This window comes from Streptomyces flaveolus, assembly GCF_000716535.1.
Classification (GTDB): domain Bacteria; phylum Actinomycetota; class Actinomycetes; order Streptomycetales; family Streptomycetaceae; genus Streptomyces; species Streptomyces flaveolus_A.
Genome location: NZ_JNWV01000024.1, coordinates 1 through 56,906, shown reverse-complemented (window position 1 = coordinate 56,906; position 56,906 = coordinate 1). Strand labels below are relative to the sequence as shown.

Here is a 56,906-nt window from a genome sequence, read left to right as displayed (position 1 = left end):
CGTGTCACCGCCCAGGTCGATCGCCGCGCGTATCGCCTCTTCGAAGCTGTTGGTGGTGCGCAAGGCCCAGATGGCGGAGCCCAGGCAGGGCCAGACGGCACCGTTGAACTCGGTCGCCTGATCGGGGTGCCAGTCAGGCGCGAGGACTGCGGTGTAACGGCCGCGGTGGCCGGGGTGAACAAGAGCGAGGATGTCCGGGAGCGCGGCGAGGGGGTCGGTGTCCCCGAACATGACACGGATAAGTTCGTGGAAGATCGCAGTGCCTTCCCAGGCCGCACGGTCACCGTGGGTGAGGGCAGCGATGCGGCGGGCCGCGTCCATGGTGGCCTCTTGGCCCGCGGATGCGAAGTGGACCGCGGAAGTCGATGCCCGCATCAACGAGCCGTTTCCCGCTGCTCGTTGGTTGACCTGGAAATGCATCGCAGCGGCGAGGTCCCAGGGCATGCCGTTGGTCAGGACGTCTTCGGTCTGCAAGCCGATGTCCTTCGGTTCTGATGCTGCCCACCGCTGGAAGCGGGCGAAGACGTCCGGCAGATCCAGTCCGCCCCGCTCCAGCAGCGACTCCGCGACCAGGACGGCCATCTGTGTGTCGTCGGTGGCCTCGCCGGGGTCCCAGCCGCCGCCTCCGCACATCTCGCCACCGGCACCAGGCGCGGGAAACCGTGCGGAGAACGCTCCCTGGGGGCCGAACTCGAAGGGGGCGCCAAGGGCGTCACCCACCGCTGAGCCGACGACCGCGCCCGCGGCCCGCTGAATCCGCTCCATCCGTGCAGGTTATCTGCGCCGCGCAGACGGCCGCACGGCCCAATTCTCTCTCTTGGCTTCCCGACCCATCGGCGGCGAACGTGTCTCGTCTGCGGGGTGCACCTGAGACACTCTGGGGCTGAGACACCCGTACAGGTCACATAACCTCGTCCAGCGCGGTCGCGTGCGGCAGTTGCGCGCACCCGGACCGCACTACCGGGAATCCCCAGCAGCAGGTTGGTACCCCCGCGTGAGCGCAGCACGATGTGGCCGGCCTCCGCCGACACCGCGGCACGCCATCCGTCGACAGGGGGGCTGCTCGGGAGCAGTCAGTCACGTGGCTGAAAGGTGTTGAGGAAGCAGTCCCCGAGTCGAGGTGATCCGGGATCATGAGGCATGCTCCCGGATGACTGGCACCTCACCCAAGACGTCGACGACTTCCTCGCCCGAGCCGGAGACTTCCTGTGCTCACGCGCCGCGCTGCACAACATGTCTCTGACGGACATCGCCAAGCTGAGGATACGTAGGGCGCCCGATCACGACGCCGAAGCCGCCGTTTTCGGCCTACTGGAGGCGCAGGGCGAGGTTCGCGCGATCTGTTATCTCACTCCTCGCGGACGTCTGGGCCTCACGCCTCTCTCTGCCGAGCAGGCCGACAGCCTCGCTGCACACCTGGCCGGCCTCGGCCACTCACCCGCCAACGTCATCGCGGACCACGACACCGCTGGCGCTTTCGCCGAGTCATGGCAGCAGCACACGGGCGCGGCGCCGGTACCTTTCTGGCGGACGCATCTGTACCGTCTCGGCACGCTCACCTCACCGCAGCCGCACCCGGAAGGCCAGGGGCGCCTCACGGAGGGTAAGGACCGTCAGCAAGTCGTGCGCTGGTGCCGTGAGTTCTGTGTCGACGTCGGGGAGCAGTCCTCCATCGACTTGATCGACGCCGGCTCCTGGGGGGACTCGCGTTTCGGCGACAGGCACTTCACATTCTGGGAGACCCCGGAGGGCATCCCCGTCTCGATGGCTGCCGCGACCTCCGTCGTTGGCGGCATGGTCCGGGTGGACCCCGTCTACACCCCGGCCCACCTCCGCGGCCGCGGCTACGCGGGGGCCGTGACGGTCGAGGTGAGCAGGGCCGCGCTGGCCGCGGGGGCGACGGACGTCGTCCTGTTCACGGACCCGGACAACCCCACCAGCAACGCCCTCTACCAGCGCATTGGGTACGTCCATGTCGCCGACTTCGCCGGGTACAGGTTCTCCTACGGCGCGCCAGAAGTCGGGGGAGGGTCGTGATCGAGGCAAAGACGCCTGCCACCCACCGGTTGGGCGACCGCCGCGAAGCGGCTGACGAGAGCGGGAAACGATCAGTCTGAACCAGGGAATCGAAGGCGCCGTCGGCGGCGGGGTTGCCACGGCCTGCCGCGCCGAAAACGTGCATGTGAACCGAGTTGGAGACGAAGCGCCGGACCGTGCAGTCCGAGCCGGGTGTGGGCGGGGGCGCTGTGGGTGTCGGGACCGGCGCCGGGTGGAAGAGCCGAGAGATACCGGCGTCAGTATCCGGCAGCGGACACATGGCGAGCCAGCTCGGCGGCCAGACGTCGCATGACCGTGCGGTTGGCGCGCCGCATCGCGGCCCGGACGACGGGTGCCAGCAGGCGGTCGGCGACCGGGGCGCGCACCCAGGCGTACGTGAACGCCACGTGACTCCCGCCGCCTCGGAGCGGTTCGATGGTGTAGGTGCCGTGGGCCAGACGTCGGCCGGCCGCGCTGACGTTCCGCTCGACGATGCGCCGCGGCGGATCGGCCTCGACGACCTCGACGGTGACGTCGGTCTTCGTGCCGCCCAGCGCGGCGGTGACCGTGGCGCGCGATCCGATGCCGCGGCCGGGGCCGCTGTAGCGCCAGTCGATCAGGTAGTGGTCTGTGAATCGCTCGTGGTGAGCCATGACATCGAGGAAGTCATAGACCTGCTCAGGCGTCTGCGGTACGTCGATCGACACGGTGACAGACTTCATGTACCACACGGTACACATGGCATGTACCAATTGGTACACTCGCGGCGTGGTGGATATGGATGGCTCGCACCCCGAGGGCGAGGGCGAGGACGCGCCGGGCACGGACGGGGGTCGGCGCGCTCATCTGGTGAACATGGCCGTTGACTACGTCGCGGCACACGGCCTCACGGACCTGAGCCTGCGCGGCCTGGGCGACGCGATCGGCGTCAGCCACCGCATGCTGATCCACTACTTCGGCTCCAAGGAACAGCTGCTCGTCGAGATCGTCCGGACGTCGGAGCAGCGCCAGCGTGATCTGCTGTCCCAGCTCCGCCTGGAACCCGGTCTCTCGCCCGCCGATGCCGCGCGGCTCCTCTGGGAGCAACTGGCGGACCCCCGACTGGCCGGTCAGGAGCGGCTCTTCTTCGAAGTCTGTGGGTACGCGCTGCGGGGCCGCCCCGAGGCCGCCCCGGTCCTCGAAGGGCTCGTGAACGACTGGCTGGAGCCGCTCGTGGCCGCTGAGGTGGGCGCAGGGGTGGAGCCTGCCGTGGCCCGAAACCGGGCCAGGCTGGGACTCGCCACTGTCCGCGGTCTGCTGCTCGACCTGCTCGCTACCGGTGACCGCGCCGGCGTCGACGCGGCGATGGGGGAGTTCCTCAGGCTGTACTACGACTCGAAGTGACAGAGTCGCCGATCGGCCCGAGCGGCTGGGCCGGACGACGACATGGTCGGCAACCTCTGCGGCATGCTCAAAAAGGGGGGCGCCCGGCCCGCGCACCGCTGCCCCGCGTCGCCGAACAGCACCGGGGAAACGACTGATCAGCTCAGCCGGGTCCGGGCCGGGGGAGAGGGCGGCAAGGCGATTCAGAAGCTGGTGCACCGCGCGATCGAGCGGACTGGTTACGCCTGGGCGGCCCGGTCGCTGGTGATCCGGCGCGCCGAGACGGTGGCGCTCGTCTGCGGCAAGGCCGTGCCGACGGCACGATGGTCGTCTCCGCCCGCGCCGACAACCCGTGCCCGCACTGTCGGCAGAGGCGGTCCCCGCCCGGCGGGTCACCGGGTGGGGACCGCACGTCGGGCTCTTTTCGCTCAGCTGCTCACCGCGCACTGCCCACGGTCCGCGGATTTCGGTCCTTCCGCGGTGGGGCGGACGTCGAAATCGAAGATTCCGGTCGGCAGGTAGAGGGAGCAGCAGGCGTTCGGGATGTCGACGATTCCGCTGATGCGTCCCTCGATGGGGGCCGCGCCGAGCAGCAGGTAGGCCTGCTCTCCGGTGTAGCCGAACCTCTTCAGGTACTCGACGGCGTTGAGACAGGCACGGCGGTAGGCGACCGTCGCGTCCAGGTAGTAGTTGGTGTCGGTGTCGTGGTCCACGGAGATGCCGATGAAGGACATGAACTCCGTGTAGCGCGGCTCGACGTTGCCCGGCATGAAGACAGGGTTGGTGCTGACGCCGTACTTCTCCATGCCGCCCTTGATGAGATCGACGTGGAAGTCGATGTAGCCGCCCATCTCGATGGCGCCGCAGAAGGTGATCTCGCCGTCTCCCTGACTGAAGTGCAGATCACCGCCCGACAGCTTGGCGTCCTTGACGTGGACGGGGTAGAAGACGCGCGAGCCACGGGTGAAGTTCTTGATGTCGTGGTTGCCTCCGTTCTCCCGTGCGGGCACGGTGCGCGCCCCTTCCTGGGCTATGCGTTCGGCGTCGGATCCTGTCGCCTGACCGCCGAGGGCCTGGTCCGGGTCGGGCGAGAGTCCCAGAGGCGGTATTCGGTCCGGGTCCGTGTCGATCAGGGCCTGTTCACGCCTGTTCCACCGTTCCAGCAGCTCCGCGGACGGCGCGGTGCCGAAGAGGCCGGGGTGTGTGATACCGGTGAAGCGGACGCCGGGTAGGTGCCTGGACGTCGCCACCTGCCCGTGGAATTCCCATATCGCCTTGTAGGCGTCCGGGAAGTAGTCGGTCAGGAACCCTCCACCGTTGGCCTTGGCGAACACGCCGGTATACCCCCAGCCCTGACCGGGGGCGTCCCCGACTTGCTGCGGTACCGGCCCGAGGTCGAGGATGTCCACGATCAGCAGGTCACCGGGCTCCGCGCCTTCGACACCGATCGGCCCGCTGAGCATGTGCGCCCGCTTGAGGTCGACGTCGCGCACATCGTTGGCGGAATCGTTGTTGCCGATCTGCGCATCGGTCCACTCGCGGCATTCGACGCGGAACTCGTCCCCCGGGCGAACCATTGCCACAGTCGGTACGTCTGGATGCCACCTGTTGTGTCCGGGCACGTCCTGGTCGCGCATCGACCGGGACTGATCGACGCTGAAGATCACTTCAGGCATGTCAACTCCTCGTGTTGCTCCCGATGATCCGAGTGGCATGGCGCCCGAGGCCCGAGTGCCCGTCACCCCGCTGCTCGCGTCTCGGCAACCACCTCCCGCCACTTCCCCAAGAGGGTCAGCCGTGGCTTCCGGCCGGATAGCCCGAGGCGTCGTAATCCTGTACGGGCCCGCGGGGAGCCCTGCGGCGGAGTACGAACCACAATCCGGCGAAGGTCAGTACGCCGAAGGCGCCCAACGCGATCGCCGTCTCGTGGAAATTCTCCGGGACCCAGTAACCGGTCAGCAGCAGGTATGCCGGGATGACACCGGTCACCCAGCCCTCGATCGCGGTCACCCAGCCCACATAGGACGTGAGCGACTCGATTTTCAGCCCCAGCAGCAGGAAGAAGAGGAACCAGAGGAACGCCCAGTAGAGCCATATCACGCCGAATGGCTGATCGTTCACGAGTCGGAAACTGACGAACGAATAACCGAGGGCCACGATGGCCACGAACAGTGAGTAATAGCCCACGCCTGTCGTGTCCAGCCCGATGAGCAGTCCGATTCCTACGTAGAGGTACGTGAAGCCGAAGAGGAAAATTCCTGACGCCAGCATGATGCGCTTGGGATCATCGTTTGCGGCGATGATGAGATACGTGGGGGTGAGGACCTGAAGTCCACCCACGAAGAGGTTGAATATCGCTGCTGCCCGGCTGTCCACTTTTCCCAGCAGCATCAACCCGTTCATGAACAGCACAGCGCCCACGAAAAGGAGTCCGACATTGGCCAAGAGGACACACCTCCCGCTGTTTCCGCTACCGTCGGTGACTCGCCCACAAAACGGTCATGCGACCACAAGCCGGTGCGGGCAGTTTCCGTGCCATGGCCGGTAAGACGCACGCCCCAGGCGCCGGACCTGCTGATACGCGGCCCTTGCCCGTCAGGGCCGGGGGAGCCGGGCGAGCGCCGGATGAGCGGGACTCTGCGGGGCGTTCCCAGCGGCTCGCGTGACCACCTCGGGGTTCTCCCGGGATTTCTCCGAATACTCGCGCAGAGCAGCCACCGCGGGCGGCGTCGATGCGAATGCCGGAGAGGAGTACACACGCCGCGCATCCGCCTGGCACCGCGGGCAGTTCCACTGCGCCGGCGCGGTGCCGATCGGCAGCTTCACATCGAACGATCCACAGTGGCTGCAGGTATATTCATACGTCGCCATAAATGTCTCCGCCCGGCCGCGCCTCCGGCCTTGGGACGTACGCTGGGCCGGAGCCGATGGGACGCCGCAAGAAGTAGCGTCCTTATTCAAGGCAACCCCCCGGATGGCGGCGTGTCAAGGCGAGCTCAGGGCTGCCCCACGGGCACTCGCGGCACCCGTTGAAAAATGGGTGGGACCGAGGGCTCGCTCGGCGTCGAAGACCAGCGACGCTCTTTTCGTTGCGCGCCTCAGACGTGGGGCGTCCACCAGTCGTTTTCCACTCGAACCCGGGCTGCGACCGGGGCGGTGAGGGCGAGTACCAGCGCGGTGATTCGACTGGTGACGCGCCGATCGACGGCCCAAGGAGCGGGAGCGTCGTCCCTCATGCAAAAGCAGGCCCGGCCGCGCGTGCACGGCCGGGACCTTGGTCTGCCGGGTCGACGTTTTCAGTACCGCCTTCAACTATATGCGCCGCCGTAATTCCCGGAGAAAAGTAGCGAAAGACAGCACTGGACAGGACCGGCGACCCGCAGCGGCACGTGCGCCTCTCCCCAGGAGCACGGCCGCACGCCGATCGTCACGTGCGGGCCGGGCCCCCGGGGCTTGACGTCAGGGCGCGCCCGCGATCGCGCAAGCGCGGCACGGCGGCCGGCCGCAGGTGCACTGCAGGATGCCGTCCAGCACGTCGTGGTCGTGGTAGAGGCATTCGTCGCGGCACGTATGACGCGGGACAAAGCCCGCCTGGAGCTCGTCCGGCCACGGCTCCTCGCCCTCCCGGCAGCGCACGAACCGCTCGGGATCCGTGGAGTGCAGCTGGTGCATCCGCTCCTGCGCCTCACCCTCCAGGTCCCGCGCTGCGGCGACCATGCCCTTGAGGTGGTCGGCAAGACCGGAGAACCTGGCGTCGCCGGTTCGCACGTGGGCAGCATTCAATGCCATGACAGCATTGCCCAGGAACCGCCGAGCATCCTGGATGTTGGTGACGTGGTGCAGTTGGATGCCGGTCACGCCTCGGACCCATACGGCGTCTTCGCTCACTTCTTCTGCCTTCCGAGCTCGAATTGCCCCTCTGACGATGCCGGCGACGAATGCGTCCTCATCTTCTTCACACGTTCTGAAGCGTCTGGAAACAGCAGCCGTCTACCCGAGTACCGGCCGACCCGCTTCCCGTCGCATAACGGTTGCTGCGGGAAAAGATCGGCTATGAGGCTTGCACGCTGTGCAAAGAGGCTAAAGTGCACGATACGCAATAATCCAGCCATGCACCGGTGAGCTCAATCACAAGCGGTGATCCGTTTTCCAAGTGCGGCCAAGAGTGCTTGATCAGCGAAATCCACCGGCTGACGCATCACACGTCGATGACGGTCGCGGCGATCTTCACCACGACCGGGGGCGGCCCAACGGCCGGCCCAGCGAAGTCAGCCTGGTGAATCATGGTCGCCCGCACGGGCTGAGTGGACCGTCGGTTACCCGCCGCAGGGCCCAGCAGAGCACGGCGAAGCACCACGCATGAACGACCAGGGGCCGGCCAGAATCCCTCTGGATGTGTGGCCACCGCGCCGCGGCACGCCCCCACCGGCCGGCCCACATCGGGGCAGCAACATCATCCGGGTCCCGGACGCCGGAGCGGTCCTGCTGCCTGACGGCGGGACGGTGGTCTGGTTCGCCCGGCGCCACACCGCGCATCGACCTGCGGGCCTCCAGAGACGCGGCACGCTCGGCGCACCTCGGTGGCCACACGTCCCGCGACGTGGCTGGCCCGGGTGCCCGCCTACCGACATCCCGTAGCCGCTCCTGGAGTTCCCCCACCGATACCGGTCTCATCGCGACCGGCGCGACCGTCAGCCTGGCCCTGGCCCTCCTGGCCGGCGCCGCCGCCCGCCGCACCACGCCGGGGAAGGGGGAAGTGCGAGATGCCGATCAAGTTGCTCGCCCCGGCCGGAGGCAGGTCCATGACCGCCTCGATCATGCAGCGTCGCGGGCGCCGAGGATCGGCAAGCCGTTGGCCGCTTCACCGCCAGGGCGACACCGCAGAGCGCGGCCTGCTCGCGGGGCGGCCGGGAAAGAAGGAACCTGCGCTCGGGCGTCGGCGTCGGAACGTCGATGAGTTGCGGCGCGGCGATCTGCTGCTCCACCGGGAGCCAAGGCGGGCGGCAGCAGTACAGCAGCCGGCTCACCACATGATCGCCCGCAGTCCACGCTGCGGGCCACGGTCGCAGCTCTGGTTCCCGTCGGACGACGGTCGACGGCTACGGATTGTTCTCCGTCGTCGGGGTGGACGGCCAGGTACGCGGTGCGCCGACCGGAGGCCCGTACGGCTTCTCCATCCTCGTGCTGATCACGGTCGTGATCCAGCTTCTGGCCCCGGTGCTCCGGGCCGCGATGCGAGCCGGCCACCGCTGAGCCCAACCGTCCGACTCAAGGCTTAGGGTGGGTTGAGCAGGTGAAGCGGCCCGGCGCGGAGCATACTGCGCAGCTGCAGGCCGATTGCCCGTGCTCATCCTGAACTGGATAGCCTCCGAATTTTTGGGGCGAGGCGATGTGAGTGGCGAGTCTGCGCAGCACTCGGTGGTAACCGCAGCGGTGGAAGTGTCCGCGGTGGAACAGGCGCGTAAGCGCCGAGAGAACCGCGTCAGACACATGCAGACACTTGCAGTCATCGCTGTGGGTGGAGCGCTGGGTGCTTGCGCGCGTTACGAGGCAGCATTGCTCTGGCCGACCGGTAAGGCCGCATTCCCCTGGACGACGTTGGGCGTCAACGCGGTCGGTTGCTTCATTATCGGCGTGTTCCTGGTCACGATCGTAGAAGCCATCACAGCGCACCCCTTGCTCCGCCCGTTCTTCGGGACCGGAGTCCTGGGCGGCTTCACGACCTTCTCCACATACTGCGCCGACATCGAACGTCTCGTGCGGGCGGACAGGGCCGGCGTTGCCCTGGCCTACCTGGCAGCGACCGTGGTCATCGCACTGGCCGCGACGAAGATCGGCATGGTCGCCACCCGACGCATCCTGGTGATGAGAGGACTGTGATCATGAGACTCCACGGACGTGCACTGCGCCTGACGATCATCGTCGATGACACGGACACCTGGCATCACAAGCCCCTGTTCACGGAGATCGTGCACCGCGCCCATGCCTTCGGCCTGGCCGGAGCGACGGTTCTGCGTGGCGTCGAGGGGTTCGGGGCGACGTCGGTGGTGCACACCACGCGACTGCTGTCCATGGCCGACGACCTGCCCACGTCGATCATGATCATCGACGAGGAAGACCGCATCCGAGCGTTCATGACCCAGCTCGAAGAACTGCCCATCAGTGGCCTGGTCACCGTGCAGGAGGTCGAGGTGGTCCATTACAAAGGCCGGGAGGCCGCGGCCACATGAGGTTTCTGCTCGTCATTCTCGGGGGAGCCGTCGGCGCCCCCTTGAGGTACCTGATCGACCGGACCGTGCAGGCGCGCCACGACACCACATTTCCCTGGGGGACGTTCGCGGCCAATGTCACCGGATCGATGATCCTGGGCGCGCTGACCGGAGCGGTGCTCGCCGGAGCTGCCGCGCAGAGCGTCCAGCTCCTCGTGGGCACAGGCCTGTGCGGCGCCCTGACCACGTACTCGACGTTCTCCTACGAAACGCTCAGCCTGGTTGAAGCCGGAGCGCGCTTCTTCGCTGTGGTCAACGTACTGGCCTCGGTCGTTGCCGGGCTGGGAGCGGTGTTCATCGGTCTGGCCTTCGCGCAGGCAGCCTTCGGCTAGGCCGCCGCCGGCCGCCGAACCAGTTACACCAGTTCCTTTAGGCATGCGTGGGGGCAGGTCTCCGGTCGGCGCCTTGCATGATTTCCACCCTCTCGACGATCACGAGCCCTTCGTCCACCAGCTCGCGCAGCGTCGGGATGAAGCGGCGTACCTGTTCCTCGTCGTCGACGATGACGATCGCCAGCGGCAGGTCCTGCCTGAGCGACAACAACCGGAAGCCGTGCATCACCGATGAGGCTCCGAAGCCCTCGATCCCGCGGAAGACAGTGGCCCCGGCCAGCCCCGCCTCATGGGCGCGATGGACGATCTCGGCGGACAGCGGCCTGCGATGCCAGGTGTCACACTCTTCTATGAAAATCGTCAGCTGCAGGGCCGTTTTCGTGGACATCATGACGTCCTCCCGGCCATCACACACACGCCTTGCGCTACAGATGCGGCCGACCCAACCGCGACCAGGGTGCCCCGGGCCTGAACCGACCCACGACAGAGCCAACCCGAAGACTGGCCGCTGCGCTCGCCCGCATCACGAGGCGACATGAGCTGGAGAGGGGGGCCTTTCATTCCGTAACCCTCCTACTCGCGCGGGCCGACAGACAGGCCGAGATCACTACGAGTAGGGACTGTTGGTGGCGTCGGACGCCACGGTTCGGGTACGGCGAGCCCCACCGCCGCGTAACCATCGCAAGATACAGCTCCGGCTACATGACAAAATTACCGCAAATCGTCATAGCTCGGAATGAATAATTCTGTGACAGGAACATGACGGGACAGCTTCAAGGGGCGCGCCTGGGCCGGTGGTCGGCCGGGGAGTGGCTAGGGGTCGACGAGAACTGTGAACAGTTGTTCCAGCGTTCGGGTCAGCACGGTTTCGTCGGTGCTGTTGAGGGCGGTGTCGCAGATGACCTTGCGCATCAGCCAGAAACCCGCGATGACGGCGAGCATCATCGCTGCTCGGTCGGTGTCGCGCAGTTGTGGGGCGACTCCCAGGAGATGGGCCTTCACGTGGTTCTCGATGCCGGCGCGCAGTATCTCCGCGGCCCGGGGGTTGGGCGCCGAGCGCAACATCAGCAGGAAGGGTGAGAGGTGGTCGGCGCCGGGGGCGGTGCGGTGGACGAGCGCGACCGCCACATCGCGCGCAAGAGTGGCCGGATCGCTGGTGAGGACGGTGCGGTCGGCCATGGAAGCTTCGACCACAGCGGCGAAGAGTCCCTCCTTGGAGCCGAAATAGCGGTTGACGAGCATGGCCGTCACGCCGGCGGCTTGGGCGATGTCGCGGACCCCGACGCCGTCGTAGCCGTGTCGGGTGAAGGCTTCGACGCCGGCGTGCAGGATGGCCTGCTTGGTGGCGGCGGCGTCACGGCGTCGCTGTTGCGTCATGTCTACGAGTGTAGACTAGAGCTTTGTCTACGGCCGTATACATGCCTTCGGGGCGGATGGAGCGACATCGCGATGGACCTGAGACTGACGGGCCGCCGGGCCCTGGTGACCGGATCGAGTTCCGGGTTGGGGGCGGCGATTGCCCGACTGCTGGCGGCCGAGGGTGCCGATGTCGTGGTCCACGGACGCGACGAGGCGCGCACACGCCAGGTGGCTGACGCCATCGGTGCGGTCGCCGTGGCGATCGGCGACCTCGCCACGGACGAGGGCGCCGACGCGGTGGCCGCCGCCGCCGGCGACGTCGACATCCTGGTCAACAACGCCGGCGCCTACGATCATCTTGGCTGGGAGGACGCCACACCGGAGGTGTGGTTGCACACCTACGAGGTCAACGTCGTCTCGGGCGTGCGCATGATCCACCGCTTGGTGCCACGGATGCGCGAGCGGGGCTGGGGTCGGGTGATCCAGATCGGAGGCGGCCTGGCCTCGCAGCCGTTGGCGATGCAGCCGCACTACAACGCCACTCTTGCCGCGCGGCACAATCTGGCCGTCTCCCTGGCGCGGGAGTTGAAGGACACCGGGGTGACCTCCAACGTGGTCGCTCCTGGAGCCGTTCTCGTCGATTCGGTGCAGAGGCTGCTGACCAGGATGGCGCCCGAGCGCGGCTGGGGAGAGTCCTGGGAGGAGATCGAACACCGTGCCGCCCGCGACTTCGTGCCCAACGACGTCGGCCGCTTCGGCCGCCCGGAGGAGATCGCGGGCGCCGTGGCCTACCTGGCCAGCCCGTACGCGGACTATGTCAGCGGTGCCACACTCCGCGTCGACGGCGGGACGATCCGCTCGGTGAACTGACCGATCGCCGGGTGGCCAGGCCGCGGCGATGTCGCGCAGACGTGCCTCGGGGTGACGTGCGGGGTCACAGAGGCCGGCGCCTCTGGCGGAGGCACAGCGACTCTCCCCGCCCGGGTCCGACACCCCCGAGAGCACCGGACCGGACGCCACCCGCCTCACCATCGGTGGCAGCGCCTTGGACGAACTCGCCACGCCACCCGCCTTCTCGCACCGGCCGTACCTCCCGCGGCTCTTGATCAGCACCTGGAGCAGCCACTCAACCCCTCTGGGCAGCAGGTGGCCGCCATCATCACCGCCGCGGTGAGGCGGCCCCTGCCGACAGCTTAACCAGCCATCTCCTCGGCAGCCTCGCGGTGCCCCTGGACATGGCCGGGACCGGCGTCTGGCGCCCGGACGGCGTGACCACCGCCGACGAGTCCGGCATCTTTCGGGCCGTCGTCCCGGCCGAGCCGGGTTGGGCGATCGGGCTGACCGCGTACCCGCTGGAAGCGGCAATCCGGCTCCACACCGTTCGAAGGCCGGCCGACCGGCGCCGTCCCAGACGATGAGTTCGCTCCCCAACCGCGGTCGCGTCCGGCAGCCGCTCGGCCCCGCCACGATCTCCGGAAACGACACCACCATCTCGGTGGCGCGCCGGCTGTGCGGCAGCCGCCCGTTCGTCTGCATGCACAGCGGGCTGGGCGCGGTAGCCGTCCTTCGCCAGAGTGTGTGCTGTCGCATGAGACATGAGCGCTGTGCTGTCACTGTGAGGGACGTGCTGGAACCACATCGGCGTGGGCCGCGTGATGACTCGTGCAAGTTCGACGTGCCCGAGTGATGCGTCGCGCGGAGTCTGCTGAGCCGGTACGAGGGGGCTTGGGTGCGAGTGAAACAGCGCCAGGATCGGACTCTCCCGTTTCTGGGAGTGTGCGTCGTGCTGGCGGCCTTGCTGGAGCGCTTCCTGTCGTTGGCCGGCGGGCCGAAGACGTATGTCTTGTGCGATGACGTTGTCGGGCTCTCTGAGAGGCTCGACCGCGAGGCGGGTGTGAACCGGTGGCTTCTCCTGGCGGGGCTGGTGCTGTCCGTGGCGGCAGTGGCCCTCTCGCGGGTGCGCAGCTGGCGGATCTTGCCGGTCCTCGCCCTGTCTGCGGTTGTGGTCCTGGTGATGTTGGCGGACGGGTACGCGGCGCGCGCGGATGCCGTCGCCGCGCAGATTTCGGCATCTCAGACCTGCGACGAGCCTGCGATGGTTTACGACACCTCCCATGGATGGTTCGACTGGAGTCCCCTCGGCCCCTGAATGGGGGTGCCTGGGTCATAGGTACCCGATGCGGTGTCGGCGGACAGGATGGTGTGTCCGTCGCGGAGTTGGTCGGTGACGGTGACGGTGAGGCCTTGGCCTGGTCCGAGCCGGTGTTGCGGACGGTGACGCTATAGGTCACGGCCTGGCCGAACCTGGACCGTGGTCGCGTCAGGGGTCTTGGCCACCGTCAGGTCGGCGGTCGGCCCGCGTCAGTACTTCCCGAGGGGCGAGGACCTGTCGCAGTAGGCCAGGCAGGACCTGGACTGGACGCTGTGGCGGCTGGGCTGAACGCCAAGGCGCGGAAGAAGCTCGACTGGGACAGCCCAGCCGAGCGCTTCCGGGCTGTTGAGGAACGACCCCAACACCCCCCGCCATGCGTCGATTTATTGAATCCGCCGGTGTTCGGCGGGGCGGTTGTCGGCAAGGTGTCGCCTTCGTCGGCGAGGTGCCGGTGGTGCTAATCCACTCCGGGCGGCACGCGCGTGGCTTGGTGGTAGTACATTCGCCAGCCTGCGGCGTGGTCGCTCTTGCGCCAGATCGAACTGTGCCTGGTCCTGCGTTCGCCGAGCTGGGTTTCGAAGGTCAGGTGCACCAGGCCCGGCGCGAGCAGCACTCCCGAGATCTCCGAGGGCTCATAGCGGGGACCGTCCGCCGAACTGCCTGGATGGTCAGGCAGTTCGGCGAGCATGGCCTCATATGTCCATCGCCGCCCCGATCCGCCGACCTCCACGAACTCCGGGTCGAGAAGCTGCGCGGCGCGCTCCCGGGAGGCGCGCACACGCGGATCCATGAGCTGCATTTCGCCCGCGATCGCCTGGTTCACAGCGTCCTCTGCACCGTCCATGGACGTATCCTCACCAGACTCACGGGTCCGGCCGCAACCGATTTCGTCGGCTGCCACGTGGGGCCATCCCGAATCAATGATCAAGCGTGGCCTTCGTCACGGCTCATTCCCACAGGCTCGACACCTTGGAGGTCATGCCCGGCATCGTGTAGCGCAGGCGTTCCGTGGTTCCAGCGCGGCCGGGACGGCGGCTGCCGTCGTGCGTCTGAGGGTGGGCTGGCCGACCAGCAGGCAGGTCAGTGGGGAGCCCTGGTCCATGCCCTGATTGGTGAGCATGCGGACGGTCGCGAGTAGTTCGTAGGACAAGCCCGGCGTTGCAGCGCCGACCGGCAAGGCACGCCCGTGCTTGCGGTAGTCAATGAGATGACAGCCCAGTGGCGGCTCCCTGCTGGATGAGATCGTGCGTGAGGGCGCGAGGCGGATACCGGCCGCCGCGCTGGAGGCCGGAGTCAACGCCCATAGAGGAGTTGGCCGGCGAACGGGACGAAGCCGGGCGTCGGCTTGTGGTGCGCAAGAGCCCCAAGATCAGCGAGGTGCTGCTGCACCTGCACGGACTGGCGTCCGGCGACTTCGTGCCCGCGCTGGAACAGTTCCTCGGCTCGGCCGCCGGTCTGTCGCCGGCCACGATCGCCCGGCTGACGGCGCAGTGAGTGTTGGGGGTCAGCCAAGCGCGCCGACAGCCGAGTTGCCGGACGGGCCATGGTCTTCGCGAACTGGTCGAGTCCGCCCAGGCTCGCTGGCGCGCCGTGAACGCACCCCGCCTCGTCGCCTCGTCCGCGCCGGCGCCGGCCCATCCATCGGTCGCATGGCGCCAAGCTTTGGACGAGTGGAGTGGCTTGACTGCGAGGACGGCTGTAACAGAAGCTGTTGCAGCGAGCGAGGAGGGGTGATGGCGGCGAACAGTCGATTGACCATCGCGACGCATGCGCTGGCCTGGCTGGCGTTGGCGCAGCGCCGTGGCCGTGAGGTTCTCACTTCGGAGCAGGTCGCGGCCAGCGTCAACACCAACCCCGTGATCATCCGGCGCAGCCTCGGTGACCTACGACGAGCCGGGCTGGTGGAGGTCCGCCACGGCGCCGGTGCGGGCTGGAGCCTGGCCCGTGAGCCCGAGGGGATCACCCTGCTTGAGGTGTATGACGCCGTCGATGCGCAGCCACCGTTCGGCCTGCACCGCACCGAGCCCAATCTGGAGTGTCCGGTCGGCCGAGGCATCAGGCCCGCCCTGAGCGGCGTCTACGGCCGGGTCGAGCAGGTCATGCGCCACGAACTGGCGGAAACGTCGATCGCCGATGTGCTTCGCGAGACGCTGATGAACTAGCCGACAGCCCGGTAGTCAGGCATCCACCCTACCGCTTGCTGTAACAAAGGTTGTTTCAACAATTGAACGAGGAGTGTGGGACTGGTGAAAGCCCTACGGTGTCCAGTCGTCGAACTGTGCCAGTACACGCTGCACCCAGGACAGCGAGACGTACTGATCGATCTGTTCGACCGGGAGTTCGTCGAGTCCCAAGAGGCAGTGGGCGCCACCGTCCTGGGGCAATTTCGTGACCTGGACGACCCTGACCGGTTCGTCTGGCTCCGCGGCTTCGAAGACATGCCGCGCCGGGCCAAGGCCCTGGAGAGCTTCTACGGCGGGCCGGTCTGGCAGGCACACCGCGACGCGGCGAACGCGACGATGATCGACTCCGACGACGTACTGCTGCTGCGGCCGGCCTCGGCGCGCGGTGGGTTCCCGGCGCCGGTCGGCGCCCGGCCGGCCCCCGGCGAGCCGGCCTCATCGCCACCTTCGCTCGTCCTCGCCACGATCTGGTACGGGCGCCGCCAGTTCGACACATCGTTGGTCGAGTTCTTCGAGCAGCGCGTGCGACCCGTACTGGCCGAGACCGGCGGCGAGCCAGTGGCGTACCTGCAGTCGGAACACGCCCCGAACACCTTCCCGGCGCTGCCGGTACGGAGCGACGAGGAGGTCTTCGTATGGTTCGCACGTTTCACCGACGAAGACCACATCGACCACCACCTGAATCGCTTGCGGTTTTCACCGCGCTGGCGCGAGGAGGTGCTGCCGACGCTTTCGGAATGGTGGGCCAGGACCCCACAGCGGCTACGGCTGGCACCCAGCGAGCGGTCAATACTGCGGTGAGCGTCAAGGAAGCGACGACCTCCTCCAGGAGATCTTCGGGGGCGGCTGGGAAATGATCGGTGGCAGCCTCGACGGCGCGCTCACGCTTTCGTGGCCTGACGATGAACTCTCGTTCTGGTGGCCTGACGAGGAATGGGACTGCACCGAGGCGCCGCAGGGGCGAACGCCGCACGAGGCGAGCCGCTGGGCGAAGTTCGGCGCGCTGCTTTCGCGTCTCCCTCTGACGGACCTCGGGCAGTTGTGGCCGTCGGCTGCGTGGCCGGGGAAGTGGTGAGGGGAGGCGATCCGCTCACGCGTCGCCTACCTCACTGCGACGTAATCCCCGGTCGACGACTTGGCCCCGGAGGTGGAGTTCCCGTAGTACGTCCACCGCCACGTCCCCGACCCGGTGGCCTTCACCGTGGTCCTGAGCGCCCCCGTACTACTCGACGTCGCCTTCTTGACCGTCGTGTACGAGGAGGCACCCGCCGCCTTGAACTGCAGGCTCACCGTGCGGCCCGCGTACCCCTGGTACGTGTGGGTGTCCCAGTTCGCCCGTGTGACCCGCCCTGTCACGGTGATCGTCTTTCCTGCCGTGACCGGCTCGGGCGAGGCGTTGACGGTCACGCGTGTGGCCCGCTTGACCTGCAACGGGAGGTTCAGGTCGTCAGTGTCGTGGGCGTCACCGGCGAGAAAGACCCGCGCGGCAGTCTTCCAGGTGCCGGCGTCCTCGTTCCCGAAGTCGAGGTGCCGCGGGTCGATGTACAGCCATTCCTTGAAGTCGCAGATTCCCTTCGCCCTGTCCACGACCTTGCAGTCGGTGGTGATGACGGAGCTGTGCAGCGTGTCTCCCGTGTCGGGCTTTCCTCTATAGGGGAACACCGTCGGCCCGTAGTCGTATTTGAGTGTGGTCGTCATCCGGAAGACCGCGGGCACCTCGACCTCGTCCTTGACCCCGATCACGATCGGCTTCCCGCCGTTCACCGTGACCCGGGAGAAGGAGACCCCGCCCTCCGCCGCCCCGGCCGGCACCGCCGCCAGTCCTGTGAACACGACCGCCGCTCCGCCGGCCACCATCGCGTTCCACATCGTCTTCCTCACCTACACGCCCGTCCTTTCCTCTGCGGCCTGGGCCGAGCGCGCGGGCGCAACGGCCAGAGGATCATCCTCAGTGGCTGACTGTGGGACAGGGGAGGCCTGTACACGGTTGTGCACCGTGCTGCAACGATTTGATCACCACGGGATCAACTTGGTCGGGTTCTCGGGAGCGGCCCCGACGGCCTGGTCACCGCGCCGGATCCCTGTCCTGCCTCCGGGGCAACTGTGAACGGCTCGGCCAACCCGCCTCAGGAACGTAAGGCGGCCAACTGAATCGCCACTGATACACAGTGGTCAAGTGAGCCAGCCCCGTGAATGACGCCGGGAAGTCGGTCTCGACCGCGCGGGTGGACCCTCTCGCACCTCGGGCCCTGCGGCCCGGTTATGCCTCCGTCACGGCCTCGTCAGTCCGGACGCGGTTGCGTGCGGCGATGCACACGACGGCGATGCATCCGGCGCGGCAGGTGCAGGGGAATGGTCTGTAAGGGTTCGGGACGATGCTCCCGTTCGAGCGCCCGCCGTCACGCGGGATACCGGAGGCGGTGCGGCTCCCGGGCCCCCGGCGCGGCGGCGTCGGCGGGCCCGGTCCTCAGCCTCAGTGACGAGCGGGCCAGTTCTCCCAGGCCCCGTCATTCCCACGTCACCGGCGGACCCGCCAGTCCACCCTTCCGCGCTCCATCGGCGCGTGTTCCTGATCGGGCGCCGCCCGGTACCCGACGGCGTCGACGCGTCGCGGCAGCAGGACGCCGGGGCACCGGGCCCGGGGGGCACACCCGAAGGTCCGGGCATCTCTTGCCCCAGCAGAGGTTATGCGTATAACTTGCCCGGCGGAGAGTAGTTTCCGCGTCGCGGGCAGAGAGAGGAGGTCACCGATGAGCACGAGTCAGTGCTGCCGCCACCTGTGGATCTTCGGTGACCACTCCTTCCGCAGCGATTTCTACGGCTGACGAGCAATTCCGCGTCGGGGGACAGGTGTGCCCTCGACCCGGTTCCACGGCACCCGAGGTGCCCTGTCTCCCTCACTCTCGGCCAAGGAATCTCGCCATGTCTCAGCTCACCTCTGCTCGCTGCCCGATCCCGCACGACGGCACCCAGTGGGCCGCCCGCCACATGCCGATGCTGGCAGCCACGATGCAGACGCACGCGTCCGCGTTCGCCGGTCGCCGTATCGGCATCTGCCTGCACATCGAACCCAAGACCGCCGTGCTCGTCGGCCTCCTCGCGCAGGCAGGCGCCGAAATCGTCCTCACCGGGTCGCCCGGTACCACGCAGGAGGACACCGCGGACGCGCTGCGCGGCTACGGCATCACCGTCGTCGGCCACCGCTCCGACGACCTCGCCCGGCACCGCGAGAACATCGCGAGGGTCCTGGACGCACAGCCCGACCTCATCCTCGACAACGGCGCCGATCTCATCGAGGGTGTCCTCGCCCGTGGCGGCCTGCCCGGCCTCGTCGGCGCCACGGAGGAGACGACCACCGGAGGCCTGCGCATCCGCTCGTGGGAGAGCCAGCCGGACTTCCCCGTGATCGTCATCAACGACAGTCGTCTCAAGCTGCTGGTCGAGAACGAGTTCGGTGTCGGCCAGAGCGTCGTGCAGGGCTTCATGAACGCCACCAACCTCATGATCCCGGGAGCCCGTGCCACCGTCGTCGGTTACGGCCCTTGCGGACGCGGGGTCGCGGACACACTCGCCCGTCTGGGCGCCCGCGTCACGGTCGCCGACACGGACCCCTACCGTGCGCTGGAGGCCGTGATGGCGGGCCACCGGGTCGGCGCGCTCGTCGACCTGCTGCCCCGCACGCAACTGCTCTTCCTGGCCACCGGCCATCCCGGCGTCATCGGTGCCGCCGAGCTCGGGGCGCTGCGGGACGGCACCGTCGTCGCCGGAGTCGGGCACATGCCCTGGGAACTGGACGCGGACGCGCTCGCCGAGCACACCGTCTCCGTGCACCGCTCCGGGCCCAGCGGACAGGAGCGCGCCGTGCACCGACTGCGTGACGGCCGCGAGATCGTGATCCTCGCGGACACGAAGATGATCAATCTGACGGCGGCCAAGGGCAATCCGATCGAGGCCATGGACCTCGGTCTGACCCTGCAGGCCCGAAGCCTCGCCGCGATCGCCACCGGTCACAGCCCCGCACTCGCGTCCGGTGTGCAGGCGGTGCCGGCGTCCATTGACCGGCAGGTCGCCGCACACCTGGTCGACACGCTGAGCCGTATCTGAGTTCCTCAGCCCCGCACGTGCGGCCTGATGTGCCCAGCAGCCCCCGGTCACATCAGGCCGTCTGCGGCGATCCCCTCCCGGGAGCGTCCTCGGCCGAAAGGCCGAGGCCCGTCAGACAGACCGTGCCTTATTTTCCAGCGAGCAACGGCCCATGCAACGCCCTCTTCGCCGGCAACGGCGCAGCCGACCCCCCCGGTACCGGCGACGGCAGGACGGGCCACCGCTGCTTCCTGCTGACCGCTCACCGGCCTGCAGGCAGCGTTGAAGCAGTGCTTCAGGCGGGCCGCCGAAGCTCTTGGAGCGTGCCGGCGCACCGTACGTCACCGTGTGGCCCGCTCCACCCGCGTTCGCATCAGTGCCGCGTACACCACCGCCGTCACCACCATCCCCGCAGGCAGCGCGAGGTCGGTTCCGCCCAGGGCTTCGGCGACCGGGCCGGTGTACAGGGTGTTCACGCACAGGGCTGATGCGCCGACGCCGGCGGCGAGGGCGAGGGCGCCGGCCGGGTTGACGCCCGCGCGGTACCAGAAGGGGCTGCCCGGGCGTTCGTCGGCGAGGGCCGCGGCGTCGTAGTGGTTGCGGCGCAGGGCGATGTCGGTGGCGTAGACCGTCATGGCGGGGCCGAGGAGGACGACCGTCAGTTGGAGGACGTCGGAGACGGTGTCCAGGAAGTCGGAGACGAGCAGCGCGTACAGGGTCAGGGCGACGGAGACCGTGCCGTCGGCCAGGACGCTGACCGTGCGGCGGACGCGCAGGCCGACGGCCTGCAGGGCCAGTCCGGCGCTGTAGGCGGTCAGCGCGTTGATGGCGATGGTGCCGAGTACGAGGGCGATCAGGAAGACGGGTTCGAACCAGTCTGGCTGGAGCTCGCCCAGGGCGGTCTGCGGGTCCGTCATGTCCACCGCCGTCGCGGCGAGGGCGCCCAGCGAGCAGACGGCGACGCTGGGCACGAACGCGCCGAGGGCGGTCCAGCCGGTGATCGCATGCGCGGAGGCCGTGCGGGGCAGGTAGCGCGAGAAGTCGGCGCTGGTGGTGTACGACAGCGGACCCGAGGCGATGAGTGTGACGCCCGCCAGGAGGCCGGCCCACAGGTCGGCTCCGGTCAGCGGCGCAGCGGGCGCCTGCCCGAGGTCCGCATGGTCCACGACGCAGACGGCGACGACGGCGAACACCGCGGTCAGGGCGAGGGTGATCGGCAGGTAGAGCCGGACGATCAGGGCGTGGCCGTAGACGCTGATGGCGAGCGTGAGCGCGGCGATGACCACCACGACAGCCGCCTTGACACCGGTGTTCAGGGGGAGGCCGGTCCTGTGCACCAGGGCGAAGGCGGCGGACGCGGCGGCGGCGAGGTTGAGAGCGAAGTAGCACACGGAGATCAGCCAGCCGGTGACCGCGTTGTTGACGCGGTTGCCGCGGATGCCGTAGACGGCCCGGGTGATGACCTCGCTGGGCGCTCCTGCCGCCGGGCCGGATATCGCGAGGTAACCGGTGAGCAGCCAGAACAGGTTGCCGACCACGATGACGGCGACGGCCTGCCAGAAGCTGAGCCCCATCAGCACGAGCGCGCCGCCGACCAGCAGGTTGAGGTAGTTGACGTTGGCGGCGGCCCAGACGGCGAACAGCTCGCGGGGCCGGCCGCGGCGCTCGGCGTCGGGGATGTGGTCGATGCCGTGGGCCTCGACGCGGACGGTGCCGCCGGCTGGGGTGGGCCGGCCGGGGTCGAGGTCGTCCTGGTGCGGCTCGGGGGTCGTGGACACCATGCGGTCCCTCCGGGGGAACTGGTCGGTGCGGGGGCGGCGGTCCGGGCCGGCCGCCGGGGGAGCGGCCCGGCCCAATTATTGGTCGGGCGCCCAATAGAGTTGCTTATTGGCCGCACACTCAATAGCATCCGCGGCATGTCGTCAAGCGTTCAGCGCAAACGCATCCGCAAGGACCCGGCTGCCCGACGTGCGGAGATCGTCGCCGCCGCGGCGGCTGTCGCCCTGGCAGAGGGGCTGGAGTGCGTCACCCTGCGGCGGGTCGCCGAGGAACTCGACGTGCGGCCCGGCCTGATCAGCCACTACTTCCCGTCCGCCGAGGACTTGGTCGCCGAGGCGTTCGCCAGTGCGGCGACCACCGAGATCGACGCACTGCTTCCGGTGGAGGGGAGCGAGGGCACCCCCACCGAGCGGCTGGCCCGGTTCCTCGCTCACACCACGGGTGAGGCCTACGACGCCATCAGCCGGCTGTGGATCAACGCGCGGCACCTCAGCCGCTACCGGGACGTGCTGCGCGAACGGGTCGCCCGGCAGGAGACCGTCTGGCGTGCCCGGCTGGAGGGGCTCGTCCGGGAGGGGGTCGAGGCAGGTGAGTTCCGCACCGGCGACACGCTGGTGACGACCCTTCAGATCCTGGTCGTCCTCGACGGGCTCGGCGTCGACGCCAACATCGGAGACGAGGACCTGCCCGAGGCCGTGGTCCGGATGGCGTTCACCACTGCGGAACGCGAACTCGGCCTGAAGGCGGACGTGTTGAGCCGAGTCGCCGAGCCGCCTGCCTCCGGCGGGCAGCCGGGCTGACCGGAGGTCCCACCGACCGACCGCCGCCCTCCCTGTTGCCGTCCCCGTCCACCCTCCGGACCTCCCCGCTCTCCGCCTACCGCCCCCACCCGCACTGCCCTGAAGGAGCCCCCGTGCCCGCCGATCTCGTCCTGCTCTCCTCCCGGCTGCTCGATCCGGGCACCGGTGCTCTGCTGGCACACACCGCGCTCGCCGCGGAGGGCGGGCGGATCACCCTGCTCGGCGACGACCGCGAGGCACGCGCGCTGGCCGGTCCCGCTACCACGGTGATCGACCTCAAGGGGGCGGTCGTCACCGCCGGCCTCACCGACGGGCATCTGCACCCGGTCTCCGGCGCCGAGCGCACCATGGGTGTGGACCTGTCGGGGTGCCGGGACCTGGCGGCCGTACGCGCCGCTCTCGCCGACGCCGTGGCGCGGCTGGCCCCCGACGCCTGGCTGCGCGGCTGGGGCCTGGATCCGAACGCCTTCGGGGGCGCTCCGGTCGCCGCCGCCTCCCTGGGACCGGTCCTGGACGGCGTACCAGCCCTGATCGACCTGTTCGACGGGCATTCGCTGCTGGCCAGCCCACGGGCGCTCGAGCTGGCCGGGATCGACGGGCCGCGCCGTTTCGAGCAGGCCGCGGAGATCGTGTGCGACGCCGACGACCGGCCCACCGGACTGCTGCTGGAGGACGCCGCCTGCGAACTGGCCGAGGCGGTCGCACCCCGGCCCACCGAGGACGAGCTGCGGGCCCGGACCGGCGAGGTGCTGCACGCCATGGCCGCGGCCGGGCTGACCGGTGGCCACGCGATGGACGCGAGCGGCACCACCCTGGCGACCCTCGCCGCGCTGGAGGACGAGGACGCGCTGCCGCTGCGGCTGCGGGTGGCGCCCTGGTGCCAGCCGGGCGCCGATGCGGAGGCTGTGGCGGACCTGGTCCGGCTCCAGGGGACGGGCGACAGGCTGTGGCGGGTGGCCGGGGTAAAGCTGTTCATGGACGGCACGATCGACAACGGCACCGCATGGCTGGAACGCCCAGACTGCCACGGCGAGTCCACCCACGCCTTCTGGCCGGACCCGGCACGCTTCACCGAGGTGATCGCCGAACTGCACGCGGCCGGCGTGCCCACCGCCACGCACGCCATCGGCGACGCGGCGGTACGGCATGTCCTGGACTCCGTGGAGAAGGCGCGGGCCGCGCACGGGCGGTCGGTGCGGCACCGCATCGAGCACATCGAGACGGTCCCGGACGACACCGTGCGGCGCTTCGCCGCGCTCGGTGTCGTCGCGTCCATGCAGCCCACGCACTGCTGCGAGTTCACCCGGGCCGACCACACCGACAACTGGTCCCGCCGCCTCGGCGAGGAGCGGGCCTCCCGCGCCTTCCGCTGCCGCGACCTGTGGGAGGCGGGGGCGCGGCTGGTGCTCGGCTCGGACTGGCCCATCGCACCGTACCCGCCGCTGGGCGTGATGGCGGGCGCCCGGCACCGCCGCCCGAGCGACCTCTCGCTGCCCCCGCACGGCCCCGGCCAGGCGCTCACACCGCTCCAGGCGCTCCAGGGCATGACGGTGAACCCCGCCTGGACCGCGGGCGGGGAACAGCACGCGGGCCGGGTGGCGATCGGCCACCGCGCCGACCTCACCGTCCTCGCCGACGATCCGCTGAAGGTCGCCGACGCGGACCTCGCGGCGCTGCCGGTGCTGCTCACGGTGGTCGGCGGCCGGGTCGTCCACCGCGCGGCCGAGCTGTAGTCGGGGCCCGCGCCGATGAGCAGTGGGCCCCTTGTCGCATCCGGCGCATGCGACAAGGCACCGGGCCAGCGCTGCCAGAGGCACCCGCTATCCGACGGGGCTGGCCGGCTTGAGTGACGGTTGCTCGGCCGAACTCGGCTGCGCACACCGGATGTCGCACTATCTACACCGACTCACCTCTCGCTCAGCGCCCCGTGCCGTTGGCCGGGAAGTGATGACCTGAGTGATGGCCGCATGCCTTGCCGCTCGCCGTGAGGGGGCGCAGCGTCCTTCACGCCGGGGTGGCCGGACGGCCCATGATGGCGGGGGAGACCGGATCGGTGATGTCTCGCTGCCTGGGGTTGTTGACGGCAGGTAGTCGTCGATGCACTCGCGGAGCCAAGGAGGCTCGCCGATACCGGCCGGGTCCAGGCCGGTTTGGTCGAAGACCCACAGCCTGGATGTGGTGCGGTGTCCGTTCCCTCCAAGCGCAGCAGGTCAGGCGACGAAGTGAGCCGACCACTCACTGGCGAGCCGAGCCGCTCCGGTACCACCGGTCCGCAAGCGGCCCTGGAGCCGCTCGAACGCCAGCCGCCCGGCCTCCCACACGACCAACTGCTGCTCAGCGTTCACGGCGTGGCCGCGTGTCGGGGGTGGTGCCAACACCACCCCGTGATCGGGGGCTGGGTCGACTGCTTCGCCGGCGACCGCGGAGGAGAGTTGCCTTCGTCACCAGGTGCCCGGCTGCAGGAGCCGAGACCGACAGCGGAACGGGGATGATGATGGCAGGTCCTACACGGCGGAAGGTTCTAGGGGGCGTAGCGGCCGCGGCGGCGGGCAGCGTGGTCGGAAGTGGCCTTGGGCCCGGAGTTTCCACGGCCGCGGCACAAGCGAGCCGTTCGGCCGGCAAGGGCGGCGCGAGTGGGGCGTTACCGTTCCTGACGGGGGCCTTCGCACCGGTCACCGAGGAGTTGACCGCCTTCGCCCTCGAGGTGACCGGCCGCATCCCGAACGATCTGGACGGCCGCTACCTTCGCAACGGCCCGAACGCGCTGGGCCTCGAGGACGTCCGCGCCCACCACTGGATGCTCGGTGACGGGATGGTGCACGGAGTCCGGTTGCGCGGCGGACGAGCGGAGTGGTACCGCAACCGCTGGGTGCGCTCCTCACAAGTGAGGACGAAGCTGGGAGAGACCTGTTCGGGCCAGGCACCGCCGGACGACTTCGCCTGCAACACGCACGTCATCCCGTACAAGGGGCGCATCCTGGCGATGCAGGAAGGCGGGCCGCTGCCGTACGAGCTGGACGGCGACCTCAACACCGTCCGCCCGTACGACTTCCGCTCCACACTCAAGGGCGCCTTCACCGCGCACACCAAGTACGACTCCGCGGCCGACGAGTTGCACGCGATCGCGTACCACCCCACCTGGGACCACGTACGGCACATCATGATCGACCGGACTGGCCGGGTAGCGCGGGCCACACGGATCCCCGTCGCGGACGCTCCGATGATGCACGACTTCGCGCTCACCGAGAAGTACGTGGTGATCGCGGACGTACCGATCACCTTCGACGGTGCCGCCGCGGAAGCGGGCGCGGTGGTGCCGTACGTGTGGAACGACAGGCACCCCATGCGCATCGGGCTGTTGCCGCGCGCCGGCGGTACGACGCGCTGGTTCGACATCGACCCGGTCTACTACTCGCACACCCTCAACGCCTACGACCAGGGCGATACCGTCGTGGTGGAGTACACCTCGTTCCCCGCCCCGTTCCACGTCGCCGGGCGGGGCATGGGCGGACCCTCAGCGACCGGTGCCCCCACGCTCGACCGCTGGGTGATCGACCTGCGCACGCGCCGGGTGCACGGCAGCAGGCTGGACGACCGTCCGCAGGAGTTTCCCCGCATCAACGAATCTCTGGTCTCGCGCCGTCACCGCTACGCCTACACCGCGAGCACGGCCGAGATGTGGCGTGCGTACGAGACCGTCGACGGGGTGCGGCCGGACGAGAAGTTCACCAACTACCTGGTGAAGCACGACATGCTGCGGGGCAGCAGGCGACTCCATCGCTTCCCCGCGGACACGGCGGTCAGCGAGCCGGTGTTCGTTCCGCGGCGCGGCGCACGGGACGAGGACGACGGCTACGTCCTGTCGTACGTGAACGACCCCGAGCGCGGCGCGACCGACCTGCTCATCCTCGCGGCCCAGGACTTCGGCGGCCACCCGTTGGCCCGCGTCCACCTTCCCGGCCGTGTGCCGCTGGGCTTCCACGGCAGCTGGATCGCGGACGCGTAGAAGTGCTTTGTTACGGCGAGAGCGGGCGATTGCCGATCGTTTCACCATGACGTGCGGAGTGTCGGAGGCAGACGATGTTGCGGGCGAGTTCCAAGAGGCCTTGGTGGAGGTCGGCACGGCGTTCGTAGCGGGTGCGCAGTCGTACCAACTGGTGGAGCCAGGCGAAGGTGCACTCGACGACCCAGCGGATCTTGTCCGGGCCGGATCCGTGGGCGACGCCGCGTCGGGCGATGAGAGCTCGATGCCGCGTTGCCACAGCCGCCGACGGTGCTTGTAGTAGTCGTAACCACGGTCGGCGAACAGTCACTTGGGCTTGCTGCGCGGACGTCCTCCAAGCCCCCGTATTCGGGGGATCGCGTCCAGCAGCGGGATCAGTTGCGTCACGTGATGCTGGTTTCCGCCCGTCACGGACACGGCCAGCGGGGTTCCGCGGCGGTCGACGATACAGGTAGTGGAGAAGTTGCAACAGGCGCGGGCCCTGCGGTGGGGGCACTGCTCGAAGAATGTGTAGGCGCAGTAGCCGTGCCCCAGGTCGTAGTGCTGCCAGGGTTCTCCAGCTGCGGCCGCGCCTGATTCGACTGCCTCGCGGTCGAATCAGGACCTCGATGGCGCGTACGACGAGGACTTCCGCCCACGGTACGGTCAGTCACCGTCCCTGGGCCCGACGGTGTAGTCCCAGGCCAGCTCCCAAACCCGCAGCGTCGAGCCCAGGTCCGCGGTGGCCAGCAAGGTGCCGTCCGGGCTCAACTCGATCCCCGCGACCGGTGCTTCGTGGCCCTCCAGTGTCCGCAGGCAGCATCCCGAACGCAGGTCCCACACGCGGAGCAGCCCGTCCCAGCCGCCCGTCACCGCGAACATGCCGTCTGCGCTGAGGGTGAAACCGTGCGGCATGCCGCAGGGCAGCGAGTGGAGCACCCGGCCGGTGGCGGTCTCCCACACCTGAACCTCGTCGCGGCCCGGGGAGGCGGCCAGCGTGCCGTCGGCACTGAAGGCCCGGGCGGTCTGTCCGGACGAGAACGAGCCGCCGGAGTCGACCGAGTACCGAAACGCGCCACTCGCCACGTCCCACGCCGTGGTGGACAGGCCGGTGGACAGGAACAGGGTCCGCCCGTCCGGACCGAAGTCCGGGAACTCCTCACTGCCGCGCGACGGCAGCGTCCAGGCGGGACGCTCCGCGTCCAGCGGCCACAGGTGGACCTCGTGCTCGCCCACCCGGGGGAACGAGGGCTGCGACCGGGTGCTGCCGTGCGTGGCGGCGAACCGGCCGTCGGGGCTGAGCGCCACCGCGTGCACTTTCCCCGCGTGCGCCCGGACCGTGCTCAGCACGGAGCCACCGGGCAGGTCCCGCATCCGCAGCGTGCCGGTCTCGTCCCCGATCAGCACCCGGTTGCCCGCGGGATTCAGCGCGAAGGCGCTGATCCGACCGAAGTCGTCGGTGAACAACCGCTTGCTGCCGTCCTCCAGGCTCAGCTGCCGGATCGTGCCCGAGCTGGTCAGGACCAGCAGCAGGAGACCGTCGAGGGCGAACCGGATGTCCCGGGCGTTGCCGCCCTCACCGCGGTCGAAGGTGTGCAGCCGCTCCCCGGTGAGGGCGTCCCACACGTCCACCTCGCCGGTCCACCGACCGGTCGCCAGCAGGGTGCCGGCGCGGTCGAGCGCGGTGGTGACGGGCTGGGTGAACACCCGGTCCCCGTCGTACCCCCAAAGTGGCCACGCGCCGAGCAGCGTCGCCCGGCGGCCGTGCGCTCCCACCCTCGCCCACGCCCGGCGCACCTCGGGATGGCGGCCGAAGCCGGGCACCTGCTGGGCGGCGCGCAGCGTCTCGGCGGCGGGCGCGTAGCGTTCGGTGTCCGTCAGCTCGTGGACTCGTGCCATCAGTGCGCGGAACGTCTCGTCGGTGCGGGTGAGTTCACCGGCCGAACTAGGACGGGCGTAGCACCAGGGCGCGCGGTAGCCGGTGCCGGGCAGCGAACGCAGCACGACCAGACGGGCGCCGCCGAGTACGGCCACCCGGCCCTTCGCCGCGAGCGCCGCGCCGCGCACCGAGTACAGGTCGGACGGAGTCTCCCGGTCCAGGGTGCGCAGGCAGCGGCCGGTTGTCGCGTCCCACGCCTGGATCGACATCCCGCCGTCGCCGGCGGTCAGCACAGTGGGCCCGGGCGAGGCGACCGCGATGGCTCGCACGTGCCGCAACCGGTGCGGCACTTCGCTCACCACCACGCAACGCCGGGCGTCCCACACCGTCAGCGGCCCTCTCCACCAGGCGACCACGGCGCAGCGGGCATCGGGGGAGATGCCCACCAGGTCCAGCGCGGAGGTCCGCACCTCTTTGCCGTGCAGCGTCCCCCGAACCGGTCCGGTCAAGGTGCCGAGCAGCCGTCCGGCGAACGGAGCCCACGCGCGAACGGTGCCGTCGTGACCGTCCCTGCCGAAGGACGCGGACACGCCCCTGCTGCCGTCGCGGCTCAGCGCGAGCGAGCTGACCGCGCCGCTGTGCGCCTTCACCATGGCGACCGCCTGGTCCGGCCGGCCGGGCTGCCAGATCAGAACGGTGCCGTCCCGGCGCCCGACGGCCACGTAGCGGCCGTCGCCGCTGACGGCCAGCGTGCAGACGGGAGAGCTGTCCTGCCGGGCCGGCCGGTCGAGCCGGCGGCCGCGTGCCAGGTCCCAGGTCTCGACGGAGCAGTCCTCACGGAGCACCGCGCCGCGTGTGCCCGCCGCGTCCACGGCGAGGTGGACCACCGGCTGCCCGCTCCGGGTCAGGATGCGCCGAGCGCGTCGCCGGCTCCGCTCACCGTGCGCCCACAGCACCAGCCGGCCCGAGCGGTCGCCGGACAGGACGAGGCCGCCGTCCGCGCTCGCCGCGACCGCCGACACCTCCCCAGTGTGGCCGTCGAGCTCGGCGCGGACCGGTGGCGGGCGGCGCGCCAGCTCGGCCAGGGCCGCCGCGGCGTCAGTCGAGTCCGGGTCGGCGGCGACCGCCTCGCGCAGTAACTCCCCCGCCCGCTCGTCCTCGTGGCGTTCCAGCTCCACGCAGCCGAGCAGGAGCGCGCCGAGGCCGTCGGGAGGTCCGGCGGCGCGGGCCGCCGCCAGGTCGGAGGACAGCTCCTCTCTGGTGCGGCGCCCCGAACGCCACTGGTGAAGGCCGAAGTTGTAGAGGGTCGGAAGGTGGTGCGGGTTGGCTCCCTCGGCCCGCCGCCACAGTTCCTCGGCCTCGTCGACCCTGCCCAGGTCGAGGAGGGACAGGGCCTGGTTGGACAGACCGTCCGACAACAGGCGCACCGTCCTGGGCGCGGGCCGCTCGTAGGTGGCGCCGAGCTCCGCGCGGTACAGCTCGCCGAGTACCGAGGAGATCTCGCCGAAGCCGGACGGGCGCGCGGCCGGGTCCTGCCGGAAGCATTGCCGCAACAGCTCGCCGACGCTTGCGGGCATCGCCGGCACCCGCGCGTCGTCGGCGCCGCCGCCCCGCAGGAACGTCTCCAATGCCTCGTCGGCGGCCTGTCCGTGGTCGGTGAGGCGGCGTCCGGTGAACATCTCCAGGACGCTCACCGCCCAGGACCACACGTCGGTCGCCGTGGTCAGCCGGACCGCGCCGCGCCCCGCGGCGGCCGCCGCCTGCTCCGGGGAGCAGTAGGCCCGTGTCATACCCGCGAACGTCACACCCGGCGGGTCGTCGCCCGGGCCGTCGGCCCCCTCCTGCCGGCTCGCCGCCGACGCCCGGGCCAGGCCGAAGTCGGTGACCTTGGCAGTGCCGTCGGTCTGGAGCATCACGTTCGCCGGTTTCACATCCTGGTGGACGAGCCCGCTGTCGTGGGCGTGCGCCAGACCCCAGGCCATCTGCACGGCGACGTCGAGGATGCGGCCGAGCGCCACCCGGTGGCCGCCCTCGTACAGCCTGCCGCCGCGCACGGCGTCGGCCAGGCTGCCGCCGTCGATCCACTCGGCGAACACCCGAGGCAGCGTGTCGATGGTGCGCACGTACACGCAGTTGACGGTGTGCGGATGCAGCCCGAGGCCGACCCACGTGCCCGCCTCGGTCTCGAACAGCCGCCGGTCGTACGGCGTGCTCACCCGCTCCGGGCGCGGGGTCTTCACGGCCAGGTCCACCTGCCAGCCGCGGTGCCGGACCTTGTGCACCAGGCCCATCCCGCCGTCGCGTACCACGTCGAGCACCTCGTACAGGCCCAGCACGACGTCGCCGGGCGCCCATATGCGGGCCGGTCCGCGTACCACGGCGGCCTCAGTCGGAAAGCGCGACGAGCAGCGGGCTGCCGGGGAGTACCGTCATGCCCTCGTGGGCGTCCAGCTCGGGGTACGGGCTGGGTCCGTGCGACAGGCACCTTTCGAGAGACTCCATCTGCTCCTCCACGCCGCGCGGGTTCACCAGGTGCCCGGAGGCGAGCGCGTCCGGTGGCACGGTGGCGCTGTCGTCGGCCAGCGCCGTGGCCAGGCCGGAGAGCAACCCCGGCATGGTGGAGGGCGCGAAGACCGGGTCCGTCCCCGCGGTGACCGCTGCGGCGGGCGCGCCGACGACGTGGCCGCTCGCGCCGCCGAGCCCGACGGGGGAGCGCCCGGTGCTGCCGCCGAAGTGGACCAGGGAAGCCCGCCCCGTCGCCGACGGCTCCCACCGCATCGGCAGCCTGCCCCTGACGTACGGGCCAGGCACGTCGACGGTGCCCACGTCACCGGAACCGTCAAGGCACCGCGGCACCCGCTCCAGCGGTGTCACGCGGTTCGCCGTTGCAGACTCCACACTGCGCTTGACGCTGACGAACTTCAGGTCCGCGCACACATCCGTAACGTGCTTCCGGTCGAAACCGGCGCCGATCTGCGACAGCAGCATGTCGGCCTGGGTATCGCTGATGCAGAGGCAGTGGTGCAGCGACACTCGATCGCCCTCCCCGATACGACCTCAACCCCCAACGTCGCCAGATTAAAGGACTGCGGTCCTGCCCATGGGGGGCTATGAGACTCTCACAGTACGGTCACAGCGGCGGGCGCGAGCCCACGGGTGGGGCGTCCGAGCCGTGGCTCGGACGATTGCGGCGAGTGAGACGAGGTCCGCACGGGCGTGTTCGAGTTGACCGGCTGGGCACCAGGACACCCTGGAAACGAGGTCCATCGGGCCCGGCGACAGCGTGCTGGAGACCCGCTTCCCGCTCGAGGACCGCCTCGGCGCGTTCAGGGGCTGCTGCCCGCGCTGGAGCACGCAGCGCGCAGATTCATGTTCAGGCAGTACGGGTCCTGGTCCAGCAGGCGCTGGTCCGCGTTGAACGGATCCAGCCCGGCCCCGTCGGCGACGACGCAGGCGACCGAGAGCGCCTCGCTCCAGGTGGGCAAGGAACTGACCGCACGGGCCGGGCGGGCGAAGCTGCCCGCCGCGGTGCGCATCCTGCTTGCCGACCCGGCCGCCGCCACGGTCGAGGACGGCCATCCGCTGGACTCGCACAGCGACCTGGGGGCTGACGGCGTTCTCCAACGCGCTCGTCCTGGTGGTCTGCGGCACGCTCGCCCTGTACGTCCTAGGCCGCCGCCGGCTCATCGGCGGGCTCACCGCGGGCTTCGGCAGATGAGAATCGAGAGGACGGCGGAATGATCAGCACCGCCAACGGGTTGTCCGTGGGCATGAGCGAAGCAGTAGTTGCGAGCGCGTACGGCGGCCCCGACGCCCTGTCGGTGATCGACGTCGCCGTCCCGGAGCCCGGACCAGGTCAGGTGCGCGTCGCGGTCCGTGCCGCGGGTGTGAATCCCTTCGACTACAAGGTGTACAGCGGCACCTTCGGCACCGATCCGGCGAAGCTGCCGCTGCGGCTGGGTAGCGAGGCCGCCGGTGTCGTCACCGCGGTGGGCGCCGACGCGACCGGCCCCGCGGGTCCCGTCCGGGTGGGCGACGAGGTGATCGTCTATCGCGCGTCCGGCGCGTACGCCGCGGAACTCGTCGTTCCGGCCTCTTCCGTGGTGCCCAAGCCGGCCGGACTGTCCTGGGAGCAGGCCGGCGGGCTGATGGTCGCCGGTGTGACCGCCGTACACGTCCTCGAAGCGGTCGGACTCGGTGAGGGCGAGACGGTGCTGGTCCACGGGGCCGCGGGAGGGGTCGGCCTGGTGGCCGTCCAGCTGGCCGCGGCGCGCGGGGCCACCGTGGTCGCGACGGCGAGCCCGGCCAAGCACGCACTGCTCCGGGAACTGGGCGCGGTCCCGGTCGCGTACGGGCCCGGTCTGGCGGACCGTGTTCGTGCGGCGGCGCCGGAGGGGATCCACGCGGCGGCCGACCTGGTGGGCACCGACGAGGCGGTGGACGTCTCCGTGGAACTCGTGAGCGACCGTTCCCGCATCGCCACCATCGCGGCCTTCGAGCGCGGGGCCCAAGCTGGGATCAAGCTCCTCGGCGGAGGGCCCGGCGCCGACCCCGGCACCGCGATCAGGCAGGCCGCCCGCCTGCACCTCGCGGAAGCCGCGGCAGCGGGACGGCTGCGCATCCTGGTCGCGTCCAGCCACCCGCTGCGTGAGGCAGCCGCAGCCCACCGCGAGAGCATGTCCGGTCACACCACCGGAAAGATCGTTTTGGTGCCGTAACCCTGTCCGTTCGAGGGGCCGCCTCAGCCGCCGTTCGCGCGATGACCGCTTCCAGGAGGAACCGGATCATCTCGTGGGCGGCTCGCTGAGGTGAGCGGAGCACGCCGGTGCCCTCGAACACGGCGACGGACAGTTCCGCGACCGTCTCGCTGTCCACCGGATGCGGGTCCAGCACCTCGTGCACGATCGACCGCACCCGGCACAGGAACCGCTCCCGAGCCACGTCGTCGGCAACGACCGGCCCGACGTCGCCGTGCTCGTCACCCTCGACCACGAGGCCGTGGCGCACTGGCTGACGATGCTCGGCAAACCGCGGATGCCGCAGCAGCAGCTTGTGCGCGACCCGACCTGCGCAAGGCCATTGAGAGGTGGTTGACAGCCACAGATGGTCGGCCCCGGGATCGTGGCGACGGTCCGCAGCCGGCCGTAGGTGCCCACGGAGTAGGCGGTCGGCGTGTCCACGTTCTCGTCGTCTCCGTTGATCGGGATCCGCCACAGCCGTTCGTCGCGCAGGGACGACGCCATGTAGATGACGTAGCGGACGATGGCGATACCGCTCGGGGACGCCTCGGAGACGTTCCAGGTGGTCTCGTCGAAAGTACGGGCTGACGGTGTCGGGTGGAGACCCGGCGAGCGGATCCGCGGCGGTGCCGTGGTTCGGGTGTGCGGGCGAACGGGTGTCTCTCACGGTTCGTTGCTCAGCTTTGGCTGGAGGCGTCGGGCAGGCGGACAGCTACTGCACCGGGGTGCCGCTGCGGTGTACGGGAAGCGCTTGGACGCGTGGCCGCCCCGTGACGGCTCGCGTCGATCGTGCCCCCGATGATCTTCGAGGACGGACCCTAATAGCTGTCGTGGCCGGGCTCTCCGTTCGGCCGGTAGACGCCGACGATGGTGCCGCCCTTCGTCGTCGAGACGCTGACCGGCTCCAGCGCGGTGGGGATCGCTCCGTCGGCGAACAGCCGCTTGCCGGTGCCGATGATCACCGGATGGATGGTCAGCCGGTACTCGTCGACGAGGTTGTGCCGCATGAGCGTCTGGGCGAGGTCGCCGCTGCCCACGACGTTGATGTTGCCGCCGTCGGATGCTTTCAGCTTGCGCACGGCGTCGGGGATGTCGCCCTCCAGCAGCGTGGAGTTCTGCCACTCGAGGGACGTCAAGGTACGAGACGCCACGTACTTGTGCATGCTGTTCATCCGATGGGTGAACGGGTTGCCGGGATCCGCGGTCGGCCAGTACGACGCGAAGATCTCGTACGTCTTGCGGCCGAGCAGCATCGCGTCGGAGACCTCGTACCAACCGGCGATGGCCGTGCCGACCTCGTCGTCGGACACCGGTTTCTGCCAGCCGCCGTGCTCGAAGCCGCTCTGAGTGTCCTCGTCCGGGCCGCCCGGTGCCTGCATGACGCCGTCCAGCGTCAGGAACGTGCAAACGATGATCTTGCGCATGGTGCGCTCCCTTCGACGACGGGTAGACCGCCCTTCCGCCGGAAACTCATCGGGATGTCCGCGGCTCATCACCGGGACCGTCGTCGACTCGTGCATCCAGGCCGCGGGAGGCGACGAGCTGTGCGCTGCCGTCGGCCCGGCGGCAGCGCAGGCCGACCACGGCGGTCTGGCCGGCGGCGACCTTCTCAGCGGGCACGGGGGAGCGGTCCAGCAGCAGGTCGACGGTGTGCCGGATGGGGTCGGTGAGGACCTCTCTGCGGCTCCACGGGTCCGGCGGTTCGCGCCGCGAGCACGTTGGGGATCACCCGCTCGACATTCCGGACGGCATCCAGCGGATGCGCGGTCGGCTGGGGGGAGCGGCAGTACTCCGGCACCGCCGGGTGGACGGAGAACTGTCAGATCGGTGTCTTCCTCGCCTGTGACGACGAGCCGCTTGTCCCACGGATGTCCGGGGCGCCCTGTGCAGTTTGACCTCCGCCCCTTCCGCGCACACGGCTCCTGTGAGGCGACACCGCGGTGCCCGCACCGTGTGAACCTCGGCTCAGCGTGCCTCCGGCTGCCACCCCAGCGCCCGTGATATCCCGCGCGCAGCGAGCCGTACCGCCGGGATCAGCACGGGTACCTGGGCCGTCGCGTGCGGGACCACGATCGACACCGCCGCCATCACCCCACCGTCGCGGCCGTGTACCGGGGCCGCGACCGACACGGCGTCGTCGGTGATCTGACGACTGCTCACCGCCACGCCCGACCGCCGCACTTCGGCGAGTTCGCGGCGAAGTCGCGCGGGATCCGTGACGGTGTACGGGGTGAACGCGGCCAGCGGACCCTCGCAGTACGCCTCCTGGAACGGCTGCCCGCTGTGGGCCAGCAGCGCGAGCCCGACCCCGGTGGCGTGCAGCGGCCAGCGGGCGCCGACCCGGATGTGGACGCCGACCGCGGAGCGCCCGGAGAGCCACTCGATGTACACGACGTCTCCGCCGTCGCGCACCGCCAACTGCACGTTCTCGTGCGTAGCCTCGTACAGGTCCTCCAGGTATGGCAGCGCCACCTGGCGCAGCGCGAGCCCGCGCGGAGCGAGCGCCGCGACCTCCCACAGTCTCAGACCCACGTGGTAGAGACCCTCCGCGTCCCGTTCCAGGGCGCCCCACTCGGTCAGTGCCCCCACCAGCCGGTGCGTGGTGGTGAGGGTGAGCCCGGCCCGGCGGCTGATGTCGGTCAGACAGAGCGCCGGATGCGCGTGGTCGAAGGCCGCGAGCACGGCGAGCAGCCGGTCCGGTGCGGAGCGCACCGTCTGCGGGGGCAGCGCGTCTGCGGCCATCGGGACGGCGTCACCCGAGTCCGCTCTCGGCGACCCTCAGCAGCAGCGCGTGCAGGACGTCCCGCTCCTCGGTGTCGAGCGGCCGGAGCAGTTCGCCCGCGACCCGCGAACCCGCCTCGTCGGTGTCGCGCAGGAAGACCCTGCCGGCCTCGGTCAGCACGACGATTCGGCTGCGCCGGTCGTCCGGGGAAGGACGGCGCTCGGCGAACCCCAGCCTCTCCAGGTCGTCGACCAGGCTGACGATCGCGCTCGGGTCGTAGCCGAGGGAGGTACTCAACTCCCGCTGCGGGGCCCCCTCGGAGGTGGCGAGGAAACGCAGCAGCGCGTAGTGGCGCAGCCGCAGACCGGACTCCTGGAGGGACGCGTTGAACAGCCGGCCCGAGCGCAGCCCGAGCCGGTACAGCAGATAGCCGGTGTCCGCGTGCAGCCCGCGCATCCACGGCTCCCGGGCGTCGATCGGGGCGGAGCATACGGCGTGTTCTGGGGCGTGCTGCTGGCCGGTGACGGCGGGCTCCCTGGGCCGGGCCTCCGTCCGGAGGCGGACATATGGATGTTGCCCGACAGCATGCCGCACGGACCGGTCGGCAACAACTATTGACGACAACAATGATTGTCTTTGACTTCGATCCCGGACCGCACGCCGCCCGGTCCGCAGGCGCACCTGCCGCGGCCTGCCCGGCGGCCGGCCCTCTGGAAGGGACCCGGTCGTGCCCAGCACCGATCTCACCGCCCGTATCCGGCTGGTCGCGAAGCTCGCCTCGGGGGTGAGCAGGAGGACTCCGCCCAGGGCCTGGGGGTGATCTGCCCGAGGCAGTGCGCGGGGCGCACGTCACCGCCCTGGGCGGGGCTGCCCCGGCGACGGGACACATGCACAAGGAGTCCTCCTGGCGCCCCGTCGCAACCCCGCCCCCGCCCGCCGGTCCTCCGTCCAGACGGCATGCGGCCCGCGCGCCGGGTCACGCGTCCGGACTCGCGCTGGACCGGCGGCCGGCGGGACGCGAACCGCTACCGGGTACCGATCGCCGACGCCGGCTGACCGAAGCACGGGTCGGCGGCAAGGTCAGGGAGCGCCTGTCGTGACCAGAGGGGTCCGTCACAGATCGAGCACCAACCGCCCGCCCCGGCACCGGGAAACGCAGATCATCATGGTCTCGCCGGATTCCCGCTCATCGTCCGTCAGGACCGAGTCCCGGTGCTCCGGTGTGCCCTCCAGGACGTCGGTCTCGCAGGTGCCGCAGGTGCCCTCGGTGCAGGAGTAGAGCACCTCGACGCCTGCGGCACGTACGGTGTCGAGGATCGACACCCGCGGCGGTACGGTGAGCGTACGGCCGCTCCGCTCCAGGACGACCTCGAACGCGCCGTCGTCTCCGGCGGGTTGCTCCTTGGGCCGGAACCGCTCGACGCGCAGCGCCCCGGCCGGGCAGCGCTGCTCCACCGCGTCCAGCAGAGGGTCCGGGCCACAGCAGTAGACGAGCGTGCCATCAGGCAGGTCGTCCAGTACGGGGCCCAGGTCCAGCAGCCCGGTCTCGTCCTGCGGGGCGACCGTGACCCGGTGCTCGTACCGCTCCAGCTCCGCCGTGAACGGCATGGAGCGGCGGGTGCGACCGCCGTACAGCAGGGTCCACTCGGCGCCCGCCGCCTCGGCCGCGGCGAGCATCGGCAGGACGGGCGTGATGCCGATGCCACCCGCGACGAACCGGTAGCGCGGAGAGGGCCGCAGGGGGAAGTGGTTGCGCGGCCCCCGCACCCGTACCTTGTCGCCCTCGCGCACCCGCTCGTGGACATACTCCGAGCCTCCCCGCCCGTCGGGCTCGCGGAGCACGGCGATCCGCCACAGGTGCCGGTCCGCGGGATCGCCGCACAGTGAGTACTGCCGCTCGAGGCCCGGACCGAGCAGGACGTCCACGTGGGCGCCCGGTTCCCAGGCCGGCAGCTCCTCGCCCAGCGGATGGCGCAGGGTGAGGGCGAGCACGCCCTCGGCCGCCGACTCGCGTCGGTCGACGACGAGTTCGGCTTCTTGCACGGTCATGAGGTGGTTCCTCCGGGCTGGTGTCCTTCGGGGTGCGCGAGCATCCACTCCCACATCCGCACCGGGTCCTCGGCGGTGTTCTCGGCGCCGCAGTGGCAAGTGCCGTGCAGGACGTCGGTGCCCGGAAGCCAGTCGATGCGGTAGACCTCGCGGTTCACAGCGGCGGACGGCGTGCTCACCGGACCTTCTCCACCGGCTTGTCGCCCTCCTCGACCAGACGGGCGAGGATACGACGGGCGGCGAGACCACCGGTGTCGATGTTGATGCTCAGCTCCTGGTAGCCGGCCCGTTCGGTGCCGAGTGCCTTCTGCAGCAGGTTGAGCGCGTCGACGTCCTGCATGACGACCGTGTGGTTGAAGTCGTGCAGGAACGCGGTGACTTCCTCGTCGTCCTTCGCGAAGTCCCGGGAGACGGCCCAGAAGTCGTACACCTTGCCGTCGGTGGACGGGGTGATCGCATAGGTGATCTCGGTGTGGAAACCGTTCGGGTCGCTTCCGTCCGGCTCGGGCAGCACGCCGACCGGCGCGATCCGGCTGTGCAGCAGGTAGAGACAGGGCGCGTGGTACTCGATGTCCTGCCAGCGGGTGATACGGCCCTCGATACCGGTGGAGCGGGCGTAGAAGGGCGGGCACTCGGCGTCGTCCATGTGCCGGCTGACCCGTACGACGCCGGCGCCCTCGTCGACCTCGGTGGTGATCGGCGTCTCGGCGACCTCCGGGGTGCCGATGTAGCCGCCGTGCAGGTACGTCTCGTGGGAGAGGTCGAGGAGGTTGTCCACCAGCAGGCCGTAGTCGGCGTCGATCGGTTCCATGCCGCGCACCGTCACCCAGTCCGGGGAGTCCAGGTGCCGGGCCCGCGGGATGACCCCCACGTCGGCGAGCGCGGGGTCGCCGATCCACACCCACACCAGGGAGTCCTGCTCGACGACCGGGTACGAGGTGACCCGGGCCGTGCGCGGGATGCGCTTCTGCCCCGGCACATACACGCAGGCGCCCGTCGTGTCATAGGTGAACCCGTGGTACCCGCACACGATGCGGTCCCCGTCGAGCCGGCTCTCCGAGAGGGGGAAGCGGCGGTGGACACAGCGGTCGGCGAGCGCGACCGCTGTGCCGTCCTCCTCGGCGCGGTAGAAGACGAGCGGCTCACCGAGGATCGTGCGGCCGAGCAACTCGCGCCCGACTTCGTGGCTGTAGGCGGCGACGTACCACTGGTTCCTGGCGAAGGCGGTCATGTGAGGCATGGGGGTCGGCTCCCGTCTCTCGTGATGGCGCTATCGTCGGGAGAGCCTCCACACGGGCGCAACACGGCTTCCGCCCCACGGAAGAGACGATACGAACGCCCTGCTCATGGTCCACCTTCGTGCTGTGACGGCACCGGGCGCCCCCAGCGCCTGCTGCCCTCTCGCAGCGCGCGCCGGCAGCAGGGCAGCGGGCACATCCGTCCGCTTCCCGCTCTGGGGGCCCCGGCCGACGGCTTTGCCCATCTCTCATACTCTGTACGGCCTCTGATGTAGCGTCAGCAAGCATGAACAGAATCACGTGGGGGACCAACCGCCGGCGGGTCGGGGCGGTCGGCGCGTTTCTGGCCCTGCTGCTCTCGGCGGTCAACCTGTCCGTGGCTCATCCGGCGGCGGCCGCCTCCGTCCTGGCCCCGATCGACCCCAGTGGGTTCACGATGCGGGCAGGGGACTTCACTGACCGCGGCGCCGCGATCCAGCAGATCGAGGCATCGGGCAGCGTCTCGGTGCGCACCTCGCCCGACCAGGTGCTCGCCGACGGCGGACACGCCGGGCGCGCCGCACTGTGCCACAACACCAACCTCGACGGCTCACTGAAGTACGACGGCTTCTGCTGGGACCAGGCCGACGACACCTCCGCCGTCTGGACGCCCCAGGGACTGACCGGTTCGCATGACGCCCAGCCGAGCGGCACCTGGAACGGCCACTACCTCTACATCGCCTCCTGGCACTACACCGACAACGCCTACGCGCGGATCACCATTGCGGAGTCGACCGGCACCTCGGTCACGTACCAGCACGTGCTGCTGGTCGACCCGTACTCCACCGGCGGCGGCTACACGTTCCGCCCGGTGGGCGGGGCCGGTGACCGGGCCGGGACGGACGTGCTCAGCGGCCATGCGGACGGTGTCACCTGGTACGGCAACAATCTCTTCGTCGCCACCGGGCACCAGATACAGGTCTACGACCTGCGGCACCTGTGGAAGATGAGCGACACCTCCACCGACCAGGTCGGCATCCTGGGCAACGGCAAGTCCTCGGCCCGCTACCACAACTGGGCGCTGCCCATGGTCGGCGTCTACTTCACCGGCAACACGGGTGACCCCTGCGACGCCACGCGGCCGTGCCTGACCTCGCTCAGCCTGGACCGGACGTCCTCACCGGACGCCCTGGTCACCTCGCAGATCGCCACCAAGGGCGGCGGGCCCCTGATCCGCTGGCCGCTGAACGCGAGCACGGCTCTGCCGGACACCGACACCGCGAACGACTACACCGGGACGGTCACGGCGACCGGTGCCTACACCGTGCCGATCTGGAAGGTGCAGGGAGCCGCCACGGACGGCACCTATTACTACTTCAGCGGCGAGTGCCCCGAGACGGCGGGCACCACCGACTCGGACGTGCCGTACTGCATCCACCGGGCGCTGCCGGGCGCCGCGCCGCACGTCCTCACCCATGCCCCGCCGCTGACCCAGAACCTCTCCTACGCCCCGTCGTCCGGGCGCCTGTGGGGGCTCAACGAGCGGGAGAACACGACCACCGGGAAGCGGGTGGTCTTCTCCCTGGTGCCGTCCGCCTGACGACTACCGGGTCACCCCGTCGAGCGCCGCACACGGATGCGCTGCCGGGCAGGGCCGAGTGCTACGACCTGCTGATCACTGAAAAGGACGAGGCGTCCCCTCTGGCCGCGCTGACCGAGAGCAAGGGGGGCGCTGACGGTGCTGCGCCCCGGCCGTTCGCAGCGTCCGCACCCCGGGACCGCGGCGCCCACCCCACGCCGATGCGGCCCCGCACCCCGGTGCGGCGTCGTGCGCGTACCTGGCGGGCCTTCCTGCCGACATCACTGCGGAGCGCCACCGTCGGATGCCTCAGCGGATCGGACAGGACGCGGAGGCGGTCGCCGGGGTGTGCGAAGTACGCAGGTATGCGCGGGCGCGGGTGAACGCGGCTGCCACCGACCAGAAGGGGGCGTACGAGGTGCTGCATCTGGCGCCGGTCGGCTGGTATGCCGACTGGTTCCTGTCCCGGGTGTCGGGGAAGGTCGACATGGACCGTGACGCCATCGCTGCGCGGTTCGCGGCGTTGGGGGAGGAGGTGCCGATGAAACGGTACCCGGACCGGCTGCGCGCAGAGACACGCGAGGAGTTCCAGGCGCGCCTGAAGCGGGAGACCGCGAAGGCGGCGAAGGAACTGCACAGGCGTCCCGTGGCCGCACATTTCCCCGCAGGAAACACGAGAGCCCCCGCCCCCCTGGTCGCGGAGGCGGGGGCGCTGCGGTGTGCGAAGTCTGGCAGCGTCAGGTCTGGCACTGTGAGGTCGCCGCGCTGGACCAGTTCGACCAGGCGCCCCCCGCCGGCCTCACGTGGACGCGGATCGTGATTTTGACCGGGCCACAGATGCGAGTGGAGGTAGCGATGGCGATCGGGCCGACCGTGGAACGCCGCTGCACGATGGTCCGGCCGCTGCCCATTTTCATCCAGTCGTCGCCGTCGCCCTGCACGTGGAGGTAGGCCTCGTACTCGACCCATGAGGCGTGGGAGCGGGAGTTGGTGATGAGGGCGTGGGCGGTGATGTCGCGCCAGAAGATCTTCCCGTCCTTCCAGCGTTCGGCGGAAATACAGCCCCGGGCGCCGATGTTCTGCGTCGAGACCCCGCCGCCGCAGGCGACGGCAGCGGCGTGGGCCTGGGCGGGGAAGGCGAGCGCGGCCGCGGCGGCTGCCGCGACGAGGGCTCCCGTACGTTTCACGGTCCGGGCAGTTTTCGTCATGGGGGAACCGTATCCGCTCGTTCAGTCGCCCACCCCGATATCCGGCCCAGTCGCGGTCGGGTCCTGGACTTCTTCGACCACGGTGGCACCGACCAGGCCGAGACCGAGCAGGTTAGCGACGACGTGCAGTAACGCGCCGGCCGCTTCTGTGCCCCCGACAAGGTGGGGCTGGAGCCGGACCGGATCGCCCGGCGCCGCGAGAGATCGAGCCGGAACCTACGCCGCGTAGGAAACGGCGCTGGTCATTCCTCGGTCACCGATCCCGATACCCGCATATTTCTCGTCTGCTCGTACTGCACTCCGGGATCGCCTGGGAATACCTGCCGCAGGAACTCGGCTTTGGATCCGACAGCGAGTGACCGCACCACAAGAAGCTCCCAGGGCATGGGGGCGGCCATGGCCTGGGGAGCGAGGGCGGTGAAGACCGCGGTGCTCATCAACACGGCGGCTGTCGCGCGCTTACGCAGACGCATCAGAACTCCTCAAACGATGAAGGGCCACTGGGGTTCGGCGGCCGACACACTGCCGCGGGCAGGCCGCCACGGCTGGCCGCCAGTCTCACCGTGCGCACAGCCTCGAACCAGGTTCGTTGGAGGAATCCGGTGCTTCTCTGCACAATCACCACGAATGACGGACCACACTCCGGACAGGCCCGACAATGGGCACGGTAACTTCCCAACTCTTCGACATGCATCATGCAGCCGTGCCGCGAAGTGACTCCCGAAGTCGCAATCGACTGACCGAGGAGATCCGTCGGTCACCGCACGCGAACGCCATAGATCATCAGTCTGCATCGCGTAAGCCTCAGCACGACGTGGACCATCTACCTCGCGCAACCAGTCGACCACCCGCTAACGGTGGTCGGTGATGCTCCACCTCGGCGCACGCTGGTAGCTGTCTTTGAAACGTTGCTCCGAAGACACGTTCGGAGGGGGATTAGTGGATGCAGCCGATCTGTCGAACTGCTGCAGAGCCTGCATGTCGCCGTCCGGCAGCCGCTCGGCCATCGGCTGGATGGACATGCGACGGCCGTCCAGCATCAGACCCCGCAGACAGCACCCGCCCTACCGCCCCTGATCCCGCCGCGGCACCGCAGCGAACACATCGGCAACGAAATCCGATAACTCACCCCGGCGCCGTCCCCCAGCCACATACCAGCAAGATGCTCGCCGACGCAGCGGCGTGCCCGGCGAGGACCGGGACGCGTCATCGCTTGACGCGGCTGCGCACGGCGAGGATGGCAAGCCCGAGCAGGGCCGGTTCGACGAGGCGGGCAGTCATCTCGACGTACGTCCCGGTGGTGGTCAGATCCTGCCCGGAGGCCCGGAAGATCACCGAGTTGACCACCACCCTCACGGACTTCTCGAACCGTGCGGTCGACAGGCGCCTTCTGTATGGCCCTTCCGGGTTGGCTGGGGCCGGCTTCCTGGTCGTCAGGGTTACCCGATGTCCGTCGGTGGTCCCCGCACTGACCGGGTCCGGGTCGGCCCGCGGCAGCCCCCACAGCATCATCGCGAGCACGGTGGCCGTCATCGCCAGGACCAGCCAGGCCAGGGCACGCACGGCGCGCAGGCCGTACCCGGAGAGTGCCCAGTACAGCCGCAGCAGCGTCCGTTCACCACGGGACGCCGTGGCGTCGTGGCGGCGCATCTCCATCTCGCCGTAGTAGAAGTCGGCCGCGCCAGGCTCGTTCCGGCCGTCCTCGAGCGCCTTGCGGAGCTGCCGGTAGACCGGCGCGAGCACAGCGGGTTCATGCGTCTCGACGCCCGGTGGCGCGGGAGTCCAGCCGTCGCCGTACCGGGTCGCCCGCCAGTGGTGCTCCTCGGCGAGGGTCCGGCGGCGTATCCAGCGCACCCCGACGGGCGGTGGCGACAGGACGCAGCGGCCTTCGAGTCGCAACTGGTCCAGGTGGACCGTCTCCACGAAGAGACAGTCGGTCAGGTCGACGTCGGCCAGCACCAGGTACGCGGCGTCCACGCCCTTGACCGAGGTGACGCGCACCCGGTCCTCGGTGAGTTTCGGTTCGGCGATCACCTCGCCCTCCGGCGAGACGAACGGGCGGGGCCGGCCGACGACGGTCACCGGAAACTCCACCACCGCGTCGGTCAGATCCACCCTGGCGTACCGCAGCCGCAGTGCGGCGGTGGACGCCCACCGTGTCCGTCGGCAGTACACCTCTTGCGCGGCGGCCTCCAGTGTCACCGCTGCCTCGAACACGGCGTCGGAAAAGTCCACCGTCCCCGGGCAGACCAGAGGGCCGATTCTGGCGGTACGGCGGAACAGCGCCCGCCGGAAGCCCACGCCGGCCTCCCACCGGGCTCCGGAGAACGACAGGTCGCCGCCGAGCACGGCCCCGTCGAACGTGGCTTCCGCCGCGAAGTGGGCCTCGGTGAACAGCATGTCCCCGCCGATGTCGGTCCCGTCGAAGCAGGCTCTGCTCCGGTGAAAGTGCGTACCTTCGAAACAGGCTCGGCCAGCGATCCGGACCTTCTCGAAGTTGGCACCGTCCTCGAAGACCGCGCCGTCGAAGGCGGCTTCCCCGCCGATGACGGCCCCCTCGAAGGAGGCGATGCCACACACCCGGGCACCCGAGAAGTAGACGTCCCCGCACGTGATGCCCTTGAACATCGCACTGCGGCCGACCTCGCGGACACAGAACCGCAACGTTCCCTTGATCCGAGCCTCGTAAAACCAGGCATCGCCCCCCACTTCGGTGTCATCGAGCCACACGTCTTCCGCGACCTGCGCCGCTCCGAGGCGGAGATCGCCCCCTGCACGCACGTCACGGACGTACAACCCTCCGCCGAACACGGCCGACGCGAAGGAGCAGAAGCCGCCGAAGTCGATCGCCGCGAGCTCCGCGTCCCCGGTGAACCGCACCTCGTCGAACGACGCCACCCCCACCCGCGCCCGCCCGCTCCCCGGATCCCTGAGCGGTGCGAGGAGTTCGTCGAGCAGGCTCTGGTTGAAGTGCGTGCCCCGGTGGTCGAGGTCGGCGCCGGGGGTCAGCGTGGCCAGATGGGCGGCCCGCTCGGCGCTGTCCAGATGCGCCAGGCAGGCCGCGTACGAGCCCACTGTGCGCCCCCGGCAGCGTTCCCCGGTGTCGAGGTGTGCGCACTGCGGCCACGCGGTGGTCTCGCTTCCTGTCATCCCGGCTCCCAGCTCCCGTCTCACACCGCCACGACCGTGACGTCCCTCCGGTCGCGTCCTTTCGGCCGGTCGACCAGCGCCTCGACCACCCAGCGTCCGGGGGCTGCTTCCAGCTCCGCCCGATAGCGGTCGGGCTCGTACTGCCGGAAGACGACGGGTCGTTTGTCGTTGCGGCCCGAACGCCACATGAAGGTCCGCAGATTGCGCCGCGGCAGGTCGTGCCCCAGCAACTCGATCACGAACGGACGGCCGGCGGCGACCGGGTCCCGGGGGAAGTGCAGGACGATGCCCTCCTCACCCGCGAGCGTGCCGCCGGGCGGGCGTCCCGCACGGATCGCGAGCATCGCGTCACGGAGGGCGGGACCGCTCGCCAGGTCCGCATTGCGGAATCCGGTCCACAGCATGGGGTCCGTACCGGTCCAGTCCGCGATGGCCGACCGGCGCGGCACCGTACCGTCGCCGGGCCCCGGCAGGCTTTCGGTGATCCGCGACCCGTCCGAGGAGAGCACGAGTGCCGTGGGGCTCGGGAAGTCGACGCTGCCGAGGCAGTGCACGGTGTACGGGAGAGGGCCGACGCGCCGGTGCTCGTCGTACGCCAAGCGGAACTCCTCCTGGAAAGCCATTGCCTCGCGGACGGCGTCGCCCGGCAGTACGGGAACCGGGTAGCGGTTGTCAGTGATGCGCCGCTCGAGGCTCTTTCCCTCCACCCGCACGGCGCGGTACACCGGCAGCATCTCGACGACCGCCGGCAGGTTGAGCGCCCAGTCGCGCAGCGCCTCGTTCAGCCGGGCGGCCACGTCCGCGCCGGGGCCCGCGTCGACGGGGATCGCATGACCGGCCAGCAGCCGGGCGGCTTGGACCAGCCCCTGCTGCGGGGTGCCGAGGGTGACCAGGGTCCGGGCGGTCTCCCGGCCGCCCTCACACTCCAGATAGTGCCGCCCGATCAGACCTCCCGTCGCATGGCAGACCAGAATGACGCGCGGATCATCGGCCCGGTCCGGGTAGTACGCGTCGACCTCCGCGTGCCACCGGTCGAGTTCGCGTGCCACCCACGCCTTCAGCTGCCGGGCCACCAGCCGGTGGGAGAGCCGCCAGTCGTAACCGAACGGCACGAACTGCGCGTCGAGCGGGTCTCCGAGGGCGGCACGGATATCGGGATAGCCCATGCAGGACAGCAGTCCAGGCACCGAGTCGGGGACCTGCAGCAGCGCGTCGGCGTCCAGGCGGAAGGGTTCTTCGGGCAGCGCGTCCCCCAGCCCCGGAGGGAGGGCCACCTCCGTGAGCGCCGAAGCGGTCGAGCTGATCAGCTGCTCGCCGCATCGCGCCCAGACGTCCACGCCGTCCCGGCACAGCCGGGTGCCCAAGAACCCCGGGACGAACACCACCAGATCGTGTTCCATTCACTCTCCCCCTGTCCCGCTCCCGAACAACGTGTGCGGCAGCCGGATCAGATCGCAACGATCTTCTCCCTGCAACGCCATCACCAGACCCTCCGCGTCCATCGCGGTACCGACGGCGTGCACGGCGTATCCCCGTGCCGGAATCCCCGGCCCGTCCAGCCACTCCTGGGACCAGACGTCCCAAGCACGGGACACCGTCTGCGGCGTACAGAGCAACAACGCGGGCCGCTCCGCGGGGCCGGCGAACACCAGGGACGTCACGTCGGGGAAGTCCCCTCCCAGCCGCTCCGGGGGGTGAATGCTCCCGTCGCCGGAGCAGTCCTTGACGTACACGCTGCCGTGGTCCGCCCAGGCCAGCAGGGGCATCGAGGCGTCGTCCTCCTCGTCGTAGAGCTCCCCGAGGGCGAGGCAAGAGGGGCTGGCAGTGAACAGGACGCGCTGCTCGACGCCGTGCTCGCCCTCGGTCCAGACCCGCAGCTGGTCACTCAGATCACCGGCCACCCAGTACGAACCGTCCCGCAGGACCCTCGCGTCGATCCCGCAGAACCCGCGGTCGGTCCGGACCTCACGCACCGCCATTCCGGCGGACGAGACGTCGGCAGGGACGTCGTGGCGTACCAGCCGCCGGCCGTCCGCCACGCTGAGCCGCAGCGTGGGGGCGGCCGGGTCGCCGACCAGGCTGAGTGCGCGGGCCGGCTGGCCCGCGTCCCCGCCGAGCGGGATGTCCCGGTGGGTGACGACGGACAGGCTGTCGTCCAGCCGCCACAGCCGTACGGTCCGGCCGGCCGCGGCAGCCACCGTCCAGCCGTCCGCCGCTCGTACCGCGGCCACCGCCGTCACGGTGCGCCCCTCATGGGCGAGCTCCGTAGCCGGAAGGGCGGCCGGATCCCCCTGCCTGGGCCGGGAGATCCGGATCCGGTCGCGCCAAGCCCTGCACAGCAGCGGCGGACCGTCCGGTGCCTCGGCCAGGGCGAGGACCGGGCGCTCGTTGCTCGGCCGCCGCTGGATCCCGTAGCCGGCCTCCAGCGCGGGGACCACGTCCACCACCCGGATGTACGGGCCGTCGGCCACCGCCAGCAGTCCCTGACCACCCGGTTCGAACGCGAGGGCGCCCTCCCGGGGGGCATTCAGAACGAGGGTGGCCTCGCGTCCGGACCTCTCGACGGACCAGATCCTGGCGGCCACTTCCTCGTATCCGGCGAGCAGCAGTTCATCGCCGTACTGCCCGAAGGCCAGACCGCGCGTGTTCGAGGGATACGTCGCCACCTTTTCCACGACCGGCTCGCGGCCGGATTCGGCCTCGCACCGCCAGACGTACACAGCGGCCCCGTCGGCCACGGCGAGGAAGCCCTCCCGGGGCGAGACCGCGAACGCCGCGGCTGCCATCGCGGGTGCCGCCAGGGTCACGCCGGGATCCGTCCGGCAGGCGCGCAGACCGGCGCCCCCGTTGCGGGTGCGGCCCAGTTCGAACAGCTGCACCCGCACGGCGCCCGCGGCCACGACGAACATCCGTGTGCCCAAGGTGAGGGTCGCGAGCTGCCGCACGTCCGCCGTACGGACCTCCTTCAGCCGCGTGTCCAGGTGCGTACCGCTCTTCCAGAACCACACCCACACCCGGTCTCCGTCGGCCGCCAGGGCCACACTCTCGCCCTCCAGTTCGGCCACCGACAACGCGCGCACACTCCCGCCCCACCGGTACTCCTGATCGGGCATCCGGGCACCCGAGCGCCAGAAGTACACGGCCTGATCGTCCCGGGCGACGGTGGCCCAGCGGGCTCCCGCGCCTACCTCACGCACCTCGCTCAGAGGGCGTCCGCGCTCCCCGCCGATCCGGGGCAGCCGGCGGGTCAGCAGCCGGGCACCCGACTGCGGGTGCAGCACCTGGATCTCCCCCAGTCCGCCGGCGGTCAAGCTGCCCGAGTGGGTCGGTCCCACCGCCCCGGTCCCGGCGCGCCAGCTCAGCGCCCGCGCGCCGCCGGAAGGCGCCGTGTGCCGCCACTCCGGGGGGTCGGGCGGGACATCGGTCCAGTACTCCTGCCATGGCAGGAAGCCGTCGGTGCCCTGCAGCGTCCGGTACGTCGCGTCGCGATGGCTGACGAAGGCGGTTGCGCTGAGCAGGGCCTTGCGCTCCAGCAGAACCGACGTCGACAGTGGGCCGGACGCGCGGGGGAACGAGCCGGCGACCCTGCCGTACAACGCGGCACTGTCGCACTCCCGGGCCAGGCCCGCCGCTAGCGGCAGCATGACATCGGGGTTCGTGCGCAGCAGAAAGCCCACGTCCTCGAACAGCTCCCGCAAGGCGTCCGGCCCCGCCTGGGCGGCGTGGGCGCCCAGGTATTCGAGGGCGTACTCGTCGGCGCCGCTCCAGTCGCCCTCGGCGCGGGCACGCAGCGCGTCGAGCACTCTGCGGTGCGCCTCCCGGGCGGTCAGCCCGGCGTCGGAGAGGAAGAACTCGCCGTAACTCGGATGGGCCAGCTGACGACGGATCCGCCTGTCCGTCCGCCGAGCGCCGTCCCTCTGGGTGGCGACGATGCCGCCGTCGGCGCCCCGGCACACCTGCCGCACATCCTCCAGGGTGAGCTCCGGTGAGCCGGCCTCGCGCAGCGCGTTGGCGAGCGCCAGCCATGTTGCGTCCGGGGCCAGCCCAGGGCCCTGGACCACCGCCAGCGCCCGCAGCACCTCATGGGCGCGCTCCGCGCCGGGCTGCTCGCTCAGGTAGCGCGTCTCCTCCACCAGGCGGGTGCGCAGGTCCACGCCGCCGTCACGCAGCCACGCCAACAGCTCCGCCTCGCCGGCGACCGTGGTCCGCCGGGTGAGCCCGGTCGCGGCCAGCCGGGCCACCAAAAACGAGCCATGACTCTGCGACGCGACGATCTCTGCCGTCCAGTCGCGGTCCTCCTGCCGCGCGCCACCCCGGTAAGGGGAGCGCCCGGTGTCCAGTACGGACCGCACCATGCCGGTGATGCTCGCGCGTGCCTCCTCGTCGTCCCCCAGGACCACGGGTTCGACGCTGAGTTCCAGGGCGTCCAGGAGCGACTCCTCCTCCGCGGGCGCGGTGGTACGCCGGCGGGGCTGTGCCCGGGTACCGACGATCACCCGGATACCGGGCGTGTTCGCCAGGGGGCCCAGTACGTGCCGGGCGATCGGGTACGACTGGTCCGGGAGGGCCTCGTCGAGCGCGTCGAAAAGCAGGTTCACCGAACCCGCCCGGCCGACCAGCTCCCCGAACGCAGCGGTGAACTTCTCCGACGTCACCGGCTCCTCCGGCAGCGGCGGCGCCCCGTCGATGTCCGCCAGAACCTCCCGCAGTTGTGCGGCCAGCGAATGGGCGGACTGCCCCTGACAGCTCAGCGCCGCGTGGATGGTCCCCGCCCGGGGCAGCGTCGCCGGGTCGAGGTCCGCACCGAGGGTCTCCCGCCAGCTGGCCAGGGAAGTGAGAGCCAGCCGTCCGAGCAGCGCGGTCTTCCCCGTGCCCGCCAGCCCCGTCACCGCGAGCAGTCCCTTCGGGTGGGTGTCCATCCAGCGCACGATCCGGCTCAGCGCGTCCCGCCGGCCCGCGAAGTGCCGGTGGAGATGGCTGTTCTCCTCCAGACCGAACTGTTCGGCCTCGAGCCAGGGCTTGCGCCGCGTCAGCACGGCCGGCGTGTACACAGGCCGGTCGGAGTGGTGGTGATAGGGATTGTCCAGAAAGCTGTTGGGGAGCGCCCGCACCTCCCAGCAGTCCGGCCGCTGCGCGGGTTCGTCCAGACCGTCGTCCGCGGCGCGCGCGTCCACCGCACGGCAGAGATACGGCAGCGGCAGATACAGCGCGGACGGCTCGAACGGGCGAGCCTGGTCGTCCGCCACGAAGTCCGGCTTCGCCAGCGCTTCCTCCAGCCATGTCACCCAGCGGCCCGCCGGCACCTGCGCGTCCGCCCCCGAGGTGCCGATGACGGCGAAGCCCTTCCGCCGGCTCTCTCGCGCCCGGATCACCGCGGAGCTCCGTTCCAGTTCCACGGCGTACCGCACCGCCTCGGCCAGGGAGTTGTAGCTTTGCGAGGAGCAGGCGTCGATGATCAGCAGGGTGTCCGTCTCGTACTCCGGCCGCAGCAGGAAGCCCACCAGCTCAGACAGCAGAACGGCCCGGGTGGGGTCGAACTCCCCCGACTGCCATGAGTCGGCGCAGGCGAGGAAGTAGCCCTCGTTGCCGCGCTGAACGCCGTGCCCCGTCCAGTAAAGGATCTTTCGCTGGGCGCCGTCTGCCAGGAATTCCTCCAGCCCGGCCCACAACTGCCCCCGGGTCGCTCCGCGCCGGTCGGCCCGCAGGGTCGCCCCGAACCCCAGCCTCTCCCGCACCGTCTCCGTGAAGCGGTCACGCACCTCGACCAACTGCGGGCGGCGCAGCCTCTGCCGCTCCTTCGCGTCCGGATGAAAGTACTCCGGTACGGCGATCGTGCCCACCAGGGCAGAGGATCGCCGCTCGGCTTTCCATAACGCCGACTGATTGTCCGCGCTGCTTCGTACCATGAGATCGACAGCACCCCTCGAGAAGGTCCACCACAGCTTGTTTACCAGTGGAGTTGGCGATGCGAGACAGATTCACCGTGGTTGGCCGGGCGACAGGCTGTCATCTCTTCGAAGGTGACGGGACCCGGCCCATCGACGAGGAGAACGTTCACGTCAAGTACACGCCGAAGCGTGTGCAGTTCCCGGACGAGATCGCCGCCTGGCGGCGGTCCATCGAGGCGGAGGAGGAGCGCAAGGAGGCCAGCGGGCTGCCGCATCGGTGGAACAACGCACGTTTCGCGGTCGAGCGGGTCGTCGTCACCCGTACGCATCTGGCCGAGGAGCCCGTGGTGTCCCTCACCATGCGGGACGCCGACTACTACGACTTCCTCACCACCTCGCTCAACCTGGACCGGCGGCAGAAGAACGGCCTCACGCTGCGCCAGCAGTATCTGGAGGGCAGCGACCCGGTCGACGCGCCGTCCTGGATGAACTGCAGCTTCGGTGTCAACGTGGCCTTGCAGACCGGCAAGGACGGCAAGATGCTGTTCTCCCGGCGCAGCGCCCAGGTCGCCGGACCGAACAGCGCACGGTGGAACTCCTCCGCCAACGAGGGTCTGGCCCAGCAGCACGACCTGCCCCGGGACGGCAGCCCGATCAGCCTGCACGCGGTGGCGCGCCGCGCCATCTTCGAAGAGCTCGCCGTGCACGACGGGGACAGGGCAATGGTGGAGTTGCTCGGGTTCGGGCTCGACCTGGTCAACCACCAGTGGGCAGCGTTCTTCCGCGCGGTGGTGCCCGAGCTCGACGAACCGACGCTACGCCTTCGCTGGACACGCGGTGTCACCGACAAGTGGGAGCACGACCGGTTCGAGTTCGTGGACGCGGACCCGGAGTCGGTGTTGGGCTTCATCGCGGACGAACCGGAGGAGCGGTGGACACCCTGTGCGCCGGCTCTCTTCTACCTCGCCCTGGTACGCGACGCCGTGGAGCGGACCAACGGTGACCCGGCCGGCCGCTTCGCCGTGGAGCAGGCCGAGCGGAAGGTCATGTCGGACCGCGCTCTGTGAGCCGGGAGGCCGGGGCGAGGCATCTCAGGGGGTTACCCGCCCACATCTCGCCCCGAGGAACGTGGCCGAGGACGAGCGACCCCATACGAGCCGCCCTGACGTGGGAGGAGTCGATCACTGCCATCGACCAGTCCAGCTTCTCCGCCGACCACAGCTTCCTCAGCCCAGTCCCTGGGGGCAGGTACTCCCATTGGATCCCGGTGTGCAGCACGAACAGGATCCCGCACAATTCCTGCCGGTCCGGCACGCGCGGCCGGCCCGCCGCGCGGCGGCAGCCCGGCGACGACTCACCGGGTCTGATCGCCCAACATCGCACCGGAGTTCCACCGGGTCGCCCCGGTCAAGCTCCAGTATCCGCAGGGGACGATCGAGTTCCTCGGCGAGGTCGACTGGGGCGGAGCCGTCATCCACACCCCTTGCCAGCTGTACGAGACCTACGGGGACACCCGGACCATGTCGCTGTACTACGACAACTTGGTCAAGTGGCTCGACTACGAGGCCGCCAACAAGGCCGCGAACAGGGCGTGTTACGGCAGCGACAGCGAGACCTCGAACCGCGATGGCCCTGGACGCCGGCCTGGTCCCCGCGGCCGACCGGCAGCAGGTCCTCGACCGACTCGTCACCTCCGTCCGCACGGCCGGCAACCACATCACCAGCGGCTCGGTCGGGCTCGGTCCGATCTTCCGGACCCTGCACGCGGGCGGACGCGACGACATCATCTACGACATGGTCGTGAACCCCACCTCGCCCGGTTACGGCAACCTCGTCACCAGCGGTCACACCACCCTCTCCGAGTCCCTGCACGGTTCCGGCTGCCAGACCTACCACTTCCTCGGTCAGGTGGACGCCTGGCTCGTCAACGGACTGGCCGGCATCAATCAGGCGCCAGACTCCGTCACTTAACGTGAGCTGGAGATCGCACCCGCCGTCGTCGGGGGACCTCACGCACGCGCATTTCACTCGTCGCTCCCCACCATCGCGGGAGTCCCTGGCGCAGATTGTGTTGGATGCCTCAGGGCAGCGGCAGTGGCACAAGTGATCTCAAAGAAGATGGTGCGGACAACGATGGAATCACTCGACCGGATAGACCGGGACATCCTCGCCTTGCTCCAGACCGAGGGCCGGCTGACCGCGCGGAAGTCGGGCGCCGCGTCGGACTCTCGCAGCCCGCGGCTAGCGAGCGCATCCAGCGGCTGGAGAAGAACGGGGTCATCACCCACCGGCTACCGAGCGACAGTCGACGCGGCAGCCACGGTCTGAACGTGGCAACCGGCCGGGCTCGGGCCGGATGCACGGGGGGCCAGTCGAGCGATTCGCTGTCGAGCCCTGGGCCCTTCCCTTGCTTGCGCTGAGGGGGGACGTCAGGGAACCACTGGGGCGGAGCTTCCTGCGTCATGTGCTGCGAACGGGTGGTTGCGGTGGTGATGACGGTACGTCGCAAGGGGCGGGGCTCTTGGATGAGTGCTCCCGGGGCCGCCCGGTCATCGGGACAGTCACAGCCGAAGAGGTGGACGCATGGGACGTTTGTCAGCGGGTGTTCTGGCGGTGGCGGCAGCACTGACCGCGGTGGTCACGGTGCAGCCGGCACAGGCGGCGGACACACGCCCGCCTCTGCCCGACACCACGGACGAGGCGTTCAACGAGGAGTGCCTGGCCGCGCACAACTCCTACCGCGCCCAGCACGGCGCCCCGCCCCTGGTCCTGGACGACGCGGCCATCGCCCACGCCATGCAGCGCGCCCAGGTCGCCTCGACGCTGGACGGGCTGGCCACGCCGCCGGGACCGGGGTCGAAGGGCTACGGCGAGAACCGCTTCTGGTTCGCCACCTACGAGAACGAGCCGGCTTCGTGCGAGGAGGCGGTGAAGCAGTGGTACGAGGCCCGCTGGACGGGCGGCTACGACTGGGACCGGCCCGGCTACTCGCCCGACACCGGCACCTTCACCCAGGTCGTGTGGAAGGACACCGACGTGCTCGGCTGCGGCCGCACCTCGGGACGCCCGGAGGGCGGTGAGTCGTACCAGACGTTCATCGTGTGCAGCTACGGCCCGGCGGGGAACATCATCGGTCGGTTCCGGGCGAACGTGGGGGAGCCTGTAGGAGGCTGAGTGTCCCGCGCCTGCTCTGAGGGCCCGCCTCTATTCGGGCAGCCGGCGCCCGCTGCCCGAATAGAGGGTGCGGGATGGGCGGCGCGGCTGCGGCCGGCCGGCGCGCCCAGCGCGTCGGCCGGGGCCGCCACGCGAAGCCGCCGTCAGCCCGACGGTGACGTCAGGCGGGGAACGTGGGTGGGGGACAGGTCGGGGCAGGCGCGGTGTCAGCGTGCGGGGTGGGGCCACCGGCCGGAGGCGTTCCGGGCGATGTCGACGCTGACTTCCACCACCAGCTCGCATTCCACCAGCGTGACGAAGCTGCCCGCGACCGTCCGGAGTCGCATCGTGACCTCCGCAGCCACAGCCCGGTGGCACGGCCAGTTCCCTGGTGGCTGCGGAGCGGGCACCCTCAGGCCGCTTTCTGGGAGGCGGCTGCGTCGGGGTGCAGGTCGCCGAGGGTGAGCTGATGCGCCGGAGGATCGGGAAGAACGACCTGACGGGTGAGGCGGAGGTCGGGGTCGACGTGGAGCAGCTCGCCGGGCTCCATCTCGCGCCAGTGCGGGTTGTCGTCCATACGCTCGCTGGCGACGACCATGGCGGGGTGCTCGGCAAGGTGCGATGAGTGGATGCGCATGCGACCGTGGGTGCCGCTGTGGTCGAGATGCCGGTTGCCGTGCTGGCCGCCCGCCTGGCGCTCGAGGACGTAGAGATGGTGGGTGTTCGGGTAGCGCAGGGCCCACAGTTCCTCGGGGGTGATGAGGATCAGGTTGATGGCGTAGACGGGCAGGTTGCCGGCGATCCATTGGGCGGCGTGCCGGATGCCCTCGGTGACGTCACCGCCGTGCCGCCGTGTCTCCCGGGTGATCAGGGCGAAGAACCGCTCGGAGTCGGTGTCACCTTTCACAAGTGACTGGTCCTCGCTCAGGTGGTCGTCGAGCTTGTCCAGGCCCTCGATGACCCCGTTGTGGGCGAAGAGCCGCCCGTCCAGCTCGAAGGGATGGGTGTTGCGGACGTCCAGGCTGCCGGTGGAGGCGAAGCGCACGTGGGCGATGAAGGTTGTCGATTCAACCTCGCGGGCCGCCTCGGCGAAGGCGCGGTCCTGGTAGGCGGCGACGGGGGCCTTGTCGATGCGCGGGGTGCCTTCGGCTGTGAAGTAGCCGAGGCCGGTGCCGTCGGGGTCGCGGCGGCTCTGCAGGCTGAGGCTGTCGGGGGCGTCCAGGAGCCAGAAGGTGGCGTGGGTACGGCGCGGGGCACTGCTGAGGCCGAAAAGACGACACATGGCATTCCTCCAGAGTCCTGGCTCGTGCCGGGTCGGCGGGGCGACTTCTGGTGTCAGTGGTGGCCGGGGGTGCGCGCCGGGGGCGAAGCCACCGGCCTCGCATCCCGGTGAGGGATGCGCACGCACCAGGTGTCGAGTTCCGCGGTCTGCGGATACTCGTCCATGTGGATCACGTTCTTCTCGGCGCACTGGTCCATCAGCGGCCGAGCCTCGGGTTCGGCGAACGTCGCCAGGTTCTGCCCGGCGGTGTCGTCGAGAACCAGCTCGTCGGGCACGATCGCGAGAGGCGGCGTCTGGCTCCCCCTCGCGCGGCAGCTCATACCTGGACCGGTCCTACAGGCTCACGGCTGGGCGCCGGGGTGATCTCCAAGTCGCGGCTTACCGGGGACATGGTGCCGCATCGCCCATACGTACTCGTCCTCTCTGCTGGATTTGTCCGCCTCTGACATGATTCCCACGCCGACTGGATGAATTACCACGGGTGCCGATGATGTTCCGTGTGCTGCTGCCCCGAGGCCCCGGCCTGCGGTCGTTCCACCGGGCGGGAGGCCGGCCCTGTCCTGGAGCAGGCGACCGATGTCCCCACGGTGGAGCAGACCCAGCGGGCGTTCGAGGCCGCCGCCAAGACGTCCGCCAAGTTCCAGGACGGCGTCCCGGACCGCGCTGTCGCCCACAGGCCATCGACTGCGGACCGCCGCAGCGAAGGTGCCGCCGCAGCAGCCCCAGCAGCCGGCACTCAGACAGCACCCGGCCGGAGCACTCCCACAGGAGCAGTCACGTGACCACACCGGAGGACTCAAGCCTCAATGCCGCCCTCATCCGAGCGCGGAACCGCGCCCAGGACCTGGCCGCCACGTACCCACCGCCGTGGGAACTGACCTGGAAGCGGCCCCGGACACCGAAGTAGAAGACGGAGAAGAAGCGAGAGCCGCGCAAGCAGCGTAGGCGGCTCGAGGATGCCGGGCGCCGTCACTTCATCGCCGGGCAGTCGCGCCCGCCCTGGTCCCGGCAGGGCCGCCTCGGCAGCGCGGCCGTGCGTCGCGATGGGCGAATCCTGTCCCAAATGCGCCGCTCCACGTGGCTGTGGTGACGATGCGACTGCACTCTGTTGCACCGCACCGGGTGGATCCCCCTGCTGGATCCACCCGGGCCCGTCGTCGCCGGCGGCAGCGTTGTCAGTGGTGGCTGGAAGGCTGGACGGCATGAACAGCGACGACGAGCAGCTACTGCGCGGCCGGGTCTACGGCGCCGACCCCGACCACCCGGGACCGCTCCCGGGCCGCAGCTACGTCGAACTGGTCGGCGGCCCGCTGGACGGACTGCTCCTGGACATCACCGGCTGGACGCAGGATGAGATCGGTACCGGTGTCTCCCTGCTGACGGACCTCGGGCACTTTGGGCCGGACGGCCGGGCGCTGTACGACCCTCGCCCGGGCGACCGCAGCCGTTTCGACTGGTCCGGTGACAGCCCCTGACCCGGTCGCCGGCCCGTCCAGGGCTGCCGAAGGGCGCGACGTCACCATAGGAGAGGCCGGGGTGTGGGTGGGAGGCCGCGTGGTGCGCGCGGGCGAGGACAGCCCACAACGGTCCCAGTCGCTTCTTCACTGCCTGTTCTCTATCCGCCCGCGCGGTCGGGCAGGTTCGAACGAGGTCCTGGTTCGGGTGAGTTGTCCGGGGCGGGTGCATGAAGGAAGGGCCTCTT

The 56,906-nt window shown here is 70.0% G+C and carries 50 protein-coding genes and 5 pseudogenes (1 of these 55 running past the window's edge); 25 read left to right on the top strand and 30 right to left on the bottom strand.

The annotated features are described in order from the left end of the window. Positions 1 to 765, bottom strand: the 5' portion of a protein-coding gene (locus tag OO52_RS25875; protein WP_030647238.1) for an ADP-ribosylglycohydrolase family protein. The gene continues 165 nt to the left of window position 1, outside the view; 765 of the gene's 930 nt are visible here — the first part of the coding sequence; it begins with the start codon at positions 763 to 765; its stop codon lies beyond the left edge, outside the window. 375 nt (positions 766 to 1,140) lie between these two features. On the opposite strand from OO52_RS25875, the gene OO52_RS25870 reads away from it, so the two are divergent. Beyond that, positions 1,141 to 2,037: a GNAT family N-acetyltransferase gene (locus OO52_RS25870; protein ID WP_030647240.1), complete on the top strand. Its 897-nt coding sequence runs from the start codon at positions 1,141 to 1,143 to the stop codon at positions 2,035 to 2,037. A 257-nt stretch (positions 2,038 to 2,294) separates the two neighbouring features. Here the strand turns inward: OO52_RS25870 and OO52_RS25865 are convergent, their stop codons facing one another. Continuing rightward, positions 2,295 to 2,759 carry an SRPBCC family protein gene (locus OO52_RS25865; protein ID WP_030647242.1) on the bottom strand — a complete coding sequence of 155 codons (465 nt, stop codon included), beginning with the start codon at positions 2,757 to 2,759 and terminating at the stop codon, positions 2,295 to 2,297. Between the two features lie 55 nt (positions 2,760 to 2,814). On the opposite strand from OO52_RS25865, the gene OO52_RS25860 reads away from it, so the two are divergent. After that, positions 2,815 to 3,420, top strand: coding sequence for a TetR/AcrR family transcriptional regulator (locus OO52_RS25860; RefSeq protein WP_037629517.1), 606 nt, complete (start codon positions 2,815 to 2,817; stop codon positions 3,418 to 3,420). Between the two features lie 407 nt (positions 3,421 to 3,827). Here OO52_RS25860 and fmdA read toward each other — a convergent pair whose 3' ends face one another. The 4 genes from fmdA to OO52_RS25845 all read right to left on the bottom strand — a co-directional run bounded on the left by fmdA (position 3,828) and on the right by OO52_RS25845 (position 7,287). Continuing rightward, on the bottom strand, positions 3,828 to 5,075 hold the full coding sequence (fmdA, locus tag OO52_RS25855) for a formamidase (RefSeq protein WP_030647246.1): 1,248 nt from the start codon (positions 5,073 to 5,075) through the stop codon (positions 3,828 to 3,830). 115 nt (positions 5,076 to 5,190) lie between these two features. Next, complete coding sequence (locus OO52_RS25850) at positions 5,191 to 5,844, bottom strand: AmiS/UreI family transporter (RefSeq protein WP_030647249.1); 654 nt, start codon at positions 5,842 to 5,844, stop codon at positions 5,191 to 5,193. 150 nt (positions 5,845 to 5,994) lie between these two features. Further along, positions 5,995 to 6,270 (bottom strand): FmdB family zinc ribbon protein, encoded by a 276-nt coding sequence (locus OO52_RS54660; RefSeq protein ID WP_078629829.1) that lies wholly within the window; start codon positions 6,268 to 6,270, stop codon positions 5,995 to 5,997. A gap of 588 nt (positions 6,271 to 6,858) precedes the next feature. Continuing rightward, positions 6,859 to 7,287, bottom strand: coding sequence for a hypothetical protein (locus tag OO52_RS25845; RefSeq protein ID WP_030647253.1), 429 nt, complete (start codon positions 7,285 to 7,287; stop codon positions 6,859 to 6,861). A gap of 1,218 nt (positions 7,288 to 8,505) precedes the next feature. Here OO52_RS25845 and OO52_RS51010 point away from each other — a divergent pair. The 4 genes from OO52_RS51010 (at position 8,506) to crcB (OO52_RS25830) (ending at position 10,000) form a co-directional block, all read left to right on the top strand. Further along, positions 8,506 to 8,652, top strand: coding sequence for a hypothetical protein (locus OO52_RS51010; RefSeq protein WP_158712562.1), 147 nt, complete (start codon positions 8,506 to 8,508; stop codon positions 8,650 to 8,652). 90 nt (positions 8,653 to 8,742) lie between these two features. Continuing rightward, positions 8,743 to 9,279 carry a fluoride efflux transporter CrcB gene (gene crcB, locus OO52_RS25840; RefSeq protein ID WP_420711424.1) on the top strand — a complete coding sequence of 179 codons (537 nt, stop codon included), beginning with the start codon at positions 8,743 to 8,745 and terminating at the stop codon, positions 9,277 to 9,279. After that, positions 9,279 to 9,629, top strand: a complete 351-nt coding sequence (locus OO52_RS25835) for a DUF190 domain-containing protein (RefSeq protein WP_199819967.1) — start codon at positions 9,279 to 9,281, stop codon at positions 9,627 to 9,629. The genes crcB (OO52_RS25840) and OO52_RS25835 overlap by 1 nt, the downstream gene beginning before the upstream one ends. After that, positions 9,626 to 10,000, top strand: a complete 375-nt coding sequence (gene crcB / locus OO52_RS25830; RefSeq protein WP_030647263.1) for a fluoride efflux transporter CrcB — start codon at positions 9,626 to 9,628, stop codon at positions 9,998 to 10,000. Before OO52_RS25835 ends, crcB (OO52_RS25830) begins: the two co-directional genes overlap by 4 nt. Before the next feature lie 37 nt (positions 10,001 to 10,037). On the opposite strand, the gene OO52_RS25825 is transcribed toward crcB (OO52_RS25830), so the two are convergent. Together OO52_RS25825 and OO52_RS25820 are read right to left on the bottom strand one after the other, a co-directional pair. Next, positions 10,038 to 10,391, bottom strand: coding sequence for a DUF190 domain-containing protein (locus OO52_RS25825; protein ID WP_030647266.1), 354 nt, complete (start codon positions 10,389 to 10,391; stop codon positions 10,038 to 10,040). A gap of 422 nt (positions 10,392 to 10,813) precedes the next feature. Beyond that, on the bottom strand, positions 10,814 to 11,377 hold the full coding sequence (locus tag OO52_RS25820; RefSeq protein WP_030647269.1) for a TetR/AcrR family transcriptional regulator: 564 nt from the start codon (positions 11,375 to 11,377) through the stop codon (positions 10,814 to 10,816). Positions 11,378 to 11,449: 72 nt separating this feature from the next. Between OO52_RS25820 and OO52_RS25815 the strand changes: the two genes are divergently transcribed. Then, a complete protein-coding gene (locus OO52_RS25815; protein ID WP_030647272.1) occupies positions 11,450 to 12,229 on the top strand; it encodes an SDR family NAD(P)-dependent oxidoreductase in 780 nt (259 codons plus the stop codon). Positions 12,230 to 13,142: 913 nt separating this feature from the next. Beyond that, positions 13,143 to 13,508 (top strand): hypothetical protein, encoded by a 366-nt coding sequence (locus OO52_RS53005; RefSeq protein WP_234329022.1) that lies wholly within the window; start codon positions 13,143 to 13,145, stop codon positions 13,506 to 13,508. A 460-nt stretch (positions 13,509 to 13,968) separates the two neighbouring features. Here the strand turns inward: OO52_RS53005 and OO52_RS25800 are convergent, their stop codons facing one another. Continuing rightward, positions 13,969 to 14,355, bottom strand: coding sequence for a DUF4440 domain-containing protein (locus OO52_RS25800; protein ID WP_030647280.1), 387 nt, complete (start codon positions 14,353 to 14,355; stop codon positions 13,969 to 13,971). 385 nt (positions 14,356 to 14,740) lie between these two features. Here OO52_RS25800 and OO52_RS47845 point away from each other — a divergent pair. The 3 genes and pseudogenes from OO52_RS47845 to OO52_RS25785 all read left to right on the top strand — a co-directional run. Beyond that, positions 14,741 to 15,002: pseudogene (locus OO52_RS47845) on the top strand (IS256 family transposase); the annotation flags it as partial. A gap of 242 nt (positions 15,003 to 15,244) precedes the next feature. Further along, positions 15,245 to 15,673: an Rrf2 family transcriptional regulator gene (locus OO52_RS25790; RefSeq protein ID WP_030647284.1), complete on the top strand. Its 429-nt coding sequence runs from the start codon at positions 15,245 to 15,247 to the stop codon at positions 15,671 to 15,673. A gap of 153 nt (positions 15,674 to 15,826) precedes the next feature. Continuing rightward, the gene (locus OO52_RS25785) at positions 15,827 to 16,495 is read left to right on the top strand and encodes an NIPSNAP family protein (protein ID WP_234339769.1); all 669 of its coding nucleotides are present in this window, start codon (positions 15,827 to 15,829) and stop codon (positions 16,493 to 16,495) included. Between the two features lie 300 nt (positions 16,496 to 16,795). Here the strand turns inward: OO52_RS25785 and OO52_RS25775 are convergent, their stop codons facing one another. Further along, the gene (locus OO52_RS25775; protein ID WP_030647293.1) at positions 16,796 to 17,563 is read right to left on the bottom strand and encodes a hypothetical protein; all 768 of its coding nucleotides are present in this window, start codon (positions 17,561 to 17,563) and stop codon (positions 16,796 to 16,798) included. A gap of 1,053 nt (positions 17,564 to 18,616) precedes the next feature. Between OO52_RS25775 and OO52_RS25770 the strand changes: the two genes are divergently transcribed. Further along, positions 18,617 to 19,798 (top strand): adenosylhomocysteinase, encoded by a 1,182-nt coding sequence (locus tag OO52_RS25770; protein WP_030647297.1) that lies wholly within the window; start codon positions 18,617 to 18,619, stop codon positions 19,796 to 19,798. Positions 19,799 to 20,118: 320 nt separating this feature from the next. Here the strand turns inward: OO52_RS25770 and OO52_RS25765 are convergent, their stop codons facing one another. Next, entirely contained in the window at positions 20,119 to 21,558 is a 1,440-nt protein-coding gene (locus tag OO52_RS25765) for a purine-cytosine permease family protein (RefSeq protein ID WP_030647300.1), read from the bottom strand. Positions 21,559 to 21,693: 135 nt separating this feature from the next. Between OO52_RS25765 and OO52_RS25760 the strand changes: the two genes are divergently transcribed. The 3 genes from OO52_RS25760 (at position 21,694) to OO52_RS25750 (ending at position 26,362) form a co-directional block, all read left to right on the top strand. After that, complete coding sequence (locus OO52_RS25760) at positions 21,694 to 22,356, top strand: TetR/AcrR family transcriptional regulator (protein ID WP_051818615.1); 663 nt, start codon at positions 21,694 to 21,696, stop codon at positions 22,354 to 22,356. A gap of 113 nt (positions 22,357 to 22,469) precedes the next feature. Then, the gene (locus tag OO52_RS25755; protein WP_030647305.1) at positions 22,470 to 24,089 is read left to right on the top strand and encodes an amidohydrolase; all 1,620 of its coding nucleotides are present in this window, start codon (positions 22,470 to 22,472) and stop codon (positions 24,087 to 24,089) included. 761 nt (positions 24,090 to 24,850) lie between these two features. Beyond that, positions 24,851 to 26,362 carry a carotenoid oxygenase family protein gene (locus OO52_RS25750; RefSeq protein WP_030647308.1) on the top strand — a complete coding sequence of 504 codons (1,512 nt, stop codon included), beginning with the start codon at positions 24,851 to 24,853 and terminating at the stop codon, positions 26,360 to 26,362. A gap of 10 nt (positions 26,363 to 26,372) precedes the next feature. On the opposite strand, the pseudogene OO52_RS47840 reads toward OO52_RS25750, so the two are convergent. The 4 genes and pseudogenes from OO52_RS47840 to OO52_RS51655 form a co-directional block, all read right to left on the bottom strand. Continuing rightward, a pseudogene (locus tag OO52_RS47840) lies at positions 26,373 to 26,806 on the bottom strand (transposase); the annotation flags it as partial. 198 nt (positions 26,807 to 27,004) lie between these two features. Continuing rightward, complete coding sequence (locus OO52_RS25740; protein ID WP_030647314.1) at positions 27,005 to 30,595, bottom strand: serine/threonine-protein kinase; 3,591 nt, start codon at positions 30,593 to 30,595, stop codon at positions 27,005 to 27,007. Between the two features lie 7 nt (positions 30,596 to 30,602). Continuing rightward, the gene (locus tag OO52_RS25735; protein WP_030647317.1) at positions 30,603 to 31,250 is read right to left on the bottom strand and encodes a DUF7019 family protein; all 648 of its coding nucleotides are present in this window, start codon (positions 31,248 to 31,250) and stop codon (positions 30,603 to 30,605) included. 293 nt (positions 31,251 to 31,543) lie between these two features. Beyond that, entirely contained in the window at positions 31,544 to 31,702 is a 159-nt protein-coding gene (locus OO52_RS51655; protein WP_167347929.1) for a hypothetical protein, read from the bottom strand. 56 nt (positions 31,703 to 31,758) lie between these two features. Here OO52_RS51655 and OO52_RS53000 point away from each other — a divergent pair, with 56 nt between their 5' ends. The 3 genes from OO52_RS53000 to OO52_RS52170 all read left to right on the top strand — a co-directional run bounded on the left by OO52_RS53000 (position 31,759) and on the right by OO52_RS52170 (position 33,311). Further along, positions 31,759 to 31,935, top strand: coding sequence for a hypothetical protein (locus OO52_RS53000; protein WP_234337962.1), 177 nt, complete (start codon positions 31,759 to 31,761; stop codon positions 31,933 to 31,935). Positions 31,936 to 31,954: 19 nt separating this feature from the next. After that, complete coding sequence (locus OO52_RS25725) at positions 31,955 to 32,935, top strand: quinone oxidoreductase family protein (RefSeq protein ID WP_231406246.1); 981 nt, start codon at positions 31,955 to 31,957, stop codon at positions 32,933 to 32,935. Positions 32,936 to 33,113: 178 nt separating this feature from the next. After that, on the top strand, positions 33,114 to 33,311 hold the full coding sequence (locus OO52_RS52170; RefSeq protein ID WP_158712560.1) for a hypothetical protein: 198 nt from the start codon (positions 33,114 to 33,116) through the stop codon (positions 33,309 to 33,311). Positions 33,312 to 33,774: 463 nt separating this feature from the next. On the opposite strand, the gene OO52_RS25715 is transcribed toward OO52_RS52170, so the two are convergent. The 6 genes from OO52_RS25715 to OO52_RS25685 all read right to left on the bottom strand — a co-directional run bounded on the left by OO52_RS25715 (position 33,775) and on the right by OO52_RS25685 (position 38,967). Further along, positions 33,775 to 34,380, bottom strand: a complete 606-nt coding sequence (locus OO52_RS25715) for a dihydrofolate reductase family protein (RefSeq protein WP_030647329.1) — start codon at positions 34,378 to 34,380, stop codon at positions 33,775 to 33,777. 541 nt (positions 34,381 to 34,921) lie between these two features. Continuing rightward, a complete protein-coding gene (locus tag OO52_RS25705) occupies positions 34,922 to 35,698 on the bottom strand; it encodes an IclR family transcriptional regulator (RefSeq protein ID WP_030647333.1) in 777 nt (258 codons plus the stop codon). A gap of 10 nt (positions 35,699 to 35,708) precedes the next feature. After that, on the bottom strand, positions 35,709 to 36,134 hold the full coding sequence (locus OO52_RS25700; RefSeq protein WP_030647335.1) for a MarR family winged helix-turn-helix transcriptional regulator: 426 nt from the start codon (positions 36,132 to 36,134) through the stop codon (positions 35,709 to 35,711). A 657-nt stretch (positions 36,135 to 36,791) separates the two neighbouring features. Beyond that, complete coding sequence (locus OO52_RS25695) at positions 36,792 to 37,727, bottom strand: PDR/VanB family oxidoreductase (RefSeq protein ID WP_030647337.1); 936 nt, start codon at positions 37,725 to 37,727, stop codon at positions 36,792 to 36,794. Further along, entirely contained in the window at positions 37,724 to 37,906 is a 183-nt protein-coding gene (locus OO52_RS25690; protein WP_030647339.1) for a hypothetical protein, read from the bottom strand. The genes OO52_RS25695 and OO52_RS25690 overlap by 4 nt, the downstream gene beginning before the upstream one ends. After that, positions 37,903 to 38,967, bottom strand: a complete 1,065-nt coding sequence (locus tag OO52_RS25685) for an aromatic ring-hydroxylating dioxygenase subunit alpha (protein WP_030647341.1) — start codon at positions 38,965 to 38,967, stop codon at positions 37,903 to 37,905. Before OO52_RS25685 ends, OO52_RS25690 begins: the two co-directional genes overlap by 4 nt. 284 nt (positions 38,968 to 39,251) lie before the next feature. On the opposite strand from OO52_RS25685, the gene OO52_RS25680 reads away from it, so the two are divergent. Further along, positions 39,252 to 40,544, top strand: coding sequence for a hypothetical protein (locus OO52_RS25680; RefSeq protein ID WP_051818617.1), 1,293 nt, complete (start codon positions 39,252 to 39,254; stop codon positions 40,542 to 40,544). A gap of 716 nt (positions 40,545 to 41,260) precedes the next feature. On the opposite strand, the gene OO52_RS25675 is transcribed toward OO52_RS25680, so the two are convergent. From OO52_RS25675 to OO52_RS25650, 6 genes and pseudogenes are all read right to left on the bottom strand, one after another. Continuing rightward, positions 41,261 to 41,731, bottom strand: a complete 471-nt coding sequence (locus OO52_RS25675; protein WP_213084280.1) for a hypothetical protein — start codon at positions 41,729 to 41,731, stop codon at positions 41,261 to 41,263. 242 nt (positions 41,732 to 41,973) lie between these two features. Next, entirely contained in the window at positions 41,974 to 42,204 is a 231-nt protein-coding gene (locus OO52_RS25670) for a hypothetical protein (protein ID WP_037670930.1), read from the bottom strand. Positions 42,205 to 42,690: 486 nt separating this feature from the next. After that, positions 42,691 to 42,882: pseudogene (locus OO52_RS49915) on the bottom strand (transposase); the annotation flags it as partial. A 55-nt stretch (positions 42,883 to 42,937) separates the two neighbouring features. Beyond that, a complete protein-coding gene (locus OO52_RS25660) occupies positions 42,938 to 44,881 on the bottom strand; it encodes a pentapeptide repeat-containing protein (RefSeq protein ID WP_030647353.1) in 1,944 nt (647 codons plus the stop codon). 20 nt (positions 44,882 to 44,901) lie between these two features. After that, entirely contained in the window at positions 44,902 to 46,281 is a 1,380-nt protein-coding gene (locus OO52_RS25655; RefSeq protein ID WP_030647356.1) for a hypothetical protein, read from the bottom strand. Next, entirely contained in the window at positions 46,282 to 50,721 is a 4,440-nt protein-coding gene (locus OO52_RS25650) for a peptidase C14 caspase catalytic subunit p20 (RefSeq protein WP_234339765.1), read from the bottom strand. It lies immediately after the preceding gene. A 125-nt stretch (positions 50,722 to 50,846) separates the two neighbouring features. On the opposite strand from OO52_RS25650, the gene OO52_RS25645 reads away from it, so the two are divergent. Then, positions 50,847 to 51,836: a hypothetical protein gene (locus OO52_RS25645; protein WP_030647360.1), complete on the top strand. Its 990-nt coding sequence runs from the start codon at positions 50,847 to 50,849 to the stop codon at positions 51,834 to 51,836. Here OO52_RS25645 and OO52_RS54655 read toward each other — a convergent pair. Further along, the gene (locus tag OO52_RS54655; RefSeq protein ID WP_106972057.1) at positions 51,814 to 52,083 is read right to left on the bottom strand and encodes a transposase; all 270 of its coding nucleotides are present in this window, start codon (positions 52,081 to 52,083) and stop codon (positions 51,814 to 51,816) included. The two genes, OO52_RS25645 and OO52_RS54655, sit on opposite strands and share 23 nt — an antisense overlap. A gap of 62 nt (positions 52,084 to 52,145) precedes the next feature. Here OO52_RS54655 and OO52_RS54650 point away from each other — a divergent pair. The 4 genes and pseudogenes from OO52_RS54650 to OO52_RS25630 all read left to right on the top strand — a co-directional run. Further along, positions 52,146 to 52,340: pseudogene (locus OO52_RS54650) on the top strand (hypothetical protein); the annotation flags it as partial. Between the two features lie 25 nt (positions 52,341 to 52,365). Continuing rightward, a pseudogene (locus tag OO52_RS54645) lies at positions 52,366 to 52,740 on the top strand (family 78 glycoside hydrolase catalytic domain); the annotation flags it as partial. A gap of 104 nt (positions 52,741 to 52,844) precedes the next feature. After that, positions 52,845 to 53,189 (top strand): winged helix-turn-helix transcriptional regulator, encoded by a 345-nt coding sequence (locus OO52_RS52990; protein ID WP_234329029.1) that lies wholly within the window; start codon positions 52,845 to 52,847, stop codon positions 53,187 to 53,189. Positions 53,190 to 53,352: 163 nt separating this feature from the next. Further along, entirely contained in the window at positions 53,353 to 53,943 is a 591-nt protein-coding gene (locus tag OO52_RS25630; protein WP_078876991.1) for a CAP family protein, read from the top strand. Between the two features lie 391 nt (positions 53,944 to 54,334). On the opposite strand, the gene OO52_RS25620 is transcribed toward OO52_RS25630, so the two are convergent. Beyond that, positions 54,335 to 55,204: a class II glutamine amidotransferase gene (locus tag OO52_RS25620; RefSeq protein WP_030647372.1), complete on the bottom strand. Its 870-nt coding sequence runs from the start codon at positions 55,202 to 55,204 to the stop codon at positions 54,335 to 54,337. Positions 55,205 to 55,257: 53 nt separating this feature from the next. Beyond that, positions 55,258 to 55,479 (bottom strand): hypothetical protein, encoded by a 222-nt coding sequence (locus tag OO52_RS25615; protein WP_030647375.1) that lies wholly within the window; start codon positions 55,477 to 55,479, stop codon positions 55,258 to 55,260. Positions 55,480 to 56,406: 927 nt separating this feature from the next. Between OO52_RS25615 and OO52_RS25610 the strand changes: the two genes are divergently transcribed. After that, a complete protein-coding gene (locus OO52_RS25610; protein WP_030647378.1) occupies positions 56,407 to 56,679 on the top strand; it encodes a hypothetical protein in 273 nt (90 codons plus the stop codon). Positions 56,680 to 56,906: the final 227 nt, after the last annotated feature.

What these genes read in the sequence shown, in the direction of transcription:
- OO52_RS25870 (WP_030647240.1), top strand. Translation starts at nt 1,141, where the DNA reads ATGCTCCCGGATGACTGGCACCTCACCCAAGACGTCGACGACTTCCTC.
- OO52_RS25865 (WP_030647242.1), bottom strand. Translation starts at nt 2,759, where the DNA reads ATGAAGTCTGTCACCGTGTCGATCGACGTACCGCAGACGCCTGAGCAG.
- OO52_RS25860 (WP_037629517.1), top strand. Translation starts at nt 2,815, where the DNA reads ATGGATGGCTCGCACCCCGAGGGCGAGGGCGAGGACGCGCCGGGCACG.
- fmdA (WP_030647246.1), bottom strand. Translation starts at nt 5,075, where the DNA reads ATGCCTGAAGTGATCTTCAGCGTCGATCAGTCCCGGTCGATGCGCGAC.
- OO52_RS54660 (WP_078629829.1), bottom strand. Translation starts at nt 6,270, where the DNA reads ATGGCGACGTATGAATATACCTGCAGCCACTGTGGATCGTTCGATGTG.
- crcB (WP_030647263.1), top strand. Translation starts at nt 9,626, where the DNA reads ATGAGGTTTCTGCTCGTCATTCTCGGGGGAGCCGTCGGCGCCCCCTTG.
- OO52_RS25825 (WP_030647266.1), bottom strand. Translation starts at nt 10,391, where the DNA reads ATGATGTCCACGAAAACGGCCCTGCAGCTGACGATTTTCATAGAAGAG.
- OO52_RS25820 (WP_030647269.1), bottom strand. Translation starts at nt 11,377, where the DNA reads ATGACGCAACAGCGACGCCGTGACGCCGCCGCCACCAAGCAGGCCATC.
- OO52_RS25815 (WP_030647272.1), top strand. Translation starts at nt 11,450, where the DNA reads ATGGACCTGAGACTGACGGGCCGCCGGGCCCTGGTGACCGGATCGAGT.
- OO52_RS25800 (WP_030647280.1), bottom strand. Translation starts at nt 14,355, where the DNA reads ATGGACGGTGCAGAGGACGCTGTGAACCAGGCGATCGCGGGCGAAATG.
- OO52_RS25790 (WP_030647284.1), top strand. Translation starts at nt 15,245, where the DNA reads ATGGCGGCGAACAGTCGATTGACCATCGCGACGCATGCGCTGGCCTGG.
- OO52_RS25775 (WP_030647293.1), bottom strand. Translation starts at nt 17,563, where the DNA reads ATGTGGAACGCGATGGTGGCCGGCGGAGCGGCGGTCGTGTTCACAGGA.
- OO52_RS25770 (WP_030647297.1), top strand. Translation starts at nt 18,617, where the DNA reads ATGTCTCAGCTCACCTCTGCTCGCTGCCCGATCCCGCACGACGGCACC.
- OO52_RS25765 (WP_030647300.1), bottom strand. Translation starts at nt 21,558, where the DNA reads ATGGTGTCCACGACCCCCGAGCCGCACCAGGACGACCTCGACCCCGGC.
- OO52_RS25760 (WP_051818615.1), top strand. Translation starts at nt 21,694, where the DNA reads ATGTCGTCAAGCGTTCAGCGCAAACGCATCCGCAAGGACCCGGCTGCC.
- OO52_RS25750 (WP_030647308.1), top strand. Translation starts at nt 24,851, where the DNA reads ATGGCAGGTCCTACACGGCGGAAGGTTCTAGGGGGCGTAGCGGCCGCG.
- OO52_RS25725 (WP_231406246.1), top strand. Translation starts at nt 31,955, where the DNA reads ATGATCAGCACCGCCAACGGGTTGTCCGTGGGCATGAGCGAAGCAGTA.
- OO52_RS25715 (WP_030647329.1), bottom strand. Translation starts at nt 34,380, where the DNA reads ATGCGCAAGATCATCGTTTGCACGTTCCTGACGCTGGACGGCGTCATG.
- OO52_RS25705 (WP_030647333.1), bottom strand. Translation starts at nt 35,698, where the DNA reads ATGGCCGCAGACGCGCTGCCCCCGCAGACGGTGCGCTCCGCACCGGAC.
- OO52_RS25700 (WP_030647335.1), bottom strand. Translation starts at nt 36,134, where the DNA reads ATGCGCGGGCTGCACGCGGACACCGGCTATCTGCTGTACCGGCTCGGG.
- OO52_RS25695 (WP_030647337.1), bottom strand. Translation starts at nt 37,727, where the DNA reads ATGACCGTGCAAGAAGCCGAACTCGTCGTCGACCGACGCGAGTCGGCG.
- OO52_RS25685 (WP_030647341.1), bottom strand. Translation starts at nt 38,967, where the DNA reads ATGCCTCACATGACCGCCTTCGCCAGGAACCAGTGGTACGTCGCCGCC.
- OO52_RS25680 (WP_051818617.1), top strand. Translation starts at nt 39,252, where the DNA reads ATGAACAGAATCACGTGGGGGACCAACCGCCGGCGGGTCGGGGCGGTC.
- OO52_RS25675 (WP_213084280.1), bottom strand. Translation starts at nt 41,731, where the DNA reads ATGACGAAAACTGCCCGGACCGTGAAACGTACGGGAGCCCTCGTCGCG.
- OO52_RS25670 (WP_037670930.1), bottom strand. Translation starts at nt 42,204, where the DNA reads ATGCGTCTGCGTAAGCGCGCGACAGCCGCCGTGTTGATGAGCACCGCG.
- OO52_RS25660 (WP_030647353.1), bottom strand. Translation starts at nt 44,881, where the DNA reads ATGACAGGAAGCGAGACCACCGCGTGGCCGCAGTGCGCACACCTCGAC.
- OO52_RS25655 (WP_030647356.1), bottom strand. Translation starts at nt 46,281, where the DNA reads ATGGAACACGATCTGGTGGTGTTCGTCCCGGGGTTCTTGGGCACCCGG.
- OO52_RS25645 (WP_030647360.1), top strand. Translation starts at nt 50,847, where the DNA reads ATGCGAGACAGATTCACCGTGGTTGGCCGGGCGACAGGCTGTCATCTC.
- OO52_RS52990 (WP_234329029.1), top strand. Translation starts at nt 52,845, where the DNA reads ATGCCTCAGGGCAGCGGCAGTGGCACAAGTGATCTCAAAGAAGATGGT.
- OO52_RS25630 (WP_078876991.1), top strand. Translation starts at nt 53,353, where the DNA reads ATGGGACGTTTGTCAGCGGGTGTTCTGGCGGTGGCGGCAGCACTGACC.
- OO52_RS25620 (WP_030647372.1), bottom strand. Translation starts at nt 55,204, where the DNA reads ATGTGTCGTCTTTTCGGCCTCAGCAGTGCCCCGCGCCGTACCCACGCC.
- OO52_RS25610 (WP_030647378.1), top strand. Translation starts at nt 56,407, where the DNA reads ATGAACAGCGACGACGAGCAGCTACTGCGCGGCCGGGTCTACGGCGCC.